Source organism: Westiellopsis prolifica IICB1, from assembly GCF_004323185.1.
Classification (GTDB): Bacteria; Cyanobacteriota; Cyanobacteriia; order Cyanobacteriales; family Nostocaceae; genus Pelatocladus; species Pelatocladus prolificus_A.
Window position 1 is genome coordinate 2,487,931 of the sequence record NZ_NAPS01000001.1, and the last position, 57,671, is coordinate 2,545,601.

52 protein-coding genes and 1 pseudogene (1 of these 53 running past the window's edge) are annotated in these 57,671 nt (G+C 41.3%); 30 read left to right on the forward strand and 23 right to left on the reverse strand.

The window, feature by feature from the left end:
• The first annotated feature begins 339 nt into the window (after nt 1–339).
• Both bioD and B4U84_RS10415 read left to right on the forward strand, forming a co-directional pair.
• Complete coding sequence (bioD, locus tag B4U84_RS10410; protein ID WP_131117609.1) at nt 340–1,020, forward strand: dethiobiotin synthase; 681 nt, start codon at nt 340–342, stop codon at nt 1,018–1,020.
• Nucleotides 1,021–1,095: 75 nt separating this feature from the next.
• Nucleotides 1,096–2,316 carry a M20 metallopeptidase family protein gene (locus B4U84_RS10415; RefSeq protein ID WP_131117611.1) on the forward strand — a complete coding sequence of 407 codons (1,221 nt, stop codon included), beginning with the start codon at nt 1,096–1,098 and terminating at the stop codon, nt 2,314–2,316.
• Nucleotides 2,317–2,754: 438 nt separating this feature from the next.
• Here B4U84_RS10415 and ilvN read toward each other — a convergent pair whose 3' ends face one another.
• The 4 genes from ilvN to B4U84_RS30490 all read right to left on the reverse strand — a co-directional run bounded on the left by ilvN (nt 2,755) and on the right by B4U84_RS30490 (nt 6,416).
• Nucleotides 2,755–3,276 (reverse strand): acetolactate synthase small subunit, encoded by a 522-nt coding sequence (ilvN, locus tag B4U84_RS10420; protein ID WP_017313402.1) that lies wholly within the window; start codon nt 3,274–3,276, stop codon nt 2,755–2,757.
• 59 nt (nt 3,277–3,335) lie between these two features.
• A complete protein-coding gene (locus B4U84_RS10425; RefSeq protein WP_131117614.1) occupies nt 3,336–3,926 on the reverse strand; it encodes a molybdenum cofactor guanylyltransferase in 591 nt (196 codons plus the stop codon).
• 89 nt (nt 3,927–4,015) lie between these two features.
• Complete coding sequence (locus tag B4U84_RS10430; RefSeq protein ID WP_131117619.1) at nt 4,016–6,073, reverse strand: thioredoxin domain-containing protein; 2,058 nt, start codon at nt 6,071–6,073, stop codon at nt 4,016–4,018.
• Between the two features lie 187 nt (nt 6,074–6,260).
• Nucleotides 6,261–6,416, reverse strand: coding sequence for a QAALIT motif small membrane protein (locus tag B4U84_RS30490; RefSeq protein ID WP_017313399.1), 156 nt, complete (start codon nt 6,414–6,416; stop codon nt 6,261–6,263).
• 280 nt (nt 6,417–6,696) lie between these two features.
• Between B4U84_RS30490 and clpP the strand changes: the two genes are divergently transcribed.
• Nucleotides 6,697–7,302 (forward strand): ATP-dependent Clp endopeptidase proteolytic subunit ClpP, encoded by a 606-nt coding sequence (gene clpP, locus B4U84_RS10435; RefSeq protein WP_016859686.1) that lies wholly within the window; start codon nt 6,697–6,699, stop codon nt 7,300–7,302.
• Nucleotides 7,303–7,706: 404 nt separating this feature from the next.
• Here the strand turns inward: clpP and egtD are convergent, their stop codons facing one another.
• The 4 genes from egtD to B4U84_RS10450 all read right to left on the reverse strand — a co-directional run bounded on the left by egtD (nt 7,707) and on the right by B4U84_RS10450 (nt 10,738).
• Nucleotides 7,707–8,741 (reverse strand): L-histidine N(alpha)-methyltransferase, encoded by a 1,035-nt coding sequence (egtD, locus tag B4U84_RS10440; protein WP_131117622.1) that lies wholly within the window; start codon nt 8,739–8,741, stop codon nt 7,707–7,709.
• A 296-nt stretch (nt 8,742–9,037) separates the two neighbouring features.
• Nucleotides 9,038–9,460, reverse strand: a complete 423-nt coding sequence (locus B4U84_RS10445; RefSeq protein ID WP_131117625.1) for a hypothetical protein — start codon at nt 9,458–9,460, stop codon at nt 9,038–9,040.
• Between the two features lie 109 nt (nt 9,461–9,569).
• The coding region (locus B4U84_RS31150) for a hypothetical protein (RefSeq protein ID WP_207390917.1) at nt 9,570–9,755 on the reverse strand (186 nt) is incomplete at its 5' end.
• A 38-nt stretch (nt 9,756–9,793) separates the two neighbouring features.
• Complete coding sequence (locus B4U84_RS10450) at nt 9,794–10,738, reverse strand: slr1353 family protein (RefSeq protein ID WP_131118860.1); 945 nt, start codon at nt 10,736–10,738, stop codon at nt 9,794–9,796.
• Nucleotides 10,739–11,675: 937 nt separating this feature from the next.
• On the opposite strand from B4U84_RS10450, the gene B4U84_RS10455 reads away from it, so the two are divergent.
• The 3 genes from B4U84_RS10455 to B4U84_RS10465 all read left to right on the forward strand — a co-directional run bounded on the left by B4U84_RS10455 (nt 11,676) and on the right by B4U84_RS10465 (nt 15,642).
• Nucleotides 11,676–14,024 (forward strand): ribonuclease R family protein, encoded by a 2,349-nt coding sequence (locus tag B4U84_RS10455; RefSeq protein ID WP_017313397.1) that lies wholly within the window; start codon nt 11,676–11,678, stop codon nt 14,022–14,024.
• A gap of 137 nt (nt 14,025–14,161) precedes the next feature.
• Nucleotides 14,162–14,782 carry a flavin prenyltransferase UbiX gene (locus tag B4U84_RS10460; protein WP_026082167.1) on the forward strand — a complete coding sequence of 207 codons (621 nt, stop codon included), beginning with the start codon at nt 14,162–14,164 and terminating at the stop codon, nt 14,780–14,782.
• A gap of 140 nt (nt 14,783–14,922) precedes the next feature.
• Complete coding sequence (locus B4U84_RS10465) at nt 14,923–15,642, forward strand: LapA family protein (protein WP_131117627.1); 720 nt, start codon at nt 14,923–14,925, stop codon at nt 15,640–15,642.
• A gap of 16 nt (nt 15,643–15,658) precedes the next feature.
• Here the strand turns inward: B4U84_RS10465 and B4U84_RS10470 are convergent, their stop codons facing one another.
• Nucleotides 15,659–15,853 (reverse strand): hypothetical protein, encoded by a 195-nt coding sequence (locus B4U84_RS10470; protein WP_131117630.1) that lies wholly within the window; start codon nt 15,851–15,853, stop codon nt 15,659–15,661.
• A 427-nt stretch (nt 15,854–16,280) separates the two neighbouring features.
• Here B4U84_RS10470 and B4U84_RS10475 point away from each other — a divergent pair, with 427 nt between their 5' ends.
• The 5 genes and pseudogenes from B4U84_RS10475 to B4U84_RS10490 all read left to right on the forward strand — a co-directional run bounded on the left by B4U84_RS10475 (nt 16,281) and on the right by B4U84_RS10490 (nt 20,115).
• Nucleotides 16,281–16,496, forward strand: coding sequence for a hypothetical protein (locus tag B4U84_RS10475; RefSeq protein WP_131117633.1), 216 nt, complete (start codon nt 16,281–16,283; stop codon nt 16,494–16,496).
• A 111-nt stretch (nt 16,497–16,607) separates the two neighbouring features.
• Entirely contained in the window at nt 16,608–17,036 is a 429-nt protein-coding gene (locus B4U84_RS10480; protein ID WP_017313393.1) for a DUF3110 domain-containing protein, read from the forward strand.
• A 206-nt stretch (nt 17,037–17,242) separates the two neighbouring features.
• Entirely contained in the window at nt 17,243–18,169 is a 927-nt protein-coding gene (gene murQ / locus B4U84_RS10485; RefSeq protein ID WP_026082166.1) for an N-acetylmuramic acid 6-phosphate etherase, read from the forward strand.
• A gap of 467 nt (nt 18,170–18,636) precedes the next feature.
• Nucleotides 18,637–18,837: pseudogene (locus B4U84_RS31560) on the forward strand (zinc ribbon domain-containing protein); the annotation flags it as partial.
• 117 nt (nt 18,838–18,954) lie between these two features.
• Nucleotides 18,955–20,115, forward strand: coding sequence for a response regulator (locus B4U84_RS10490; RefSeq protein ID WP_017313390.1), 1,161 nt, complete (start codon nt 18,955–18,957; stop codon nt 20,113–20,115).
• 125 nt (nt 20,116–20,240) lie between these two features.
• Here B4U84_RS10490 and B4U84_RS10495 read toward each other — a convergent pair whose 3' ends face one another.
• The 3 genes from B4U84_RS10495 to B4U84_RS10505 form a co-directional block, all read right to left on the reverse strand.
• Nucleotides 20,241–20,612, reverse strand: a complete 372-nt coding sequence (locus B4U84_RS10495; protein ID WP_017313389.1) for a hypothetical protein — start codon at nt 20,610–20,612, stop codon at nt 20,241–20,243.
• 469 nt (nt 20,613–21,081) lie between these two features.
• Nucleotides 21,082–22,686, reverse strand: coding sequence for a bifunctional pantoate--beta-alanine ligase/(d)CMP kinase (locus B4U84_RS10500; RefSeq protein ID WP_131117639.1), 1,605 nt, complete (start codon nt 22,684–22,686; stop codon nt 21,082–21,084).
• Between the two features lie 182 nt (nt 22,687–22,868).
• On the reverse strand, nt 22,869–23,975 hold the full coding sequence (locus tag B4U84_RS10505) for a septal ring lytic transglycosylase RlpA family protein (protein WP_207390918.1): 1,107 nt from the start codon (nt 23,973–23,975) through the stop codon (nt 22,869–22,871).
• A gap of 878 nt (nt 23,976–24,853) precedes the next feature.
• On the opposite strand from B4U84_RS10505, the gene glsA reads away from it, so the two are divergent.
• Nucleotides 24,854–25,816: a glutaminase A gene (glsA, locus tag B4U84_RS10510; RefSeq protein WP_017313385.1), complete on the forward strand. Its 963-nt coding sequence runs from the start codon at nt 24,854–24,856 to the stop codon at nt 25,814–25,816.
• Between the two features lie 209 nt (nt 25,817–26,025).
• Here glsA and B4U84_RS10515 read toward each other — a convergent pair whose 3' ends face one another.
• Nucleotides 26,026–27,702 (reverse strand): dipeptide ABC transporter ATP-binding protein, encoded by a 1,677-nt coding sequence (locus B4U84_RS10515; RefSeq protein WP_131117645.1) that lies wholly within the window; start codon nt 27,700–27,702, stop codon nt 26,026–26,028.
• Between the two features lie 351 nt (nt 27,703–28,053).
• On the opposite strand from B4U84_RS10515, the gene B4U84_RS10520 reads away from it, so the two are divergent.
• The 8 genes from B4U84_RS10520 (at nt 28,054) to B4U84_RS10565 (ending at nt 34,786) form a co-directional block, all read left to right on the forward strand.
• Nucleotides 28,054–28,428 (forward strand): cyclic nucleotide-binding domain-containing protein, encoded by a 375-nt coding sequence (locus tag B4U84_RS10520; protein WP_131117648.1) that lies wholly within the window; start codon nt 28,054–28,056, stop codon nt 28,426–28,428.
• A gap of 88 nt (nt 28,429–28,516) precedes the next feature.
• The gene (locus B4U84_RS10525; RefSeq protein ID WP_017313382.1) at nt 28,517–29,047 is read left to right on the forward strand and encodes a hypothetical protein; all 531 of its coding nucleotides are present in this window, start codon (nt 28,517–28,519) and stop codon (nt 29,045–29,047) included.
• A gap of 106 nt (nt 29,048–29,153) precedes the next feature.
• Nucleotides 29,154–30,161: a HEAT repeat domain-containing protein gene (locus tag B4U84_RS10530; RefSeq protein WP_242677594.1), complete on the forward strand. Its 1,008-nt coding sequence runs from the start codon at nt 29,154–29,156 to the stop codon at nt 30,159–30,161.
• Between the two features lie 173 nt (nt 30,162–30,334).
• Nucleotides 30,335–31,651, forward strand: coding sequence for a CHAT domain-containing tetratricopeptide repeat protein (locus tag B4U84_RS10535; protein ID WP_131117651.1), 1,317 nt, complete (start codon nt 30,335–30,337; stop codon nt 31,649–31,651).
• A gap of 127 nt (nt 31,652–31,778) precedes the next feature.
• Nucleotides 31,779–32,501, forward strand: coding sequence for a pyridoxine 5'-phosphate synthase (locus B4U84_RS10540; RefSeq protein ID WP_131117656.1), 723 nt, complete (start codon nt 31,779–31,781; stop codon nt 32,499–32,501).
• A 318-nt stretch (nt 32,502–32,819) separates the two neighbouring features.
• The gene (locus B4U84_RS10550) at nt 32,820–33,539 is read left to right on the forward strand and encodes an ester cyclase (protein WP_017313378.1); all 720 of its coding nucleotides are present in this window, start codon (nt 32,820–32,822) and stop codon (nt 33,537–33,539) included.
• A gap of 63 nt (nt 33,540–33,602) precedes the next feature.
• A complete protein-coding gene (locus tag B4U84_RS10555) occupies nt 33,603–33,932 on the forward strand; it encodes an MgPME-cyclase complex family protein (protein ID WP_017313377.1) in 330 nt (109 codons plus the stop codon).
• 182 nt (nt 33,933–34,114) lie between these two features.
• Nucleotides 34,115–34,786: a hypothetical protein gene (locus tag B4U84_RS10565; RefSeq protein ID WP_026082162.1), complete on the forward strand. Its 672-nt coding sequence runs from the start codon at nt 34,115–34,117 to the stop codon at nt 34,784–34,786.
• 190 nt (nt 34,787–34,976) lie between these two features.
• Here the strand turns inward: B4U84_RS10565 and B4U84_RS10570 are convergent, their stop codons facing one another.
• The 3 genes from B4U84_RS10570 to folD form a co-directional block, all read right to left on the reverse strand.
• Nucleotides 34,977–35,435 (reverse strand): divergent PAP2 family protein, encoded by a 459-nt coding sequence (locus tag B4U84_RS10570; RefSeq protein ID WP_017313375.1) that lies wholly within the window; start codon nt 35,433–35,435, stop codon nt 34,977–34,979.
• A 457-nt stretch (nt 35,436–35,892) separates the two neighbouring features.
• The gene (gene crtE / locus B4U84_RS10575) at nt 35,893–36,819 is read right to left on the reverse strand and encodes a geranylgeranyl diphosphate synthase CrtE (RefSeq protein ID WP_017313374.1); all 927 of its coding nucleotides are present in this window, start codon (nt 36,817–36,819) and stop codon (nt 35,893–35,895) included.
• A 224-nt stretch (nt 36,820–37,043) separates the two neighbouring features.
• Nucleotides 37,044–37,928 (reverse strand): bifunctional methylenetetrahydrofolate dehydrogenase/methenyltetrahydrofolate cyclohydrolase FolD, encoded by an 885-nt coding sequence (gene folD, locus B4U84_RS10580; protein WP_131117659.1) that lies wholly within the window; start codon nt 37,926–37,928, stop codon nt 37,044–37,046.
• A gap of 164 nt (nt 37,929–38,092) precedes the next feature.
• On the opposite strand from folD, the gene B4U84_RS10585 reads away from it, so the two are divergent.
• From B4U84_RS10585 to B4U84_RS10595, 3 genes are read left to right on the forward strand one after another with little or no spacing between them, the layout of a single operon-like run.
• Nucleotides 38,093–38,626 (forward strand): hypothetical protein, encoded by a 534-nt coding sequence (locus B4U84_RS10585; protein WP_017313372.1) that lies wholly within the window; start codon nt 38,093–38,095, stop codon nt 38,624–38,626.
• A 35-nt stretch (nt 38,627–38,661) separates the two neighbouring features.
• Nucleotides 38,662–39,105, forward strand: a complete 444-nt coding sequence (locus tag B4U84_RS10590) for an NUDIX hydrolase (protein WP_017313371.1) — start codon at nt 38,662–38,664, stop codon at nt 39,103–39,105.
• An 8-nt stretch (nt 39,106–39,113) separates the two neighbouring features.
• A complete protein-coding gene (locus B4U84_RS10595) occupies nt 39,114–40,214 on the forward strand; it encodes an AI-2E family transporter (protein WP_131117663.1) in 1,101 nt (366 codons plus the stop codon).
• Here B4U84_RS10595 and urtE read toward each other — a convergent pair.
• The 7 genes from urtE to urtA all read right to left on the reverse strand — a co-directional run bounded on the left by urtE (nt 40,193) and on the right by urtA (nt 46,836).
• A complete protein-coding gene (gene urtE, locus B4U84_RS10600; RefSeq protein ID WP_017313369.1) occupies nt 40,193–40,891 on the reverse strand; it encodes an urea ABC transporter ATP-binding subunit UrtE in 699 nt (232 codons plus the stop codon). The genes B4U84_RS10595 and urtE overlap by 22 nt on opposite strands.
• Before the next feature lie 116 nt (nt 40,892–41,007).
• Complete coding sequence (gene urtD, locus B4U84_RS10605) at nt 41,008–41,751, reverse strand: urea ABC transporter ATP-binding protein UrtD (RefSeq protein ID WP_131117667.1); 744 nt, start codon at nt 41,749–41,751, stop codon at nt 41,008–41,010.
• The gene (gene urtC, locus B4U84_RS10610; RefSeq protein ID WP_131117670.1) at nt 41,726–42,847 is read right to left on the reverse strand and encodes an urea ABC transporter permease subunit UrtC; all 1,122 of its coding nucleotides are present in this window, start codon (nt 42,845–42,847) and stop codon (nt 41,726–41,728) included. Before urtC ends, urtD begins: the two co-directional genes overlap by 26 nt.
• A 268-nt stretch (nt 42,848–43,115) precedes the next feature.
• Nucleotides 43,116–43,340 carry a hypothetical protein gene (locus tag B4U84_RS10615; RefSeq protein WP_131118868.1) on the reverse strand — a complete coding sequence of 75 codons (225 nt, stop codon included), beginning with the start codon at nt 43,338–43,340 and terminating at the stop codon, nt 43,116–43,118.
• On the reverse strand, nt 43,324–43,809 hold the full coding sequence (locus tag B4U84_RS10620; RefSeq protein WP_131117673.1) for a PIN domain-containing protein: 486 nt from the start codon (nt 43,807–43,809) through the stop codon (nt 43,324–43,326). Before B4U84_RS10620 ends, B4U84_RS10615 begins: the two co-directional genes overlap by 17 nt.
• A 194-nt stretch (nt 43,810–44,003) precedes the next feature.
• A complete protein-coding gene (locus B4U84_RS10625; RefSeq protein ID WP_131117676.1) occupies nt 44,004–45,164 on the reverse strand; it encodes an ABC transporter permease subunit in 1,161 nt (386 codons plus the stop codon).
• A 352-nt stretch (nt 45,165–45,516) separates the two neighbouring features.
• Complete coding sequence (gene urtA / locus B4U84_RS10630) at nt 45,517–46,836, reverse strand: urea ABC transporter substrate-binding protein (protein ID WP_044452111.1); 1,320 nt, start codon at nt 46,834–46,836, stop codon at nt 45,517–45,519.
• A 672-nt stretch (nt 46,837–47,508) separates the two neighbouring features.
• Here urtA and B4U84_RS10640 point away from each other — a divergent pair.
• From B4U84_RS10640 to B4U84_RS10670, 7 genes are all read left to right on the forward strand, one after another.
• Nucleotides 47,509–47,718, forward strand: coding sequence for a hypothetical protein (locus B4U84_RS10640; RefSeq protein ID WP_017313364.1), 210 nt, complete (start codon nt 47,509–47,511; stop codon nt 47,716–47,718).
• A 153-nt stretch (nt 47,719–47,871) separates the two neighbouring features.
• Nucleotides 47,872–48,114: a hypothetical protein gene (locus B4U84_RS31155; protein WP_207390919.1), complete on the forward strand. Its 243-nt coding sequence runs from the start codon at nt 47,872–47,874 to the stop codon at nt 48,112–48,114.
• A 75-nt stretch (nt 48,115–48,189) separates the two neighbouring features.
• Nucleotides 48,190–50,793, forward strand: a complete 2,604-nt coding sequence (gene mutS, locus B4U84_RS10650; RefSeq protein WP_017313362.1) for a DNA mismatch repair protein MutS — start codon at nt 48,190–48,192, stop codon at nt 50,791–50,793.
• A gap of 352 nt (nt 50,794–51,145) precedes the next feature.
• Nucleotides 51,146–54,355: a two-partner secretion domain-containing protein gene (locus B4U84_RS10655; RefSeq protein ID WP_131117685.1), complete on the forward strand. Its 3,210-nt coding sequence runs from the start codon at nt 51,146–51,148 to the stop codon at nt 54,353–54,355.
• Nucleotides 54,356–54,632: 277 nt separating this feature from the next.
• Entirely contained in the window at nt 54,633–55,097 is a 465-nt protein-coding gene (locus tag B4U84_RS10660) for a helix-turn-helix domain-containing protein (protein WP_131117688.1), read from the forward strand.
• Nucleotides 55,094–55,663 carry a PIN domain-containing protein gene (locus B4U84_RS10665; protein ID WP_131117691.1) on the forward strand — a complete coding sequence of 190 codons (570 nt, stop codon included), beginning with the start codon at nt 55,094–55,096 and terminating at the stop codon, nt 55,661–55,663. The genes B4U84_RS10660 and B4U84_RS10665 overlap by 4 nt, the downstream gene beginning before the upstream one ends.
• A 483-nt stretch (nt 55,664–56,146) precedes the next feature.
• Nucleotides 56,147–57,671, forward strand: the 5' portion of a protein-coding gene (locus tag B4U84_RS10670) for a tetratricopeptide repeat protein (protein WP_131117694.1). It continues 1,013 nt past the right edge of the window; only the first 1,525 of its 2,538 coding nucleotides appear in the window; the start codon lies at nt 56,147–56,149; the stop codon falls past the right edge of the window.

Below are 57,671 nucleotides of genomic sequence, written 5' to 3' on the forward strand. Positions count from 1 at the left end.
ACCCACCGAAACACCTACTAACACTCCATTTCTACCTATTCCCAATCAAAATCCCAATAATCAACCGACTAATGGCACGTCTAACCAATAGCTAAGAAGATGAGAGTTTGTAGTAAGCACTTTAGTGCTTAAAAAATAAGGACTTAAGTCCTTACTACGAACTTGACTAACAAATTGTTAGTAGAGACGTAGCAATGCTACGTCTCTACATTTGGATTAACTACGCTCGACAGGTTGATTTAACGATAATATATTGACAAAATTAAAACAGAACAAGCAGCTAGCAATAATTCAATCTTTATCTACGAACTACTATCTACTAACCATTAACTATTACAATTGAACGCACTACTAATCACTGGAACAGATACAGAAGCAGGCAAAACTGTTTTAACAACAGCATTAGCAGCCTATTGGCAAAAATATTGTTCTGCTCGTAGTTTGGGTATTATGAAACCCATACAATCAGGAGTGGGCGATCGCGAATGGTATCAACAACTATTTAGCTTGGAACAATCTCCTGATGAAATCACACCTTTGTATTTTCAAGCACCTCTAGCCCCCCCAATTGCCGCAATTAAAGAAAATCGCCATGTAGATTTAGCTGTAGTCTGGCAGTCTTACACAGCTTTATGTCAGCGTCGAGATTTTGTTTTAGTAGAAGCTTTAGGTGGATTGGGTTCACCTGTAACTGAAGAATTGACAGTAGCAGATTTAGCAGGTGAATGGCGCTTACCTACGGTGTTAGTCGTACCAGTCAGATTAGGTGCGATCGCTCAAGCAGTGGCGAATGTCGCCTTAGCAAAACAAACACGAGTCCAATTGCTAGGAATTGTTCTAAATTGTGTCCAACCCCGCACAGATGAGGAAATCGCCAACTGGACGCCAGCAGACTTAATTCAGTCTTTGACAAATACCCCAGTTTTAGGCTGTTTACCCTATTTAGAAGATCCAGCAGATAGAGACAAACTTGCACAAGTAGCTTCAGATTTAGATTTAGAGCGTTTACTTAGTCATTAGTCATTAGCAAAGAACAAATGACAAATAACAAATGACAATCTCACAATATAAATAACCAACAGCAATTTCAAGAAAATGGTTTCGACCTTTCCCGACTCTACCAATATTGACTTATCTCGCGTTCGCCTTGCGATTCGATCATTGCAACCGCAATTAGTCGAATGGCGACGTAGATTACATCAAAAACCAGAACTCGGTTTTCAAGAAAAACTCACAGCTGAATTTGTCTCCCAGAAATTACAAAAATGGGGAATTGAGCATCAAACAGGTATTGCTGAGACTGGTATCGTTGCGATTATCCGGGGTGAAAAACCTGCCAATGAAAAAGTATTGGCGATCCGTGCGGATATGGATGCTTTACCCATACTCGAACAGAACGAAGTCGCGTATCGTTCTCAGCACGATGGGATCATGCACGCTTGCGGACACGATGGACATACTGCGATCGCTCTGGGTACAGCTTATTATCTCCAGCAACATCGTCAAGACTTCGCCGGGACTGTGAAAATGATCTTCCAGCCTGCGGAAGAAGGACCAGGAGGCGCCAAACCAATGATTGATGCTGGGGTGTTGAAAAATCCTGATGTTGATGCCATTATCGGTTTGCATCTGTGGAATAATTTGCCTTTGGGAACCCTGGGTGTACGTGCAGGTGCATTAATGGCAGCTGTAGAAACCTTTAACTGCACGATTTTTGGTAAAGGTGGACACGGCGCTATGCCCCATCAAACTGTAGACTCAGTAGTAGTTGCAGCCCAAATTGTCAATGCTCTACAAACAATTGTGGCTCGTAACGTCAATCCGATTGATTCAGCAGTGGTGACAGTCGGTGAACTCCATGCTGGTACAAAGTGCAATGTGATTGCAGATACAGCAAGGATGAGTGGTACTGTTAGGTACTTTAATCCAAGTTTGCAGGGCTTTTTCTCCCAAAAGATTGAGCAAATTATTGCTGGCATTTGCCAAAGTTTTAGTGCTAATTATGACTTTGAATACTGCAAACTTTACCCAGCCACAATTAATGATGCAGGAATGGCGGAATTAGTGCGATCGGTCGCGGAGGAAGTCGTAGAAACTCCCGTGGGTATTGTACCGGAATGTCAAACAATGGGCGGTGAGGATATGTCCTACTTTTTGCAGGAAGTACCTGGTTGTTATTTCTTTTTGGGTTCTGCTAACCAACAGAAGAATTTAGCTTATCCTCATCATCATCCCCGTTTTGATTTTGATGAAACAGCGTTAGCGATGGGTGTAGAGATGTTTGTGCGCTGTGTGGATAGGTTTTTGAATCGATAAATGTCTCAGAAAAAGCCCCGGCGATTGGAAATCGCACGCCAGGTGCTACAACGGAGGTAACCTCCAAGGGCGCACTGGCTTGGCTACACAAACAAAACCCGCCTGCGCGGGTTTCAATGATTTAGTTCCCAAGTAGAAATTAAAGATTTTTGTTGATGATGTCCCCTACCTAAATCCAACGTCCCCATAACCAAAAAAAATAAAAAGCCTCGACATTGAATTGCAGAGCCTTGATATTGAATTGCAGAGCCTTGATATTGAATTGCAGAGCCTTGATATTGAATTGCAGAGCCTCGCTTTATTGTTGTATAGCTTTTGTCCAGGAACCCAAGTCATGGATTAATAATCACAGAGGTTTGGATTTATTGTGACATAATCATCCAAACCTCAATAATTTCTTGATTAAAAGTATATTTTGGTAGCTACAGCTACCCCTTACTACGAAGCTTTGGCTTCCAAAGATTTTAGCAACTCTGTATTCACTCCCGATTCACGAGTTAGGGAAATTTTGCCAGTGCGAGCAATTTCCTTCAAACCAAATTTTTGTAACACTTGCACGATCGCCACCATTTTTCCTGGATCGCCGACGACTTCCAAAGTCAAAGAATCTTCGGCTACATCTACTACTCGCGCCCGGAAAATTTGCGACAACTCGACTATTTCCGAACGAGTACTGCTGGTAGCATTCACCTTGAGTAGCATTAATTCGCGTTCTACACAAGGAGTTTCAGTAATATCCTGCACTTTGAGAACGTTAATTAGCTTGTATAGTTGCTTGGTAAGTTGTTCAATTACCCAATCATCACCGGGTACAACCATTGTGATCCGAGAAACTCCTGACTGTTCTGCTGGTCCGACTGCAAGACTTTCGATATTAAAGCCACGACGAGCAAATAAACCAGCAATGCGGGAAAGAACACCCGCTTCATCTTCTACAAGTACTGATAGGGTATGTTTCATTTTCGCCAACAGAGGCTAGGGAGAGGAGAGATTATATATTTTAAACTGAAACGCCTCTCTCAAATCATACTATTGAAGTTAAAAAGCATCTCTGAATCAAGCAAAGGTAATGCTTGTACAGGATATCGCTTCAACCACTCCTGAAACGATCGCCCTCCCTGCTCGATATACTTATTTAATTCTGGTAAACAGCGACGCCGATAGAAACCACACAATGGTTCCCATCTATTATTTCTATAAACCAAAGCTGCGATCGCTTCTTCTGATACTTGTTCTAATCCAGCTATCCACTCTTGCAAAACTTCTACTCGTAAATTAGGTAAATCACAAGCCAACAGTAACACCCAATCTGTTGTTACCTGTGTCAATCCTTGGGAAAACCCCACCAGTGGTCCATGAGTTTTTGGTTCATTACCAGTTTCTTTTGCTAAAAGTACTTCCTGAATAAACTGACTTTTGGGTGGTAGCAAATCTTGATAACGTTCTGGCCAGGGAGTAACCACGTAAACTTGCTCTGCACAAGCTTCCGCAATTTCGCAGATTCGTTGCAACATCGGGACATCTTCAATCGGGATCAAAGCCTTATCCCTACCCATGCGCGTACTTTTCCCGCCTGCTAAGATGATGGCTGTTAATTGGGCATTTGTCATAAATCAGTGAACAGTTACCAGTGAACAGTTACCAGTTTAATTTGATAACTGATAACTGATAACTGATAACTGATAACTGATAACTGATATCACCCTCTCACCTGACTTTGGCGAACTTGCTGTAACATTTGCTCTACAGTTGCTGCTGCTGGTAGGCATTTTAATCCTTGACAAACTAAGCCTACACTGTTTTCTGGTAGTTTTGGCGCGATCGCAAACACAACACTTGGTAAATATTGAGACGTGAGTGAGTGTATTTGCTCGGTAGTGGTACGAATCAGAGTACTATTGCGATACCAATCTAAAGCTGTAAATAAACTCGGACAGGCTTGTGGATGCTTGCTCATTACACTTCGGAATGCTTTTAAGCCTTGTTCGGCTAAATCTAAATAATGTAGATTATCTGTAAACAAAGCCAGACGTACAAGATTGGCGATCGCTACTCCATTGGCTGAGGGTGTAGCGTTGTCTGCATAACTACGTTCGCGCACGATTAAATCTTGACTTGCGTCAATTGAGGCGTTAAAATAACCTCCTAATTCAACACTCCAGAGATATTCGTCAAATTCTGTTTGGAGTGCGATCGCTCTTTCTAACCATTTGTTTTGTTCTGGACTACAAGTTTGTAAATCCAGCAATGCTTTGATAAAAAAAGCGTAATCTTCTGATTGAGCTAATACGGTTGGTTGATTTTCATAATTCAATCTGTGGAAACGCCCATCAACAAATTGATGATCTAAAATAAAGTCTGCGGCTGTGGTTGCTAGTTCCAAATACACGGGTTCTTGGAAAACAGCATAGGCCCTTGCCAAGCCGGAAATCATTAAGCTATTCCAAGCAACAATCATTTTAGTATCTGTCACCGCTGGAATTCGACCAGGCCAGTTATGAGATTTAGCTTCTTGGTTGTTGCGTGCTGGCGGAAATGTTGCGAGTGATTCGGGGGTCGTACCGTAACGCGCGACAAATAATTTTTTGAGTGCTGTTTCTACAGTTTCGCTGAGTTCGCCAGTACGGCGTCTTTGTAAGACATTTTGACCGTCAAAGTTACCGTTAGCAGTGACTGTAAATTGTTGTTGTAATTGGTTGACTTCTTCAGCACTCAGCAGTTGTTCGAGTTCGCTGAAAGTCCAGATATAAAAAGCACCTTCTTCTGGTTCTGTTTGTGCTGGTGTTGTAAAACTATCAGCATCTTGAGCCGCATAGAAATAACCTTCAGGTGAGGTCATTTCTCTTTTTAACCATTCGACAGTAAGAGCGATCGCTCTTTTAAAAGCAGGTTCTTCTATACCTGTACTCCAAAGATTTGCGAGATACTCCACAATTTGACCATTGTCGTAGAGCATCTTTTCAAAATGCGGTACTGTCCAGGTGGGATCAACAGTGTAGCGGTGAAATCCTCCGCCCACATGATCATAAATACCGCCTAATGCCAAGTCTAAACCCCGTTGGGTACAAATTTGTTTGCCATCATATTTAGATGTCACCTCAAATCGTGTTCCCCGTAATGCTAATTCTGCGTAGGGGATCATGGGGAAACTATTACCATGCTGGTTGGGAGTAATGATCCCTGTGCTGGTTTCCCAGCCTTTTTTTAATAACTCGTTGTCTTGAGTTGCGGTAGTACCTTGTTGCTCCAATACCGCAGAGGTGAGGAGAGATTCGAGAATTACTGCTTTGCGATCGCGCAAATCTTGTTTTTCTGTATCGTAGTAGTGGCGAATCGCTTGTAAAACTTGTAAAAAACCAGGACGACCGTAGCGTGGTTCAACTGGAAAGTAAGTACCTGCATAAAACGGTACTAAATCATCTGGAGATAAAAAAGTATTTAAAGGCCAACCCCCCTGACCACTCATCATTTGCAAAGCTTGCATGTAAATACTGTCAATATCTGGTCTTTCTTCCCTGTCTACTTTGATCGGGATAAAATTGGCATTCATGTACTCGGCAATGCCCAGATCAGAAAATGCTTCACCTTCCATAACAGTACACCAGTGACAACTGGAGTAACCAATCGAGAGGAAAATCGGTTTATTCTCTGCTTTTGCAGTTGTAAGTGCTTCATCGCACCAAGGCCACCAATCAATCGGATTTTCGGCGTGTTTACGGAGGTATAGACTCTTTGCTTCAGCAAGGCGATTAGTCATGATTAGACACTAGTATTTGCCTTCTCTGTTCAGTCTACCTCGAAAGATTTGAGATTTTAGACTTTGGATTTGATATTCAAAAATGGTGATGATAATTTTTTGCTAGTTGGTAGTTAATTAGAACAAACAACTACCAACTAATAACTGACACTAAATCAATAGACATTTTGATTCAACCAGTGATTTTTTAGTCTAAAGAACGCAAAAAAGAACTAGCCACTGGTGTCAGCGCGGTACCAGAGGGAGGTGCTGCTTTGGTACTCATTGTAGTGTTTGTATTCAGTCCGACGATCAAGTGAAGTAAGAAGGTAATAATAGCAGCTTGTAACAATTTTTCCAGCATGTCAGCTTCCTCTCTTTCGGTGGATGTTTTTTATTGGGATGTGTTCTCTGGGATGCACCTCGTACTAATGATTTACCCCATTAGGTAGATATATCAGGAACTTCTCGGTAAAATATGGCAATTTTTACAAAACTATTAAAAAAGAATACTGGCTAACAGCCGAATTAATAGGGTAAGCACCATCTGCTATGTATGACTACACAGTGGTTAAGATGGTTTCGGAAAACAATCAGCCTTTGTAATCGATAGAATGTATCTACATTAGTTACAAGCTGGCTAAATGATTCCTATCGTTATTGAACAATCAGGTCGTGGCGAACGCGCCTTTGATATCTACTCACGCCTTTTACGTGAACGTATTATCTTCTTGGGACAAGCGATTGATGACAACGTTGCTAACTTGATTGTTGCCCAACTACTGTTTTTAGATGCCGAAGATCCAGAGAAAGACATATATATGTACATCAATTCTCCTGGTGGTTCGGTGACAGCAGGAATGGGTATTTTTGATACGATGAAGCACATCCGCCCAGATGTGTGTACCATCTGTACCGGACTAGCAGCGAGTATGGGTGCTTTTCTTCTGAGCGCAGGTGCTAAAGGTAAAAGAATGAGTCTTCCTCATTCTCGGATTATGATTCACCAACCCTTGGGGGGCGCTCGCGGACAAGCAACTGATATTGAAATCCAAGCCCGCGAAATTCTCTACCACAAGCGACGGCTAAACGAATATTTAGCCGAACATACCAGTCAGCCGTTAGAGAAAATCGCCGAAGACACAGAAAGAGACTTCTTTATGTCACCCGAAGAAGCCAGAGATTATGGCTTAATCGACCAGGTGATTGATCGTCACGCCGCTGGTAGCCGTCCAATGGCGGTGGTGTAGGAGTATAGCGGAAAGGGGATCGGGGGTCGGGGATCGGGGAAAGGGGATAAGGAGGACTTATCAGTTATTCAGTTATCAAATTAAACTGCTCACTGTTAACTATAGCAATCCTAAATCATAAGCCCTTTGGGCAGGCTGCGCCAACGTGAGAGGCAAGATCCCCGACAACTCATGCGAAGTCGGGGATCTGGGATTCCGTATTTTTTCACAACTCAATTAGGATTGCTCTATTAACTATCAATACGGTTCGGTTAAGAATTTTTCGTCATAATTTTGGATATGTAGAGACGCGATATATCGCGTCTCTGGTGGATTTAAATGCCAATCGATTTGTCTTATCCGAACCGTATTGTATTAACTATTAACTATCAACTGATTTATCCCCGATCCCCGATCCCCGATCCCTAATCTTGCAACTGACAGAGTAATAAACCAGACAATTGGTTTTCGTCAGTCCATACTTTTTGGGGTACTAAACCTTTGGTTTTTAGTTCTTGTTGGATGCGGTTGAGATCGAATTTGCGAGAAATTTCGGTTTTGATGGTTTCGCCTGATTCAAAATGAACGTTGAGTTTGAGAGCGCGTAACTCGACAGTTTGCGATCGCTTACTTTTGAGATGCATCTCAATTTGATGTTCAAGTTCGTTATAAAATGCCCAGTGTTCAAATTGGCTGGTATCAAAGTTACCCTGAAAACGCCAGTTGAGATGTTCTAAGATATTTAAGTTAAAAGCTGCTGTTACTCCTTGATTGTCGTTATAAGCAGCTTCCAAAATATGTTTTGGTTTTTGTAAGTCTATCCCCAATAAGAAATACTCTCCCTTTTGCAGAGCAGCTTTGACTTGGGATAAAAACACATCACACTCTTGTGGATTCAAATTACCTAAAGTGCTACCAATGAAACAAATGATCCGACTAGGTAATTGGCTAGGTTCAATTTGAGAAAGTGCTAATTCGTAGGTTCCTGCCAGTGCATAAACTTGTAATGAGGGATAATCTGCTAGTAGCGACAGCGCGCTACTTTCGAGCATACCCGCACTGACATCAATTGGTAGATAATGCAGAGGTAATCCCTGTTTGTGGTAAGCATCTAGTAATATTCTAGTCTTTGTAGAACTGCCACTACCCAGTTCTACTATTTCACAAGCGCCTGTTATTTCCGCAATTTCACTAGCACAACTTTGCAAAATTTTTGTCTCTGTGCGTGTGAGGTAATACTCTGGTGACTCACAGATTTGCTCAAATAAATCGGAACCACGGTCATCATAGAAGTAACGCGGTGGCAGGGTTTTTGGTGTTTGAGTTAATCCCTTCACTACATCACTTCCAGCACTAGGAGAAACAATCAAAGTAGGTTCTAGCAAACGCTGTATTTGTAAGCGTTGTTCAATAGTTTTTTGAGAGTTACCCTTGCTGCTGCCAGGTTTAGATATTGACATTCACCCTCCGTATTTTTGCCGTTACAGGTTGCGATGCCGTATTGCAATAGCCTTAGCGATCGCTTTCCCCAAATGGCCTCTATTTATGTTACCTTGATCGGGTAGAGAGCAATCCCAATGACACAAATTTCACCACCAGGACTTAGGCAAAAAGGAGTATCCCAATATTTTCAATATATCGCGCTTGGGTTTAAACCCTTAGCTAGTAGCACAAGTCGTCTTCAGACGACTTCATAAAATCAAGTAGTCTGCTTAAGCAGACTTTCGCTATCAGACTGCAATTTCAATCGCAGGCTTCAAAAAACAACAGAGGTTTCTTCATCACCATTGTTGTTTGCAGCATTCAAAGGTGTAAGTGTACTCTCAAATGGGGATTGGGTGTTTCTCGAACGGCGTGATGAACTCTTGCGTTGCTTACCTCCCGCTTGGAAATATTGCAAACTTTCTTTGCCATAATGAGTTGCCACACTCATTAACATCTTTTCAGAATACCTGCTTAATTCTTCTTCAATCACAGAGAGCTGACCTGCCATTTCATCTAGAGTAGAAATTAAACTGTTGTAGGTTAATAGCTGGTTTTGCAAGTTTTCGATGCGGCTGTCGTAGTCTGTCAAACTCAATCCATTGCCAAAGTCTAGCGTAGGACTAATTGATCGCATTCCTGCAATTCGACGGATAGCTTTTTGGAGAGTAGGTGAACTGCGTTTTAGTCGTGGCATCAGATGCGCTCCTGAAGGATATTATAGAATTACTGAACATAGAGTAGCAAATATAACAATAAAATTATCTGAGAAATAATTCGGAATTTTTATTTAGACCTGAAGTTGCTTAGTTATTTTTACTGTTTTCTTTATTAAATTTGTCAAAAATTTTACTTATAAAAATAGATACCTCAAACTCGTGTCGAGGTACTTCAAACTTGTGTCGAGGTACTTCAAACTCGTGTTGAGGTACTTCAAACTCGTGTTGAGGTACTTCAAACTCGTGTTGAGGTACTTCAAACTCGTGTTGAGGNATGCCCCATGCCCCATGCCCCATGCCCAATAGTTAATCTAAAATCCTGCCAGTGGATCTATTGGTGTAGGCTGGGATTCTAAATATTTGAGGAAATCACGTAATTCTTCCGAATCGAGTAAATGACGCGATCGCTTACCATAAGTTTGAATTAGGTAGTCCCTACCCTGCTCTGTTGTCCAACCCAAACGCTGCATTTCTACGCCGATTTTGGCGATATCATCTGATTGATCTACAGGTTCGCTTTTCTTCTTTTTCTTATTTGTCGGTGTTGGTGGCGCCGCAGTTACTACTTCTTCGGTAGGAGTATTGTGATAACTGCGTTGGGGAAATGGTGTGACGTTACTAGATTTAATCTCTGGTAAAGGTTCGTTTTCACTCTGGTTACTAAAAAATTCCCCGAAGTCTTCTGCTTGAATATCTAAGGGGAGTTCTGGTTGTGCAACAGCAGCCAAATTTTCCTCTAAATCCTGATTATAGGTATCAATTGTGTTTCTTGAAGACGTTGAAGAAACAGTTGATTTAATGGGTGTACTTGCTTGTGTGTCCAGATTTGAGGTATCGATGGGAGTTTGGGTGAAAGAAGAGACGGGGACGCACAGATGGTCAGAAGCGGAGACATTTTCTTCTGTTTGAGGTGGTTCACTACTTTTGCTAGTCTGAACATCAGTTGCACTCTTAGTCTCAATCAAACTTCCCGTCTGTACTTGTGAAGTGGTAGTCTGAACATCAGTTACACTCTTGGTCTCAATCAAACTTCCAGTTTGTACTTGTGAAGTGGTAGGGATTGCCAAAACCATCAAAGCCCTAGTTCTGGCTTGATCTTCTGCTTCCTCTACTGTTGCGGCTGCTGCCATACCAGTAGCGCGAGTGATACCTTCTATTTGTAAGCTTGCCCGAACAATATATTTACCATGATAAATTTGCACTAATTCAGAGACTAAACTAGCTGTGGGATACAAGCTCTGAAGTTGAGCCAACATCATAATTTCACCAAATCTACGTCAGAATAATTTCAAGTCATAAGCAACAGGCAAGAGGCAAGAAAGAAGCAGGTAAGATATTCAATCAGCAGAATGATTTTATCCAATTGATAAAGCTGATCAGCTAAATTAAGTATTGCTTTTGAATTGCCTACCCATTCTTGTTTTGTTTATCTTGTGGATTCACGATTGGGTATGGCTCTATTTTAAACTTTACCTAGCAATAATTTTCTTGTACCTCGCACCCTGAGATCGATCATGCAACCCTGAGTTACCAAAATTGTGTTAAAAACTTGGGTATACTGTTTGTAAAATAAATTTTTTTGGGTAAATTATTGGCTACCACAAACTAATTTTAAGTATTATTGCAAGCAATGCTATACTGTTTACCCAATTTAATATCCAGAAATCTTTTCTGGAAGTACGACTAAATCTACAATAATGAAGTAATGGTTCGTGCTCACAGATTATTAAACTGCTACCTAGTTGTTACTGATTCTACATATGGAACATTTAGGTTGATCAGCAGTTTCTCCTAGTGAAAAATCAGAGTCTAATCGCCTAAAGTACCTTTCAACTAGGCAATTGAACACCTGTGGTTTTCCCTGCGTAGCGCGTTTGGGCGGTTCCACTGAGAACGATCCGAACACAGCCTCTCAAAAACCCGTTGCGTCACAACCTAGTAGGGTAAAATCCGCAATCAGGATTGCCTTGTCAGATTGGCCAAGTGAAGGGACTTGAACGAACTGGTACTCAAAAGATGATTGTGTAGCGCCCTACCTGTTGGGAAGTTCGTTTACCGCTAGTGTCTGTGGGTGTGAGGTCATCAACCAAGAACCAAATTCAACAACGGACACATTGCAAAGGTGGAGGGGAACCCCCACACACAATTGTCCTCAACAAAAAAAGATGTTTTGACCAAAGGTCGGTTCACTGCATGGAATTTTCAATCGCTACACTCCTTGCCAATTTTACTGATGATAAATTGGTAGCTCGTAAGCTTCTAGAAAAGAAACTTGGTTGTGAAGATGAAGAAAGTTTACAGACACTTCACATCATCTTAGAGGTATTGGAGAAAATTGGCATTTTAGTCAAAGAACGCGGTAAGTATCGCCGCATCACAGAAGAAGGATTCATAGAAGCGAAGTTACGCTGTTCCAGCAAAGGCTTTTGCTTTGCAATTCAAGATGTAGAAGGAACTGAAGATATTTACATTCGAGAAAGCCATTTAAGTAATGCTTGGAATGGCGATCGCGTTTTAGTGCGGGTTCTCAAAGAAGGTAGTCGCCGTCGTTCTCCTGAAGGGGAAGTGAAATTAATTTTAGAGCGATCCAATCACACTTTACTCGCACGCATCAAACAAGTAGAAGCGGGCTATCGGGCTGTACCTTTAGATGATCGTCTGCTATTTGAACTGAAACTTTACGCCAATGGTCTAAAATTACAAGAAGCGATCGACCATCTGGCTCATGTGGAAGTTCTACGTTACCCACTAGCACAGTATCCCCCATTAGGGCGAGTTGTGCAGATCCTGGGAAGCGATGCAGAAGCTGCTGCTGATATTGATTTAGTTACCTGCAAGCATGACCTTTCCCGCGCTTTCTCAGATAACGTCCAAGAAGCAGCTACTAAACTACCAAAAAGGATTTTAAAAGCTGATCTCAAAGATCGGCTAGATTTACGTAACAAGTTTACTATTACAATACTGGGTAATAATATTGACACAAAAACAGTAGAAAATGCTTTCTCTGTGGAAACAACTAGTGGTGGGAACTTACAGCTAGGTTTTCATATTCCTGATGTTTCTCACTACGTACAGCCAGATGAAGCACTTGATCGGGAAGCACTCAGACGAGGTAGAACAGTATATCTCGGAGAATTAGTGTTACCAATGTTACCAGAGAATGTGATAGAACGGTGTTCTTTAGTATCAGGAAGCGATCGCCTCAGTATTTCTTGTCTAGTCACTTTTAACCCGAAATCAGGAGAAGTACTGGATTGGGAAATTCAACCCAGTGTAGTAAAAGTAGATGCTTCAGTAAATACTCAGCAAGCAGAAACAATTCTTCTGGGCAAAAAAGTTACCAAAGTCCCTACTGAAGCAGTAGAAATGCTGCAAGAGTTGAAAAAATTGCAGACGTTTCTCAAACAACAACGCACCTCTCGCGGAAGTTTGCAGTTAAATCTGCCCACAAATAAAAATCCCTTCTATGATGAAGGAATTCTCGGATGTGTAGTGGAAAAAGATTCTCCTGTGCGATCGCTCCTCACAGAATTCGTATTGCTGGTGAATCAAATCATGGCAAACCACATGAATGCTTTAGGTATTCCCAGCATTTGGCGAGTCCAAGGCGCACCTGATCCCGAAGATGTACAGGAAATGTTAAAACTGGCGATCAATTTGGGGATCGAATTATCACTAGAGCCAGATATTGATATTCAACCTCTGGATTATCAACAATTGACGAGGGTATTTGCTGAGTCATCATCTGAGCAAGTTTTGACTTATCTATTGCAAGACACTCTCAAACAAGCAGCCTATAGCACCAACAAAGCACCCCACTTTGGTTTGGCACTACCAGAATATGTCCACTTTACCGCACCCTTACGACGTTACCCAGATTTACTGATGCAGAGGGTATATTACGCACTAATTGAACACGGACGTGATCGCCGCAACACTCGTGTCAAAGAGCGTGTGAACTTGCGTTCTTCTACCAGCCACGGGGAAATTAACTGGAATGTTTTACCACCAGAATTGCAACAAGAATTGCAAAGCGAACTCACAAGAGTAATTACCCAAATCAACGACAGAGAAAAAGAAGTTCAAGAAGCCGAAGCTGATTTAGAGGGTTTACAAAGAGCCTCTTTAATGAAACAGCGAATCGGCGAAGTTTTTAGTGGTGTGATTACAGGCGTCCAATCTTACGGATTCTTTGTAGAAATAGAAGTCCCACCAAAAGATGATGGTGGTGAGCAAAACGTACCTTTACGAGTCGAAGGACTAGTACACGTCAGTTCTCTCAAAGATGATTGGTACGAATATCGCGCCAGACAACAGGCGCTGTTTGGACGAAAAAATCGCGCTTCCTATAGATTAGGCGATCGCGTTGCTGTCCAAGTTAAAAGCGTCGATTACTACCGTCAACAAATTGATCTCGTCACAGTCGGTAGTGATGGTATTCCTTATCGCCAAGAGATTAACCCAGCTGGCGAAGAATCAGATATGTACTTACGTGGCGACATAGAACCAGACGATTTAGAATCCTATGAAGACGACGAATAAAGGTTAGGGAAAGGGGATCGGGGATTCTCCTCTGGAGAATCCCCGATCCCCTTTCCCCAATCCCCGATCCCCGATCCCCAATCCCCGTTCGCGTAGCGTCTCCTCTGGAGAATCCCCAATCCCCATATTTGATAAACGTGTCCAACAATCACAAGCCACTCATCTTAGGAATTACAGGTGCATCTGGTTTAATTTACGCAGTTCGCGCTTTAAAATATTTGCTTTGTGCTGATTATGAAATTCAATTAGTTGCTTCTAAATCAACTTACATGGTTTGGCAATCTGAGCAGGATATTCGTATGCCTGTAGAACCTGCTCAACAAGAGCAATTTTGGCGACAACAAGCAGGAGTTGAAACAGGAGGAAAACTACGCTGTCATCCTTGGGGAGATGTAGGAGCGAATATTGCTAGTGGTTCCTTTCGGACTTTAGGAATGATTATAATTCCATGTAGTATGAGTACGGTAGCCAAGCTAGCAGCAGGGCTAAGTTCCGACTTATTAGAACGGGCCGCAGATGTGCAGCTAAAAGAAGGGCGAAAATTAGTTATTGTTCCCCGTGAAACTCCTTTTAGCTTGATTCATTTACGCAACTTAACTACCCTTGCAGAAAGCGGAGTGAGAATTGTGCCTGCGATTCCTGCTTGGTATCACAATCCTCAAAGCATTGAAGATTTAGTTGATTTTGTAGTCGCCCGTGCTTTAGATCAATTAGATATTGATTGTATTCCCATTCAACGCTGGCAAGGCCGTCTCTAAAAAATGTAAGGATAGATTATGAAGTGAGTTATTTCCTTTTACCTTTTATTTTGTGCTTTTTATCTTCTACCTTAATCTTCACTACTTCATCCTACCCTGCACCGTAGGCGCGTCTACATCCTTCATCCTTTCTATTCCTTATGGCTCTTTTGCGATTAATTTTGTTAGTAGCGATTATGGGAGGACTGGCGCTGTTGTTAGCGCAAAATTGGTCTCCTATCCTCCCATTAATCTTTTTAGGTGTGCAGACGAAATCATTACCTTTAGCAATGTGGATTTTGTTCAGCACAGCTGCTGGTGCTGCTACTTCTTTGGTGATCTCTGGTTTATTTCAATTGTCGAGTTATTTGGCATTACCACAACGCTCAACTTCTGCTGCATCCAAATCTCGGAGAACTACAGCAAAGAGCGATCGCTCAACGCGAGAAAAATCTGCCGACAGTTATAGTAGTTATACTAGTCCCCCACCATCAGCCAGTAAAACTTCATCTCAATCTAATCCAGATGATGATTGGGACACAAGCGATAATGAAGATTGGGATTTTGAGGAAAAGTCAGATTCCACAAGTTCGCAAAATACAGAAGTCAGAGACTCGAAAAGCTATGAACGCCGACAAGAACCTACGGACAGTTTCCGAGCAGGCTCTTCATATTCTTACAGCTACCGCGAACCTAAAAACTCTGGAGTGGGCAAAACTGAATCAATTTATGATGCAGACTATCGGGTAATTATTCCCCCATATCAACCATCAAGCGATGATTTCACCGATAAAGATAATTCAACGAATCAAAAAAATCAAGCAGATGAAGAAGATTGGGGGTTTTTAGACGATACTGAGGATGAGCAACGTCAGCGTTAATCAATAGATCTCTTCTCTACTTGATCCCGCAACGCTCGCGAGACTCCTGCTTGACTTTACCTGCCATAGCAGCTTCTTGTAAACTCATAAAAGCATTAAAATCTTCAAGATCGTACTGTGTAGTTAGCAATTGCCGTAGCTGATTTTCTGCTTCTACAGTCAGGTATCCTGTTGATAAAGCCTTTTGCACAACATCTTTAATCCGAATCATGTTTGAATCCTCAAACGACCACACTTTACTTATTCGGCTTACTCAAATTAGATATGCAGTATCTTGAATGTTTTTGCGCCATTAAGTCGGCGAGGCTTTTTTCAACCAAATAAACAAAAAAGTCATTTTTTACACCTTGAATTTAATAAGTGCTGTTGTTCATGGTCACACAACTCACTAAAATCACTAATTAGAGCGCTTTTTATGTAAATACTGATAACAATGCATTGTGTTGGTAGAAACACAGTGTCTTATAATGCTCTATCAATGATGAGTTTGACCCTCTTAGGTAGACGCACAAAGGCTGAATAAAGTTTCAATCAAGCTCAAATCAAATTTGATTAAATTTGTATTAAGCCTATACTTAAACATAAAGCATATTGATTTTTTTGTGTGGAATTCCTGTAAAGCTCCCAGAGGGGGCTGTATGGAAGAATCGAGAGTGCGATCGCACCCAAATTTTTGGGGAGAAAATTTTATTCGTAACCACGCACCAAATTTCGCTAGGATAAAATCAGAGTTTTGTGAGTCGCCATTACGGATAGTTGCAATCTACCACCTCACTCTCAAGACCAAGACACCCCTCCAGGGCAAACGCACAGATTCAACTAAAACCGAAACCACGGTTAACCAACAAAAGTAGACCCTTTTTCCCAAAAACTTAAAATTTTAACTGAACCCTATTAGCTCATAACCTTTTCCTGAGTGACCAGCTAGAACTTTAATTAACAGTAGACCCAAAAAAAAAGGAAAGATGATTACACCCATGCGTGTTTTTGTGTTGATCTTTAACGCTGGCACAGATAACGAAGGAATTCACACGATTCGAGTAGGCGATCGCAATACAATTCTGATGTTTGAGTCAGAAGACGACGCCACGCGCTTTGCTTTAATGCTAGAAGCCCAAGATTTTCCCATACCCGCAGTTGAGGCGATTGACGCTGAAGAAATCAAAGAATTTTGTCAAAGTACTGACTATGATTGGCAAATGGTAACAGAAAATAGTGCTTTAATGGTTCCCCCAGAAATAAACGTAGAAGAAACCGACTGGAAACCGGACTCTGAAATCGAGCGAACACAGACTGACACCCAGTCTAGTAACCAAGAATCACCACCACCAGAATCAGAATTGTCTGATTCCGAACTAGATCGTATTCGTCGCCGATTAGAAGGGTTACTATAAATAGTCATTAGTCATTGGTCATTTGTCATTGGTCATTTGTCATTAGCCAATTATCTTGGACTAAATAGATACGAGGAACATCACACCTCTAGCGACTCAGAACTTCAACCATGACCTAGACCAACAATCAACGACCAATGACTATTGTACAGACGCGATGAATCGCGTCTCTAGACCAATGACCAATGACTAAGGACAAAAAACAAATGACTGATTTACAGCAACGTGGCCATCTTCTCACAGAGCAAGTTAATCCTAATAGTCAGAATCTAGACCAACTCAGTTGTTTAGAGTTGGTAGAAATTTTTAATCGCGAAGATGAGAACGCAGTGGCTGCGGTTGCTGGTGCGAAAATGCAATTGGCTCAAGCTATTGAACAAACTGCGGAATGTTTGCAACGAGGAGGACGACTGTTTTATGTTGGTGCAGGGACAAGTGGTCGATTAGGAGTATTAGATGCTGCTGAGTGTCCACCAACTTTTTGTACACCTCCAGAACTTGTACAAGGAATTATTGCTGGTGGTGCTGGAGCGCTATTACGCAGTTCCGAAGATTTAGAAGATCGCTTTCAAGATGGAGAAGCGGCGATCGCTCAACGACATATAACCCAACTGGATGTAGTCGTTGGTATTACTGCTGGTGGAACAACACCTTATGTTCACGGTGCTATCAATGCTGCTCGCCAACGGGGAGCTACAACAGTTTTTATGGCTTGTGTACCTGTTGAACAGGTGAGTATAGAAGCAGATATTGATATTCGCTTGTTAACAGGCCCAGAGGTGCTTGCTGGTTCTACTCGCCTCAAAGCAGGAACCGCAACTAAGCTGGCTTTGAATATCTTGTCTACGGGTGTGATGGTGCGTTTGGGGAAAGTTTACGGAAATCGCATGGTCGATGTAGCTGTGACCAATAACAAATTACGCGATCGCGCTTTAAGAATTTTGCAAGACTTAACAGGTTTAGGTCGTGAAGCATCGGATCTGTTGTTAGAACGCAGTGGTAAATGGGTAAAATTAGCACTTTTAATGCACTGGACAGGCTTAGATAAAGAACAGGGTCTAGAACTACTTTCTGAAAATCAAGGTGATCTTAGAGCAGCGATCGCTAATAGTAAAAATTACACCAAACCTTAGAAATAGAAGTGTAATATTTGAGAAATTACCTAAATATACTGATATTAATTATTTTTTTAATTATCAAATATCCAGTTCCAGATACCATGTTAATTGAATCAGCTTTTGAGTTAGTGTAATGTTTATTTAAAAAATCAAAATGCTTACTCTGAGGCTATTTATCAAGCAAATTATTAGAGTAGACAACCAACCTCTACACAGTAGACACAAAAATAAATTAAGAATTTATACTGTTTTAATCTTCTTGATTAATGTATAGAATGATATATAGCAATCCGATTTGATTTATGAACTTACTCGTGAAGGTAGGGAACTCTTAACAGAAAGTGTAGTGAGTTTTTTTCAAAAATCACATAGGAGCATTTTATCTAACTAACAAATATCGTGTTGTGTTTCTTCCATATTTTGAGTCATCCCAAATGGTTGCCAAATCTGGGAGAAAAATACGTTCTAAAACAGTTCGGAGAATGCTGAGTTGGGCGCATTATCGATTTAAATTGACTTTAAAGCATCAAGCATCAAAGCGTGGTTGCGTGGTGATTGATGTGAGCGAGGCACATACATCTAAAACTTGCGGTGTCTGTGGTCATCGACATGCAAAACTCGGTGGGAACAAAGTTTATAAATGTCCAAATTGTGGAACTCAAACACCAACAGATGCAAACGGCGCACGTAATATTATGTTACGTGCTTTGAGGGATACCTCCTTTACCGTCAATCAAGATGGTATTGCTATTGTTTCATTTAGCGCATTGGATAACAATATATTAATAGAAGGAGAAAATATGAACCATCCGCAAATGGTGGTGGCAAATAAATTAATTAATGAATTTAAGAATTGTACCCAATTAAAATATAGTGGCAAATTAAATATTAAAAGTATTAATGGACAAAAATGGATTTTCTATTACCACGATGGTAAAATAATTTGGGCAACAGGAGGCATTCATTCTTTCCGAAGGTTGAGGCGGCAAATTTCTGAATACTGCCCTAGTATTGATATTGATAAAATACATTTGCAATCTCAAGAATTATCTCTTGATTACTGGGACTATTGTTTACTAATATCTTTATATAATCAACAGAGAATTAAGCCTGAACAAATGAGGGCTGTTATAGAAAATACTACTTCAGAGTTATTATTTGATATTATTCAACAAGCGAATTTTTATTCTATAACTTGCGATCGCAATCAAGAAGTCATCTTAGAAGCACCAGTCAACATCACCGATGTAGATATGTCTTTAAAGCTCATGCAAGAGTCTTGGGAAGATTGGTTAGCAAGTGGTTTGAAGAATATTTCACCTAATTTAGCACCAAAATTGCGACAACCAAAAGAACTCCAGAAACAGGTAAGTTCAGCAGTCTACAATAATTTTGTGATTTTAATTAACGGCAAATACACCCTATGGGATTTAGCCGTAAAAATGAAGCAAAGCGTACTTTCAGTTACCAATTCTTTGCTTCCTTATATATCCAAAGGAATTATTGAATTAATAGAAATTAATGACTTACCATTACGAATTATTGAAGTTAAAAAAAGCATAACTTCCTATAATCCACTCATTGCTTGTGTAAATAACAATCTTTCAGTTAGTCAAACGCTAGAAGAGCTTCTCATTTCTAATGGTTTTAGATTTATTAATATTCAAGATAGTGTTCATGCAATATCTATTCTAATTGAGCATAGACCAAACCTAATCTTTTTGAATTTAGGACTACCAGTTAGCAGTGATTACGAAATATGCGCTCAACTTAGGTGCATTTCCCTATTTGCTAATACGCCCATAGTAATTTTAAGAGACATTGATAGTTCTTTAGAGCAAGTTAGAGCTAAAATAGCAGGAGCTACAGATTTACTCGCCAAACCTATATCATCTGACAAGGTAATAGATATAGTACATAAACACACACAAGCTTTTTCCGAATTAGTCATTAGTCATTAGTCATTGGTCATTCGATTTTGGATTTTGGATTACTCTACGAGAAGTCGCTTACGCGTCTATGGATTTTGGAATTGGCTCCACAGATTTTTCTGCTTGCTCAATGACCCATGAGTAATGACCCATGACTAATCTTCAAGTGATTGTGCTGGTACTTCAACAGCTGTCACTTCGATCGTACCGTCGGGTGTAGTCCGCTGAAAATGGCCTTGTTGTACTAACAACAGTTCTCCACAATTAGGACACTGTAACTGAGTTTGATTCAAACCCGTAAATTCGTATCTACAAACGGGACATTGATCAGTAACTAGGTTACGTTGCAACCACCAACGAAATCCAAAAAATGCCAGAATAGGTGTGAGCAAAAGTAGCCCAACGATAATTAGCAATGAATTTACCAACCAGCCTAAGCCCAATGATCCTAGCAACCAAGCAATTACTATGAAGGTGAGCCAGGGGCGTAGTTGATACAGACTTAACTGAAAGTTTTTAAAGGTCATTTGTTAAAGTATCGTCCTGCTCTTACTCTAGGATAGCGACTTTCTCCTAAGATTCTTTGACTTAATGTAAATTAACTTCTGCTTTGTGGAGTCAAGTGTCAAGGGTCAAGTATGAGAAGGCAGAAGGAAGAAGGCACTTATGCTGAAGGGAACCCCATAAATAAATTTAGGGGTTTCTAACAAGGACGCCTTGTATCTTGTGCTACGCATCTTGATACAAATCYTATTATCTTTTCCACGAATAAATTCGGGGGCTTGAAACCAAATGGCAGAATGAAGAGGACTGAATTTTTTGGTATAAATTTTTTCTTAAACCTTCTGCCTTCTGCCCTCAGCATAAGTGCCTTTCTTCGGTCAATGGTCAATAGTTAATGGTCAATAGTCAATGGTCAATAATCAATGGTCAATGGTCAATGGTCAAGAGTGAAAAACTATTAACTCTGGACAATTGACACTTGACCAATGACCCTTAAAACTGAGATAGGCGTTGCTGGTAATAGTCCACAATTTTTTCTGTAACTTCGGTTACTGACAAACCATCTGTGATCACTTCAATAGCGTCTGGCGCTTTCTTCAAGGGAGAAACTTTGCGAGTGCTATCTTTCCAGTCGCGTTCAGCAATATCTTTTTGTAGTTGTTCTAAAGATATTTCCGGCTGATCTTGTTTTTTAAAGTCCTGTAGACGGCGACGGGCGCGTTCTTGTACAGAAGCGGTTAAAAAGATTTTCACTTCAGCATCGGGGAAAACGTGGGAACCGATATCCCGTCCTTCTGCAACTAAACCACCTTTTTTACCCCACCTTTGTTGTTGTTTAACTAATGCTTGACGCACAGCACTTTGTGCAGCGATCGCAGAAACATTAGATGTCACTTCAGTTGAACGAATTGCTTGGGTGACATCATGATGGTTAATCCACACTAGCACTGGAGATTGTAAATCCTCTCCTGGAGACAGTTCTATCACACATCTGTTGGCTAATTCTGCGATCGCACACTCATCATTTAGGGCAATTTTTTCATGTAGTACTAGCCAGGTAATGGCACGGTACATGGCTCCCGTATCCAAATATACTAGACCTAGTTTGGCTGCTACCTGACGTGCAACGGTAGATTTGCCAGCTCCAGCTGGCCCGTCAATGGCAATGATTGGCTGGCGATCGCGTAAAATCGTGTTATCAATCAAACGTGTAGAACCAAGACGAGCGGCGATCGCGAGCATTCCTTCCTCCTGAACTTTTTCTATTGACATTAAAGTATTCGGTTCAACCAATTCAATATATTCCACAGATACAGCACTGACCATTGCTATTTCTTGCAGCGCCACTGCAATAAGCTTGTTAGCATTGCGTTCTCCAGCCCGAAAAGCTACTTGGGCTTTTTGCAACCCACTGTACAACACAGCTGCTTGCTGTTTTTCTGTGTTAGTCAAATATTGGTTGCGAGAACTAATGGCTAAACCAGATGTTTCCCGCACCGTTGCACAAGCAACTATTTCGACCAAAAAATTTAAATCAACTACTAGCTGTTTGATAATAGCTAACTGTTGACCATCTTTTTGACCAAAATAAGCTCGGTCAGGCTGTACCAAATTGAACAGTTTGGTAACAATCGTTGCCACACCCTGAAAGTGACCTGGGCGATTTTCACCACACAAGCCTGATATCATACCAGATGGCGGGTTCACTTGTGTAACCTTTGATTCTTGTATATTTTTCAGGTCAACTCCCATTTCTTCCGGAGTCGGCGCAAAAACTACATCTACCCCTGCTTGTTCGCACAGTTGCAGGTCTTGGTTTAAGGTACGGGGATAGCGGTGAAAATCCTCATTGGGACCAAATTGTAGAGGATTGACGAAAATACTGACAATGACCGTAGCATTTTCTTGCCGCGCCCGTTGAATTAAACTTAAATGACCTTGGTGTAAGGCTCCCATAGTGGGGACTAAACCAACAGCCGTCAAAGGTCTGCCAGTCACCTCAAATTCTGATGGCCGTTCCTGCTCTGTAAGCTGGTTTTCCGAACGGCGTTGATCTAAATAGCAGCGTAAAGCCACAGTAGTTGTCAACAGGCGCACAAAAATACCCCTAGTCTTGATCTAGCTTTCCCCCGTTAGTTTATATCCGATTTGGGAGGCAAAAGGCTAGTCTAGGGGAACAAAGGAAATGGTGTTTGTTCGTTAGTGGTTGGTAGTTGTTTGTTGTTTGGAACCTGCCACCAACAAACGACAAACAACAAACAACAACTAACACCAAAAAACTACCTTCCCAGAATTTCAATTCGCACAGGTGCGATACCGCTGCTCATCATACCTAAAATCCGCGCTGCACCTAGAGAGAGGTCAATAACCCGACCACGAATATATGGGCCTCTGTCGTTGATTCGCACAACTACAGACCGACCATTGCGGGTATTGGTCACACGCACTCTTGTACCAAAAGGTAAGCTGCGGTGAGCTGCTGTCATTCCATTTGGATTGAACCTCTCACCAGTAGCGGTTTTATTACCAGAAAAATCATAGCCGTAGTAGGAAGCTACACCTTTGAAAGTATCTTGGACTTTGACGGCAATCTGATGTGGTAGTTTGGTTGGTAGTGATACTGGTGAACGCTTAGGTAAGTTAGCGATCTGACCTAAAGGTGATGCATTACCTATGAGTCTGCGTAAGCGGTTGGTTATTTGTAATGCATCTTGAGCGGGATCGTTGGTTGTATCCGCGAGTTTGGTGTTTTGATCGATCTCTACCAGTTCTTGGTTATTGGCTTTAATGACGAAGCGATCGCCAGCTTTTTGTTGACCACTCAGGCCTTTGTTTTGGTGTTGATTGGAATTTGTAGATGCTTCTGATGCTTTCCAACTTACAATTATTTTGCTGGCGTCTACTTTATCTAGGACTAGCTGGTTGATTTTTGTTGCTACTACACTTGCCCTCTGGATCGGGTCATCTTTTGTCGAGCTAGTCTGAGTTGCCAAACTTGTACCTGTCCCGTTGGTTGCTGCTATTTGAGTAGGACTGCTGGTATCAAGAGCTTGAGATACCCCGTTGACGTTAGCGATTTCACCAACTTTTGTTTCTTCACTGACAACTGACTTCTGTCCTAGAAAGCTGATCACGGGAATATCGCGAATATAGAGCGTTGCCACTGAGCGACCTGCTGCTTGGTGTGTGTGAATCTTAGCGATCGCAGCATCTGAAGCAGGATTTGCTGTTGGGGATTGGTATTCTCCTACTTTTTCCACATCACCAGAAGGCGTCAGTGGTGAGGTTGGAGCGATTTTCTTAGCTGTCTCAGTACGTCCAACTAAGGGCATTCCCAATACTGTGCTACACACAGTGACAACAGTCCACAAATGTTTTTGATTCATGCGTCCGAATATTAAAGCGACTGTAGAACGGAGCTTTGATAGTTCGTAGGTTAAGCATTCAATTGAGAATAACTTGATCCAACAACCGAACTCGTTCCGCTTTCACTTTTTGCTATTAACTGCAACAGATTAACATGAACTTCTGATCTTGGGGATCAGGGTTTAATCGCAAGTCTTGGTAACTTTATCGAAATTAAATTGGTATCTAAAGCTCAAAACCTTTCTAAAAAGAGGATTTTGGTGATGTAAAAGTTTTTTTATTGTTTAGAAATTTTATTAGGAAAACTTAACACTATTTGGTATTTAAATCGTTCAAATTGCATATGGTATTGCCTAAAAAGCTCATTAATGTTATTGAGTTTTTGAAAAACTCTATTTTTCCATGAATTTACTTATAATAAGTAATTATACTTAAGATTTAAAATTTAAAATTAATGATCATCTTAAGTTATGTTTATAACATTTTTTCAGTAGTGATTACCAATAGTTCATCATAGACAGCAACGAGGGAATTGCTGATGATACAATTAAAATATGGAATTAGCATAGCATTTATTTTGATAGTGATTATCTTTTTATAAATGTTCTTGTTGTAACAAGTGTTTAGATACACTGAATGAATCAAGCACAGCAAATCTATAGTAAGATAATTTACATAGGTCTGAAACGAGAGACTAAAAAACAAAATCTACTTACAAGAAAGATTTTTTACAAGAAAATAAAAAATGATTATCTAAAAAATTAACCAGAATCACTGGTGCTATGCAAATCATTTGTAACCACGGCAACCAGACACAATATTTGACTTTGGGTAGTTGAGAAAGCGTGATTTTTTAAACTCTGTATTTTTCCTTCTTCAGACTTTTGCACTCAGCTTCATGACAAACCAAGAAGATTTAGCAAAAAATTCATCATCACTACAAACTTTCATTGATGGTTTGTATTCCAAATACAAACCATTGCAGGATGGTGTAGTCGCCAAATACATTCCAGAACTGGCTAAGGTAGACCCAGATTTGTTCGCTATCAGTATCGTCAGTGTAAACGGTGAAGTTTACGAAGTAGGGAATTATCAGCAACTATTTACGATTCAATCCATATCGAAGGTATTTGCATACGGACTCGCCCTTGAAGATCACGGGCGAGATTACATCTTGACCAGGGTAGGTGTGGAACCGACAGGAGACGCATTCAACGCCATTGTGCTAGACGAACAATCCAAGCGACCTTATAATCCAATGGTCAATGCTGGAGCGATCGCCACGACTAGTTTGATCAAAGGGTCGGGTCCAACCGAGCGTTTAAACCGGATGTTAGAGATGTTCCAAAAGTACATCGGGCGTGATGTCTTCGTTGATATCTCAGCGTTTACCTCAGAACGTACCACCGGAAACCGTAATCGAGCGATGGCGTACCTCATGCTCAACTTTGGCATGATTGACAAACCCATTGATGAAGCATTGGATTTATACTTTCAACAGTGTGCTGTGATGGTGAATTGCCATGATTTAGCGGTGATGGCGGCGACACTGGCAAATAAAGGTATCAACCCAATGACAAAGCAACAAGCTGTTGATAACTGTTATATCAAAGACATTCTCAGTGTGATGTACACCTGTGGAATGTATAACTTTGCTGGAGAGTGGGCATACAAAGTTGGTATTCCTGCTAAAAGTGGGATCTCTGGTGGAATTATCGCCATAGTACCCAACAAGATGGGAATTGCAGTATTTTCACCCCGTTTAGATGCACGTGGTAACAGCGTCCGGGGAGTAAAGGTGTGTGAGGAGCTTTCCCAACATTTGGGTTTACATTTGTTTGAGTGTTCAGTTAATAGTTAATTCAGGTAAGTAACTCGGCGCTAATATTTCTAGCTATGTTAAGAAATTTAGATGTAGTGGCGTGGCAAGCTTAAAATAGTGCAATAGAAAAAGTTTATAGTAGGCGCTTTAGCACTGAAAAAACTAAAAATCTAATGCAACATTTTAGCCTTGCCACGCTACTATAGCCAATTTATATTTCTTCATACATATTGAATTTTCTTACGTCTTCAAGCTCTTGCTAATAAAGGCGCAGCAGCAAGGAGAGTTTGTGTATAGGGATGTTGGGGGTTGGCAAAAATTTCTTTGGTGGGGCCGATTTCAACTATTTTGCCACCGTTCATGACAGCAATGCGATCGCACAAAAATCTTGCTAACCACAAATCATGAGTAATAAACAAATACGTTAAATCAAATTCTTCTTTCAACTCCAGCATCAAATCCAATACTTGCGACTGTACGCTAGCATCTAACATGCTCACGGGTTCATCACAAATCAAAAGTTTCGGATGAGTAATCAAAGCACGAGCAATTGCGACTCGTTGCTGCTGTCCTCCTGATAAATCTGAAGGATAACGCTGATAAAAAACCTCTGGCGGTTGTAACCCAACTTTTTCCAACATTCCCAAAACCTGCTGTTTTGCTTCTTCAGGAGTTGCAATCTGATGAATTAATAGTGGATCAGCGATACTTTGTCCTACAGTCATCGCTGGGTTGAGACAAGCATGGGGGTCTTGAAATACCATTTGCATTTGTCGTCGTTGCTGGCGGATTTCCTGTCGAGATAAGTTAGTGATGTCTTTACCCAGAAACTCGACTTTCCCAGCACTGGGACGAACTAGTTGCAAGATTGTCCGCGATAAGGTACTTTTGCCACAACCAGACTCCCCAACTAATCCTAAAATTTCCCCTGGATATAATTCTAAATTAATGCCATCAACAGCTTTGATAGTTTGACCTTGCCCTTTAAATATGCGCTCAACAAAATTAGGCTCGATGGTGTAATGCTGTTTGAGGTCTTGGACACGCAATATCGGGGATCGGGGATCAGGGATCGGGGATTGGGGATCGGGAAAAGACAAAAGAGAAATTCCCCCTTGTCCTAACTCATTATCTTCTACACTTTGAATATGCAAAGCCGCCTGGAGGAGCGATCGCGTATATTCGTGTTCCGGCTGCTGAAATACTGATTCTGTGGTACCCATTTCTACCATTTTGCCGTGATACATAACGCCAATGCGATCGCAATACTCTGCCACCATTGCTAAATCATGGGAAATTAAGAGTAGTGCCATGTTTTCTTCTGCACACAGTCGAGTTAGTTCCTGCAAAATTTGGGCTGAGACTGTGACATCTAAGCTGGTGGTGGGTTCATCGGCAACTATTAGCTTTGGTTGTAACAATAAAGCTAAAGCTATTGCTACCCGTTGTCGCATTCCACCGCTAAACTCATGGGGATACTGATTCCAGCGAGTAGCAGGTATATTGACTTTTTCTAAAGTGGCGATCGCTTTTTCTTTCGCTGCTTTTGCTGATAATTGGGGTGAGTGTGCCTTTAATGTTTCTATACAATGATTACCAATGGTCATCAATGGGTCAAGGCGCGTCATTGGGTCTTGAAAGATTAACGCTACCGCCTCACCCCGAAATTTCCGCATTTGTAGTGGTGTTAAATCAAACACTGGTTTTTCCTGAAATTTCACCTGTCCCTCAATCTGAGTAGATTGTGGTAACAACCGCATTGCAGCCCTTCCCAAAGTTGATTTACCACACCCAGACTCTCCTACCAATCCCATTTTTTCACCTGGTTGCAGGCTGAAAGATACATCATCAACAGCCCACTGAGTATTTTCATGACTACGGTGAGGATAGGCGACCCGCAAATGTTCAATAGAAAATAAAGTCATATGATTTAATTTTTATCAATCAGATATCAGCGTGAAAATTACTAAATATAAAGCATCACCACTTCAAACAGAGAGAAAAAATCATCCCTGAGATGGTTTTAATGTGTAGCATTTTTGTTTGTGAATGTCTACCGACTTCATAGCAGACAATGTATCAAACTTATTATTAGAGTGTGAGATTTAGCTCATAAAATCTATAAAATAAAGCACACTATAGCAATCCTATATGATTTGTGAAAATCGCAAAGCTTAGATCCCCAACTTCTTTAAGAAGTCGGGGATATTGTCTGGAGTGAATGATTTAGGAATGCTATATAATTTCAATTTGTTTTGAATTGGGGTGAAGAAGCTATGTTAGAACCTATACAAACTATTACTATTTTTCAAAAACAACCTGGTCCGGTAATCTTTTCACCTGGTCAAGTAATCTTCGAGGAAGGACAATTAGGAGATTGCATGTATGGTGTGGTACAAGGAGAAGTTGAGCTAAGAGTCAACGGTCGGATCGTAGAGACTATAGAAGCAGGAAATGTGTTTGGTACAGGAGTGCTGATTGGTATCAAAAATAGAACTTACACAGCGATCGCCAAAACAGAGTGTAAACTAGCTTGTTTAGACCAAGCAAGGTTTCTGTTCGCTGTTCAGGAAACCCCAGTATTTGCGATCGAAGTGATCAGAAATTACTCAGAACGACTGACTCGCTTACGACAAGAGTTATTAGGTTGATTCTCTGGACATATCGCTAACTTCTGGAAACTTGTAAGATAAAAGTTCTGGTTAAATCAAAAATCTCAAATCTCAAAGAAATTGCACAATGCTGATCTCTGCTGATACGCGGATTTCTTTCCCTCGTTCCCTAGTTTATGCTACCTACCGAGATAAGCTAGTTCAACTGATTCCCTACATGCCAAATATACGTCAAATTGAGGTGAAATCCCGCCGTGAGGAGGATAGACGAGTCTATAGTATCAACGAATGGCATGGAGGAGGAGAAATTCCACTTGCAGCAAGGGCTATACTCAGTGAAGATATGCTCTCTTGGACAGAATACAATACTTGGAACGAAGCTGAGTTTTTAGTAGAGTGGCAGATTAAAACTCATGTCTATACCGAAGCTGTCCACTGTGCAGGAAAGAATCGCTTTCTCGCAGATGGTGATAGCACAATTATTAAAAGTCGTGGTGAACTCACGATTGACTCTAAGCAAATCAAAGGTGTACCTTGGTTCATTGCTAGCAAAGTTGCAGATATAGTTGAAGACTTTCTCGGTAAAAAAATTGAACCAAATTTATTGCAAATGAGCGAAGGGGTACGTCAATTTCTGGAACGACAAGCAAAAGGATAAGCAGTTGGGCAAAATTAAATTTATTGGTAACAGTTAACATTTAGTTCTGTCTGAAGTTATCGTGGTATCGATGAATTCCACGTACATTCTGACTGAAACTTAGTATATGAGGCTATGCCGTTATTCAATTACGCTGACTATCTGTTTTACTTACCTGAGTTTGGCTTATGCTTCCCCAAGCATCGCAACACAAAACCTTGATAGATGCACAGATGGGGTGTCTTGTGATGGGGAGACTGTATTCAAAAATCCTGCTCCTGCTATTTTGACCAGGAAGCACTTCCCTACTTCCCCATCCCTCAAAATGTCAGATTTGACCACAACTTGGGAGCAAAATATTTTTGTCAGTCTCAACTCAGAATCTAGCACAAAGAACAAGCAACCAAAAGAGCGGGATTTTTTTTGGTGGTTAATAGTGGCGATCGCTATTTTAGGAAGTACTGGCGCATTATTATTTTTAATCAAATTTTTGGGTAGGAGCAAAAAAGTTACACCCAGTAAAAATGATATACTCTTTTTGGAAAGCTCGACTCAGACAGATTTAGCGCAACAGACACTATCTTCAGAAGAATTAAATACCACTCTCCAAGTTTCTACCACGTCACAATCGCCAAAATTACTACTACCATCGCCAACAGAAAGTACTTCTCACCTAACTAGAGTAAATATTGTTGAAGAATTAATTCAAGATTTAAGCAGTCCTGATCCCATCAAGCGACGCAAAGCGATTTGGAGTTTAGGTCAACAAGGAGACTCGCGGGCGATTCAACCGTTAGTAGATTTGATGATTGATGTAGATTCACAACAGCGCAGTCTCATTTTGGCTGCTTTAGCAGAAATTGGTGTCAGCACACTGAAACCGATGAATAACGCTTTGGCGATCTCTCTACAAGATCAAAGCCCCCAAGTACGACAAAACGCGATTCGTGATCTCACTCGTGTTTATGACATGATGGCTCAAATTAGTCAAATTTTATGTCACGCAGTGCAAGATTGTGATCCCGAAGTCCAAGCAACAGCCCGGTATGCTCTGATACAAATGAATCGGATTCGAGGTTTGCCTGCTGGTGATAGTATATCGGATAATTCATCCCCAGCAAAAAAAGAAAATTAAGTTTTTTGTAGTAAGGGCTAAAGCCCTTTTTATCAATTTTGAAGCTAAAAAGTTTTTTGTTATTTATGATCGCACTATCAATTCACTTGCCTACAGGATAAATTCCGGAAAAATTGATAAATTACTTGTAGTTAGTGCGTAATTCCACCCACTAACAATGCACGAACCAGAAAATGAGTACCAACACTCTGGTTAAAAGGATCTTAGTTCTAGCAGCGAACCCGAAACAAACATCACGCCTACGTTTGGATGAGGAAGTGCGCGATATTAAGGAAGGATTACAGCGATCGCACAAACGTGACAAATTTATTTTGCAACAAGAGTGGGCAGTTCGTCCACGAGATATTCGCCGAGCCATTTTAGATTTTCGACCTCATATCATCCATTTTTCTGGACATGGTTTGAAAGAGGTGGGATTAGCATTTGAAAATGAAACTGGCCAAACACAACTAGTGACAGGAGAAGCACTGGCTGGACTATTTGGACAGTGTAGTAAACAAGTGGAATGTGTACTACTTAATGCTTGCTATTCAGAAAACCAAGCTGAGGCGATCGCTAAACATGTAAATTATGTAATTGGGATGAATGCTCCCATTGGGGATAAAGCAGCAGTTGAATTTGCTGTGGGATTTTATGACGCGCTAGCAGCTTATGATCCGCAATATGATTCTGGAACAGCTGTTGATTTTGCTTTTAATATTGCTCGTAATGCCATTCAGCTTGCAGGGGTATCCGGTGATTCTATTCCTGTGATCAAAAATAATTCTGTGATTAAAAAGAATATTAATTTATCTGAGGTTGATAAGCCAACAGTTAATGAACCTCGCATCTATTCTAATTTTATCCCAATTCTAAGAAAACCCATATTTTTTATGGGAACAACTCTTCTTGCTATCGTTCTGGCTTCACCTTTTTTAGGGAAGCTCAATCATCCTTCAGTTCCTTCACAACCTAGTCCAGCAAAATCATCTACAACCACTGTTAATTCCACTATGTATCCTACAGCGCAATTGATCGCCCAGGATTTTTACAACATGGGACGAGAAAAGTCTAATAATAAACAGTATAAGGAAGCAGTTGCAGATTTTACTGCGGCTATCAATATTAATCCAAAATACGCAGATGCTTACTACAAAAGAGGTAATGCTTATTCTGACCTTGGGGATAAGAAGGCGGCGATCGCTGATTATACTGAAGCAATTCGTATTAATCCCATAAGTCCAAACTGTGCTTGTACTTATAAACAAAGGGGATATGCGTATTCTGATCTTGGATATTACCACGAAGCAGTTGAGGATTTCACTCAAGCGATTCGGCTCGAACCTGATGAACCTAGTCATTATAGATGGCGAGGTTATGCTTACTCGAAGTTAGGAAGCAAGCAGGAAACTATTGAGGATTATCAGAAAGCTGCTAACCTTTATCAAAAACAAGGAAAGAACAAGTCTTACCAAGAAATATTAAACAAACTAAAAAAACTCCAGCAATAGTAAGATTTTTGTGAATTTTGCTCGCCCTAAACTACAGTTCAGCGGCTAATAGTTTAATGCGATCGCTTTACCAGGAGTATTCCGCTACAATCAAATCCTGTGAACTGTGCATAGGGAGAGACTAGGGTTGCCTACACTCGGCGTAAACATTGATCATATCGCTACCATCCGGCAAGCGCGACGGACGGTGGAACCAGACCCCATCGCAGGGGCGATATTAGCAGAATTAGGTGGTGCAGATGGGATTACGGCTCATCTGCGAGAAGATAGGCGACATATCCAAGAACGGGATGTGCGCTTATTGCGACAGACAGTCAGAACACATTTTAATTTGGAAATGGCTGCTACAGATGAAATGGTAGCGATCGCTCTCGATATTAAACCAGACTATGTGACTTTAGTCCCTGAACGACGGGAGGAAGTGACCACAGAAGGGGGATTAGATATCGCGGGTCAAATTGCTAGAATTGGAGAGGTTGTTGATAAACTACAAAGTGCTGGTATTCCGGTAAGTTTGTTTATCGATGCCGAACCTGCACAAATAAACGCTTCTGTCAAGGTGCAGGCAAAATTCATTGAACTGCACACTGGACGATATGCTGAAGCTAAAGACGAAAAAAGTCGCAAGCAGGAATTAGAGATGTTAGCAGCCGGGTGCGAGCAAGCGATGAAAGCCGGATTGCGAATCAACGCCGGTCATGGACTCACCTACTGGAACGTCTACCCCGTTGCTTGTCTTCCCGGTATGGAAGAACTTAACATCGGTCATACCATCATCAGTCGGGCTGTGTTAGTAGGCATGGAAAGAGCAGTCCAGGAGATGAAATCAGCTATGCGCGGGCAATTTTAGAGGGATCGGGGACAAGGGGGATAAGGGGAACAAGGGGGACAAGGGGGACAAGGGGGACAAGGGGGACAAGGGGAAAATAAACACCAATCCCGATCCCCAATCCCCAATTCCCGATCCCCGATCCCCGATCCCCGTACCCGATCCCCGATCCCCGATCCCCGTACTCTGAGAGAAGCCGCTTACGCGTCTACGCGTAGCGTCTCCTCTGGAGAATCCCCGATCCCCGATTCCCAATCCCTAGAAATCAAATCTCTGCGAAATCTAGAAATTTATTGGTAATTACGGACACTACAAGTTAAATCTGAAACCAAAAATTCTATGAGCGCACAACAATCTCAAGACTTACCACTTTGGGTACAAGACCGGGATGAAGTAATTGCACAAAGCAAAGATGCTCAATGGCGTTACGGTGTTCCTCCTGATTATTCCGAATCAAAAGCTGGTCTTGCTGAGGAGAGTAAATGTTGTCATTTAGAAGGTTCTCTAGAAGCGATCGTCCAAAATTTGGTGAGAACCTTTGAGATGGAAGTATCTTTTAAAAGCAATCCCCAACAGTGGTTGTCAGTTGTACAAGATAAGTTTCGTATGAGTAGTAACGGCGGTTCGCTCTACACTGCTGAAGATGTATATGCTTCTGGAACTTACAATGTATTTATTGGTGATGTAGAAAATTATAAAGCTTCTGAGGAAACCTTTGAATCTTCAGGTAAACTTTTCCGGACTGCGTTTCCCAAAGGATTTTTGTGGGAAGTACTGGAGGTTTATTCCGGTCCACCCAACGTTACATTTAAGTGGCGACATTGGGGAACATTTAATGGGCCATATAAAGACTATGCACCCACAGGACAGACGGTGGAGATAGTTGGGATGAGTGTGGCTCGTGTTACAGATGACTTGAAAATTCTTGCTGTTGAGCATTATTTTGACAATAGCGAATTTTTAAACAAGCTCACAAGTGGTAACAAACAGGCTAATGATCAACAACCAGCCAATGCTTGTCCTTTTGGATCGTGGTTAAAAAGATTAAAGCTGAGATAATTTGTCAAGGACATAGTAGATAATACTATGTCCGGACTTTAATTTATTTAGCAAAGAAACAAAATGAAAACATACTATTACGTTTTGGCAAGTCAACGCTTTTTGTTAGAAGAAGAACCAATGGAAGAAGTGTTGCGAGAACGTACTCGTCACTATCACGAACAAGAAAAGGAAATAGATTTTTGGGTAGTGAAGCAACCTGCTTTTTTGGAAGCACCCCAAATGGCACAAGTTAAGGCAAAATGCCCACAACCAGCAGTAGCAATTATTTCTACTAATCACCAATTTATTACTTGGCTGAAACTGCGATTAGAATACGTAATCACAGGCGAATTTCAAGCCCCTTGTGAAAGTATCGCTGATCCTCTGGCATCTCTTGCTACTGTGTCGTAATTGGGCATGGGGCATGGGGCATGGGGCATGGAGCATGGGGCATTGGGCATTGGGCATTGGATATTGGGTATTATTCTCTCCCTTGTCTCCCCACACTTCCCACACTTCCCACACTTCCTTGTCCCCGATCCCCAATCCCCGATCCCCGATCCCCGATCCCCGATCCCCGATCCCCTATATTTATGTATAAATTTTATAATTTAGCAAATATTTTAGTAGGTAGTTTCACAATAGCGATCGCCTCTGTTGCTTCTTTTGGTTCCTTGATCGCTGCGATGAATACTGGTTTTGCTCAAGAAAAAAATGTTCCCGTTTGTCAATCTCCCAAACCAGGTGAATATGTGTTATTGGTGATCAGTCCAACTACAGATAGTCGAAATCAATTGCGTCGCGCCTTGCCGCCTGAACTTAAGAGTACAACCTGTAAATATCTCAACGATACAGTTACTAGAATCGGTGGATTTACTAAAATTGATGATGCGAATCGTTGGGCTAGATATGTCAATAGCATTGCGGGTTTGTCGGCTATTATTACGACTCGACCAGCACAGGTAGCAGTAGCACCGACTCAAACACCAAGCTTTCAACCTCAACGTTTGGGAAATGGTTTTGCTGTTTTAGTAGATTATTTCAACCGTCCAGAACTGGCAAATCAAGTTAAACAAGCAGTGGGTGGTGATGTTGGTTTTGCAGCTTACGCTCAACGTCATTACTTGCTAGCGACTTATACAACTAATCAAAAAGACGCAGACAGTATATTTAAGAAGCTTTCAGAACGAGGTTTTTTTGCAATTATTGTCGATAGTAGTAAGGTAACGCTGTTGCGATCGGCAGTGAGGATACCACAAAATTAAGTTGGTTATTGGTTATTGGTCAACAACCACTAACCACTAACTACTAACCCCTAATACCAATTTAATATGAAGACGCATACAAAGACCCCACCCGCGCTAAGGCGCACCCTCCCCTTGGGAAGGGGAGGGTTGGGGAAGGGTAAAATTCTATGCAGCTTCACGAAGAATTGGTATAACCAACAAAAAATTATTAATTATAGGCATAACTAGCCAAACAAGAGATGGTGATACCTAATGCCGAGCCAGCTATCACCTGAAATGGTGTGTGTCCTAGCAATTCTTTGAGGCGATCGCCTGTAAATTCTGGGTGTTCGTGAAACAATTCGTCAATCATTTGATTGAGAATGCGAGCTTGTTTGCCAGCTGCTTGACGGACTCCAGCTGCATCGTACATGACAATAATCGCAAAAACTGTGGCGAGGGCAAATTCAGCAGAAGCCCAGCCATGAGTTTGCCCGACACCAACTGCTAAAGCCGTAACTAAAGCTGAATGAGCGCTGGGCATACCTCCGGTTGTGACTAAAACACTCACATTTAATTTCCGATTTTTGATTAGTTCAATGATGAGCTTCAAAGCTTGAGCCATCAAACAAGCGAATAGAGCAACCACCAGCACCCGGTTGTCTAAAATATTGCCTATATCCTGCATGGTATTTTGGTCAGGTTAATAACGATGAGCAGCAGTTGTGTGTGAGTCAATCGATTTTGGATTTTAGATTTGCGATTTTAGATTGACCCCGACCATTCCTTGGGTGCAGGGCAGATTTTAAATTGACGATTTTAGATTTGTTCCGCCTTAATCATGGCGGGGCTGTTCCCTAAAAAATAATCTAAAATCCACGCATCCAAAATCTAAAATTGGCACGGTCAACCAATAACCAGTAACTGATAACTGCCTAGTGGTCCGCCACACAAAGTATGCTGGGTAAGGGAATGTAGACGCGACAGCAGCTTGCCGCAGGCTACCGCGTTCAACAAAGTCTTTCCCGGAGGGTAGATGCATTAGACTCGCTCATAGGCTTCAAGGTAGAGTAGAACGCGAAGGAAGAGGAAAAGAAGATGAGTCTAAAAAATGGTTTACCAAGCATTGTTGCTGTGGCGAAGTACTAGTGACTGCGACTGGTGATAAAGTGAGCTAGTGCCACTAATGGTTCTGCTGCTTTCCCAAACGGTTCTAATTCTGCACAAGCAGATTCAATGAGCTGTTGAGCTTGTTTTTGAGATTTTTCAATTCCCCAGAGGCTTGGATAAGTTACTTTCTTGGCTTTTTCATCTTTACCTACACTTTTTCCTAGCTGTTCTGCTGTAGAGGTGATATCTAAGATGTCGTCAATAATCTGAAAAGCTAGTCCAATATTTTTGGCATATCGAGAGAGTCTTTGTACATTGTCTTCCGATGTTCCTGCCAAAATTCCACCACAAACTACACTTGCTTCTAAAAGCGCTCCTGTTTTGTGGCTATGAATAAAATTGAGTGTTTCGGGAGAAATATCCGATTTTCCTTCTGATTCTAGATCAAGTACCTGACCACCCACCAAACCAGTAGCTCCAACTGCACGCCCCAGAACACCAATTACTCGTAATACTCGCTCTGCTGGCACATTTTTGGTATTTATTGCTACATATTCAAAAGAATAAGCTAATAAGCCGTCTCCAGCCAAAACTGCAATATCTTCGCCGTATACCTTATGGTTTGTGGGTTTCCCACGACGATAATCATCATTATCCATGGCTGGTAAATCATCGTGAATCAAAGACATGGTATGAATCATCTCCAACGCACACGCAGTTGGCATGGCCATGGCGATGTTTCCACCAGTCATTTCACAGGTTGCAAGGCAAATAATCGGACGCAGGCGCTTACCTCCAGCTAACAGAGAGTAGCGCATTGCTTCATAAATCTTTTCGGGATAACTGACGGTAATAGCCTGTTCCAAAGCTATTTCACATAGCTTTTGTTTTTCTTTTAAATAGGTAATGAGGTCAAAATGGGCTTTTTCTGGAGTTAATTTCAGGTTATCCGTTGTTACCATCCTTAATTTCCTTAAATTTCTGTTATTTAAGTAACAATTTTAAGGGAAAGAGTCATCAATCAATAGTCAATAGTCGATGGTCAATGGTCAATAGTTTTTCACAAATGACATAGACGCGCAAGCGACTACCTACGGTAGGCGCGTTAGCGACTTCTGCAAGTAGCAATTCCGTGTCTACCAGTAGGGTAGGACAAATGACTATGAGCAATAATCACTCTTTCTCTTTACTCTTTAATTTTTAAGCGTTGGCTATAGCTATCGACGGTATTTTGCAATAACATGGCGACAGTCATAGGGCCAACACCTCCAGGAACTGGGGTGAGGAACTCTACCACATTTGCAACTGCTTCAAAGTGGACATCGCCGACTAGACGACTATTACCATTGGGATCGGTGACACGATTTATCCCCACATCTACCACAACCGCGCCTGGTTTAACCATCTGAGCCGTAATCAGTTCTGGACGGCCAACAGCTGCAATTAAAATATCAGCGTTTTTAGTTATGGCTGCGAGATCGTGCGATCGCGAATGGGCAATTGTCACCGTCGCATCAGCCTCTAAGAGCATCAATGCCAATGGTTTACCCACCAAAATACTACGCCCTACAACTACCGCTTGTTGAGAGCGCAAGGAAATTTCATATTCCTGCAACAGGCGCATAACTCCTGCTGGTGTACAACTGCGTAAACCAGGTTCACCCCGCAGTAATTTTCCCATATTTACTGGGTGTAATCCATCAGCGTCTTTGTTGGGGTCTATTTGGTGTAATAAAGAAATCGCATCTAGATGACTGGGTAGGGGCAGCTGTACGAGAATACCATCTACTCGTTCATCTTGATTCAGGTTGTGAATGACTTCTTTAAGTTCAGCTTGAGTAGTTTGTGTGGGAAAATGCTTACCAAAAGAAGCCATACCAATTTTCGCACAAGCTTTTTCTTTACCGCGCACATAAGCAGCTGAGGCTGGATTATCGCCTACCATTAGCACTGCTAAACCGGGCGGTCGTCCCATTTGGGGTTGTAATCTGGTAATAGTAGCAGATAATTCTTGCTGAATTTTTGTTGCTAGGGCTTTACCATCAAGCAGTTTTGCTGTGTTTGTTTCCATCAGATGACCAATTACCAATTACCCTTTACCTATTTTCTCAGATTGATTGCTTGAATTGAGAGTGTCTTTTTGGTGGCGAGAACATAGACTTAGTGGGAACTGATTTATTTTAAATAGCGACGAACCAACTATTGATGCCAAAATTCTCTCCCAGGGTATCTTTTATGCTACAGGCACAAGAATTTTACACCAATTTGAAAAAAGAATGTGACAGATGGATTGACAGAACTCATATCTACAAGGCGATTCCCAATCCAAAATCTAATCCCAATTCAAAATCCATAGACGCTTCTGCGGTTTCCCGCAGGGTAATCCAAAATCCAAAATCTTATTACCTTCCTTTGACAGTTTTCCATTTGGGATTGACTTACTTTCTCATGGCAGGATTAATAAGTTGTGGTAATTTCAGTTTTTCTGGTATCAATGCGCTCGGTGCAAATGTGACTCCGATTCGAGAACTGCGATCGCAACCAGATAGTAATACAACAGTATACATCCAAGGCAAGGTTGAAAAAACTGCTCCCCTGTTAAAAAAACAAGCCTATCTGGTAAAGGACGAGACTGGTAAAATTTGGGCGATTACCAATCAAACAAATTTGCAAGTTGGAGATCAAGTCGTAATTAAAGGTCAAATTCGCTACCGCAGTATTCCCATTGCGGGTAAAGAATATGGTGAAGTGTATATAGAAGAGAAGTAATAATAATAACGACACACTCTCCCGAACAAAAATTTATGAGTAAGCAATTGGTGCATGTAGCGATCGCTATTCTCTACCAAGAAGACAAATTTCTGATGCAACTGCGCGATAATATTCCCAATATTCTCTACCCTGGTTATTGGGGATTATTTGGTGGACATATTGAGCCTGGAGAAACGCCAGATATAGCTGTCAAGCGAGAAGTTTTAGAGGAAATTGGCTATAATCTACCACCAATGGTGTCTGAGTTTGGCTGCTATGCGGATGATTCTGTGGTGCGTCACGTCTTTCAAGCACCGTTGTTGGTGGAATTAAACCAACTTGTTCTCTACGAAGGTTGGGATATGGGTTTAGTCACACCAGAAGACATTCACCAGGGACAATGTTATTCCCAAATTGCAGGGGAAATCCGGCCTCTTGGACCAGTGCATCAACGAATTTTGTTAGATTTTATGGGAAATAGAATAGTTAGTGGTTAGTGGTTAATATGCAATCTGTAAATCAGCTTCCCAGATGGTTAACTTTAGCTTTAGCATTTCCTTTGCTCATTTTAAATGGTTGGGTATTGCTTCAGGTAATTAATTATTTTCAACCTTTAGTCAGTATTGTTGTTGCGGCTATTTTATTGGCTTTTATTTTGGATTATCCGATTCGATTTGTGCAAGAGCGAGGTGTAAAACGTAATCTTGCCATATCGGGGGTACTTCTTTTGGCTGTACTAATATTGGTAGGTTTAGGTATTACTTTAGTACCACTAATTATACAACAACTCAACGAATTAGCCAATATCTTACCCACATGGATAGATTCTGGAAGACAACAAATACAAGCTTTGCAAAATTGGGCAACAACAGAACAGTTGCCTTTTAATTTAAGTGGATTAATTCCCCAACTTCTCGATAGAATCTCTAACCAAATTCAAATTTTTACAGGTAAAATCTTGAGCTTTGCTTTAGATACTATTGGTAGCTTAGTTAATGTTTTATTAACAGTGGTATTGACTTTATATTTAGTTTTAAATGGCGAACGTCTTTGGGATGGGATATTTTTGTGGTTTCCATCTCATATTGGCTTACAAGTGCGTCAGTCATTACGAGAAGACTTTCAAAATTATTTTATTGGACAAGTCACGTTAGCGACTATCTTAGCATCAGGAATTACCCTTGCTTTTTTAGCTTTACGGGTTCCTTTGAGTTTACTTTTTGGATTAGTAATTGGTTTTTTTGCTTTGTTTCCTTTTGGCACAGGTATAGGTATTACTATCGTAAGTTCTTTAGTAGCATTAAGTAATTTTTGGTTAGGGGTAGAAGCTTTAACTGTAGCAGTAGCAATTGACCAATTTAACTACAATTTTGTTGCTCCTCGCATTTTGAGTAATTTAACTGGTTTAAACCCAGTTTGGGTAGTCATCTCTTTATTAATTGGGGCAAAATTAGGGGGATTATTAGGGCTTTTGGTTGCGATTCCTTTGGCAAGTTTTATCAAAAGTGTTGGTGATACTTGGCGTGAAGGAAAATTCACTTCTACAAATGACGAGGATACTAAATCTAAATACAGTCCTGAAGTTCAGACAGCTAAAAATCTTTGAATTACTTCTTGACTCAGTTCATGAGTAGAACCAGAAGCGACAATACCGCCTTTTTGCATAGCGTAATAATAATCGGCTTGACGGACAAAGTGTAGGTGTTGTTCGACTAATAGAACAGAAATACCTGTGGTAGCGACGATACGACGGACTGCTGCTTCAATTTCGAGAATAATTGAAGGTTGAATTCCTTCTGTGGGTTCATCTAGTAAAAGTAATTGGGGTTGTCCCATTAAAGCACGAGCGATCGCTAATTGTTGTTGTTGTCCACCACTTAAATCTCCACCCATACGGGAAAGCATAGTTTTCAGAACTGGAAATAGCGTCAAAATTTCTTCGGGAATTTCTTGATTTTTTGTTGGCTTTCTTCTAGCTTCTAAACCTAATAAAAGATTTTCTTTCACTGTTAAACGTGGTATGATTTCCCGTCCTTGGGGTACATAACCAATACCCATTTTTGCCCTTTGGTCGGGAGATTTGGAATTTATAATTGTCTCAGCCAAGGTAATTGTACCGCTACGGGGTTTGAGTAAACCCATAATTGTTTTGAGGAGAGTTGTTTTTCCTACACCATTGCGTCCGATGAGACAAACCATTTGTCCATCTGGTACATTCAAATCTACATTCCGCAGAATGTGACTTTCGCCGTAGTAAACATCGAGATTAGATATTTGCAACATTATTTTTATAAATGACCAATGATTAATTTTTTGTACAGACGCGATGAATTGGGTTTTTTGTACAGACGCGATGAATCGGGTTTTTTGTACAGACGCGATGAATCGCGTCTCTACAATTAATGACTATTACCCAAATAAACTTCAATTACGCGCGGATCGTTTTGCACTTCTTCGATATTACCTTCACACAATACTGAACCTTGATGGAGAACTGTGACTTTTCTGGCTATTTGGCGCACAAATTCCATGTCGTGTTCAATTACTAAAATTGAATGACTCTGTGCTAATGCTAAAAGTAATTCTCCGACATTATAAGTTTCTTCATCAGTTAAGCCAGCTACAGGTTCATCAACGAGTAATAAATCAGGAGATTGGGCGACTAGCATCCCGATTTCTAAACGTTGTTTTTCGCCGTGAGAAAGTAAACCGGCTGGGATGTCTGATTTATTTCTTAAACCTATAGTTTCTAATAATTCTTTGATGCTATTTTTTTCAGGATTACTGGAACGTCCGAATAAAGTAGAGAAAACATTCTTGTTGCGATTACTAGTCAGTTCCAGATTTTCACGAGGTGTTAAATTTAGGTAGATGCGAGGAGTTTGGAATTTGCGACCAATTCCTAAACGTGCTATTTGGTGTTCTTTGAGAAAACGGAGATTTTTACCTTTAAATAATACTCGTCCTTTTGTTGGTTGGACTTTACCTGTGATTACATCGAGAAAAGTTGTTTTTCCAGCACCGTTAGGACCTATTACTACTCGTAATTCTCCCGCATCCATGGTAAAGTTCAACTGATTTAATGCCTGAAAACCATCAAAAGTAACACTGAGGTTTTCAGTTTCCAAGATTTTGACGTTCATGCTGCACTTCGGGGTCTTGTTCTAAACTGGGATAAGTAGCAATTTGCGAAGGACGTTGTAAAAAAGAAATTTTTTGCTCACGTAACCATCCAACTATTCCATCTGGTAGGACTGTTACGACTATTAAAAATAGTGCGCCTTGGAAAAATAGCCAGATTTCAGAAAATTGTTCGCTCAGAAACACACGAGCATAATTAACAAGTAAAGTACCTAAAATTGCTCCTACTAATGTGGCGCGTCCCCCCACCGCAACCCAAATTACCATTTCAATTGAGAAAGCAATATCCATAGCTCTCGGTGATACAGAACCACTTTGCAGAGTGTAAAATGCTCCGGCGATTCCCGCTATTGCTCCTGAAACAGCAAAAACCAATACTTTGAATTCTGTAGGATTGTAACCCGAAAAACGTACTCGACTTTCATCATCACGAATTGCGATGAGCAATCTACCGAAACGTCCACTTGTTAACCAGCGACAAAGAGCGTAGGTAGCAACAAGAAACAATACCGTGAGAATATAGAAAATCAATTGCGTTTTGGAATCGCTAACTGTCGCCCCAAATAAAGTTGTAAAATCTATCAGCCCATTTGTACCATTAAAAAGTTTTTGTTGACCATTAAAGAAATTGAAAAAAACAATTGTCGCCGCTTGCGTCAAAATCGAAAAATATACACCTTTCAAACGATTACGAAACACCAAATATCCTAACAACCCTGCTAAGATTCCCGGAATCACTACCACAGCAACAGTTGCAAAAGGAAACGAATAAAAAGGTTGCCAAAACCAAGGTAATTCCGTCACCCCATACAATCCCATAAAATCAGGTAACTCATCTTGGGGAACTTGCAATTTCAGGTACATAGCGATCGCATATCCACCCAAACCAAAGAAAATCCCATGTCCCAAACTCAACAATCCGGTATAACCCCAAATTAAATCTATACCTAAAGCCACAATCGCCAGCGATAAAAATCGTCCCAACAAACTCAGGCGAAAACTAGACAAAACAACAGGCATAATCAAAATTAGGATGAGTGCGATCGCCGCCACCACCCCCACTTCAATTAAAATTAATCTTCTTCTATTTCTTTTCATAACGAGACTTAGCTCTTAACTTGCACATTTTATAACCGTTATATAGCAAAGCTTTGAGAAATTCATAAAAATGTGCTTGTTTCATAGTTTGCGGGAGCGTTAATCGCGCCCCTTGAACGCTCATATCTTGCACTAACTTTTAGTAACGCCAAGAAATAAGAGGAGAAATGCAATTTTAATGTTCACGAAAAAATATCAAACACAAAACAAGATTTCATTCATAAATTCTCACGAAAATTCAATCTCAATTCAAATATTCTCTAAATCACTACTCAATAATTTCATCATATTGATTGGTGTCTTCATAAGGTAAACCTTTCATCTCTTCCAACACATCAACCAAAGTTTTTTTATCTAGCCATTGATGACGTTCTTTAGTATAGTCTCCTTTACCGGGACTAAAATATTGAATAAACCGAATAGTATCGGCAACTCCTAAAGAATTAATTAAGGCATCATAGCCCTGTTTAATAATTTCATGTTGGGTTTTCATCATTGCTTTCCTCGACTTGTATTACTTCAGCCAGCCATTTAACTGGATGATTAACTTTAACGTTAATTAATTGAAAGTTTTTTTGAGCTTTTTTGAAGAGTCTGTCATCTGTAGTGAGAAATACATCAGCCTGACTTCTTTCAGCACTGGCGATGTGGGTGGCATCATAGCTGGAATATCCTAATTGTTGGAGTTCGGTGGCTCTGTTTTCAATAAAGGCACTATTAATAACTTTAATTTTAGCAATACCAAGTAATTTTTTGACATTTTCTAGTCTTGATAAATCAGGTGTTTGGTTTAATTCAGCGATTAAAGCACTGCTGTTAATAAGTTTCCAAGTCCCTGATTGACATTGAAAAAGAATTGTCATAACTGCCTGTGTTTCTAAATAAATACGGGATTGTGTCTGGTCATCAAACGGACGATTCAAACAACAAGCATCAAGATAGATTTTATATTGTTTGCTCATAGTGTTTAATCGTCTAAATCAGACAGAAGCTGTTGTTTGGCTAACAATAGATCTCTTGCCCTCATCCCCCAGCCCTTTCTCCCAATTTTGACCAGAAGGGGAGTCAATTTCAAAGTCCCTCTCCCATGTTTGTGAGAGGGATTTAGGGAGAGGGTAAAAATTCATGCAAGAGGTCTAATATCTAAATTTTTAATTTAAACATCAACACTACGCCCCTTCTGTGGAAAAATACCAGCAGGCTTCCACTGTAAAAACAAAATAATCAACGCAAACACCATCACCCTCGCCATACTCGTCGTCGCAAAAAACGTAAAGAAATCGGCTAAAGGCTGAACAGAACTCAACAACAAAGCCAAAGTCCCAGAACCAATCAAAAAATTCACCGTTCCAATCGCCAACGCTGCCACAATACTACCGATGAGGTTCCCCACACCACCCACAACCACAACCATAAAAGTATCGATAATATAATTTTGTCCTGTATTTGGCCCCACAGAACCGAGTAAACTAATCGCACATCCAGCCACACCAGCCAATCCCGAACCCAGCGCAAAAGTCATCGCATCAACTTTTTGTGTCGGGATACCCAAACAAGCACTCATACTGCGATTTTGTGTAACAGCGCGAATTCTTAATCCCCAATTTGAGCGTTGCAAAAATAGGTAAATCGCCACCACACAAATAATCGTCAAACCAATAATAAATAACCGAGCAAAAGGTAACTGCACACCACCCAAAGACATACCCCCTCGTAACCAACTCGGTGCAGTCACATCCACATTTTGAGCGCCAAACCAAGGTTGAGTCACTGCTAATTTATAAGTAGCACTTAAAAAATTGCTGACAGCGATTGTCACCCCCAAAGAAAGTAATAAGATCACTGTCACAATCCAATTCCGCACCCGTCCTAAAGTTGTTCGGGAATTCAAAACCCATAAACCACCAAAGAATAAGATACAAAATAGTGCGATCGCAATTACCAAAACCCAATTCACACTGCGGACAAACTGCTGTAAAATCAAACTCACACCCCAAGTTGCCAACAAAGTTTCTAAAGGACGTTTGTAGAGATAACGCACCACACCTCGTTCTAAAACTAATCCCACAATTGCTGTTAATAAAAAAGCAAAAATCAGAGCAAAAAATATATAACTCTCAAACCAAACTCCACCAAATTGCTTACTAACATTCTGCACAACAAATGTTGTGTATGCTCCCAACATCATCAACTCGCCATGGGCCATATTAATCACACCCATCAATCCAAAAACAATGGCTAGACCTAACGCTGCAATCAACAATACAGCACCGATACTAATACCATTAAATATGGCATCTAAAAATCCTGCTAACACAATTCCCCCAAGAAAATCAGTTATCAGTCAATTAGGGTGTGTTAGGCGCATTTTTTAATCTCAATTTTTCACGAAAAAACATGATAAAAGCGCCTAACGCACCGACGATCACATCGTGCGTTAGGCTGAAGCCATAACGCACCCTACTGGCTACTGGCGTGTCTAGACTAAAATGTTGCAATAAATCTCTGATTCTATCTCTGTGTTCTCTCTCTTGAAAAGCTTTGAAGTTCCCTCCGGGACGCTGCGCGAACGGAGGAAACCTCCGCTCAAACTTTTCGCTGCTTCCTCTGCGGTTTATTAATGCACTATTTTAGCCTTGACACGCTACTACTAAGGAAAAATTCATCGGCTAAACTTTGTATTTACCACCTTTATTTGGGTCTGACCAATCACAAGCAAATCCCTTGGTTTCTTTGACAAATTGATTCCAAGGAATTGGTTCAACTGGTGCGGGGGTCGCATAGACAATTTTAAATAAACCATCATCTCTGACTTCACCAATCCGCACAATTTTAGATATATGATGGTTGGGTTCCATTGTGACTTTTCCTTCGGGTGCATTCAGGGTTTGACCATAGGCTGCGGTGCGGACTTTGGCAATGTCGGTAGAATTGGCTTTTTCTACTGCTTGTTTCCACAAATAAACACCGATATATGCTGCTTCCATCGGATCATTGGTGACGCGATCGCTACCGTATTCTTTTTTGAATGCTTCGACAAATTTTTTGTTTTCGGGAGTATCAACTGTCATAAAATAATTCCAAGCGGCGTAGTGTCCTTTGAGATAATCAACACCGATGGCTTTGACTTCTTCTTCAGCAATACTTACGGACATGGTGGGATATTTATCTGGTGTTAAACCCGCACCTTGCAATTGTTTGAAGAAGGCGACGTTGCTATCACCATTTAGGGTATTGAAAATTACGCCTCCGTTGGGCAAAGTTTGTTTAATTTTGGTGATAATCGGTGTTACTTCTGTGTTACCGAGTGGTAGGTAATCTTCACCGACTGTTTTCCCGTTTTTTGCTTGTAATTGCGCTTTAATAATTGTGTTTGCTGTCCGGGGAAAAACGTAGTCGGAACCTACTAGAAAGAATTCTTTGCCTTTATTTTTGAGTAGCCAATCTACAGCAGGTTCAATTTGTTGATTGGGAGCAGCGCCAGTGTAGAAAATGCTATTAGAACATTCTTGACCTTCATACTGCACCGGATACCAAAGCATATGGTTTTTGCTTTCAAATACGGGCTTAACATTCTTACGGCTAGCAGAAGTCCAGCAACCAAAAACTACAGCAACTTTATCTTGATCAATTAGTTTAGTGGCTTTTTCTCTAAATGTATCCCAGTTAGAAGCACCATCTTCAACAATAGGTTCAATTTGCTTACCTAAAACACCGCCAGCAGCGTTTATCTCTTTTATTGCTAATTTTTCAGCATCAACAACGCTTTTTTCGCTAATAGACATTGTGCCGCTCAGAGAATGCAAAATTCCTACTTTAATCGTGTTTCCATTATTCGCGGCGCTGACAGGAGAAGCTGCATCAGATGCGGCTGGGGTTGAATTTTCTGTGGTATTTGTAGATGAATTGTTAGCACAAGCCTTTAAGAAAAAAGTTCCTCCAAAAGATGCGGAACCATAGACCAAAAATTTACGCCGATTAATTTTCATATCTAAACTGTTTTCAAATGAATTCGCTCAAAAGTTTTGCAAGCATGTTAGTGTTACATTTAACTCGGAAACAGTCTATTTTGATACTGTTTGTTATCAAAGATTAATAATAAGTCATTGGTACAGACGCGATAAATCGCGTCTGTACGATAGTCATTTGTCTTTAGTATCTTGCACTTAGCCCAAAATTAAAATTTGGGCTGAAAGCTAAAGTTGGTTTTTAACCATTAACCCTCACCCTTACCCTCTCCCAATTTTGGGCTGCGGTGTACACACAAGTCTTATAAAGTTGCCTAGTGGCCCTTGAAAAGGGGGGAACTAGAATCAAAGTCCCCCTTTTTTCTAGCGTAGCGGCGCGCCAGCGCGGGGATTTAGGGGGATCAGAGGATTTGTGTGTACACGGTAGCCCAATTTTGGGAGAGGGATTTAGGGTGAGGGTGCTGACTGCAACTGGTGCAAGATGTCAGTTCAGGAACTCCATATCCTCCTCATACGACATATAGAGTATATACGGTGATATCTTAGATATAAAATAATATGAAATAATATTTAAAAAGATATTGCAAATAATAGCCAGTCGTATTAATATAAAAAATAAGAGAGGCGCTCCCACGACCAAGTAGACAACGCCTCTCTTACCCAACCTCTATTAATAAGGTCTTATTCAATATGATGCCACAAATTATTCTTTGTCAAACACCTACAAGAGGTTTATTAAATTTAAGTTACGCTCGTCAAATTCGATTTTGCGATCTTTATGTGCAGATGTCTTGGCAATTTGTCTGTTTTATTACTTGGTATAATGGTGATGAGCAAACTTTTGATGGTAAAGATGCTAAAGCGATCGCTCAAACAGTGAAAAAATTTACACAAACTAAATAAGGGAAAAATACCCAGTTTCTTAAAGAAGCTGGGTATCTGTGTATGTATTTTTGATGAGCGTCGCATTTCAACAAGTCTCTACGTATCTACGCATTTTTCAAATTCACGTTAATCACAAAAATCGTTTGATCCATAGAGAAAATCGTGACGTTTGTGACCAACGTCGTGACGTTATTTATTAACATCGTGATGTTTGTGGTCAACGTCGTGATGTTTGTGGTCAACGTCGTGATGTTTGTGGTCAACGTCGTGACGTTTGTGGTTAACGTCGTGACGTTTGTGGTCAACGTCGTGACGTTTGTGGTCAACGTCGTGACGTTTGTGGTCAACGTCGTGACGTTTGTGGTCAACGTCGTGATTTTGTTTATAAATGAAGAAAAAATAAATAAACCTTGAGCAATTCCTTGGTAGCCCTGATGACGCGCTATCATCGGTTATTGGCATGTCAAAAATGTGTATCCCTAAACATCCATGACCGCTTCTTACTCTGCATCCCAGCCAAACGCCGGCAACAATGCGAACACATTTATTACTGACCATCGATTGGTGGATCGCAGTAAGCTGACTCAAATGTTTCAGCATTATGTTGAGACAAAAGAGAAGTATCCCCATGCGGTTTTGCTGTATCGGGTGGGAGATTTTTTTGAGTGCTATTTTGAAGATGCGGTGATTCTAGCACAGGAATTAGAACTTTATCTCACCAGCAAACCCGTGGGAGAAGTGGGAAGGGTGTCAATGAGTGGTGTCCCGCACCACGCTTGGGAACGCCACGCGACTCTGTTGGTAGAAAAAGGGTATGCGGTGGTCATTTGTGATCAAGTCGAAGATGCTTCGGAAGCTGTTGGTAGATTGGTGCGGCGCGAAGTCACGCGGATTCTCACTCCTGGAACTTTGTTAGAGGAAGGGATGCTGAAAGCGGGTCGCAATAATTACCTGGCGGCTGTGGTAATTGCTAGAGAGCATTGGGGTTTGGCTTATGCAGATATTTCTACCGGAGAATTCTTAACTACCCAAGGTAGCATTGCTGAACATTTGACTCAAGAGTTAATGCGTTTACAGCCGGCGGAAGTATTGGTTCCTACGAATGCACCTGATTTGGGAAGTTTATTACGACCGGGAGAGAAGTCGGAGCATTTACCGGAATGTTTACCACCAGCGTTTTGTTATTCACTGCGATCGCAACTACCTTTTTCAGCTGGAGAAGCTAGATCGAGATTATTGCAGAAATTTAAGGTGCGATCGCTCGAAGGTTTGGGTTGTGAACACCTCCCCCTCGCAGTCCGGGCGGCGGGTGGTCTTTTAGAATATTTAGAAGATACACAAAAAGAAAGTTCTGTACCCCTGCAACCACTGAGAACTTACACAATTACTGATTATTTAATTGTAGACTATCAAACTCGGCGCAACCTGGAAATTACGCAAACAGTCCGCGATGGTAGTTTTCACGGTTCTTTACTTTGGGCTTTGGATAGAACTTCGACGGCGATGGGTAGTCGGGCTTTACGACGCTGGCTGTTACAACCGCTACTTGATATCAAAGGTATCCAGGTGCGGCAAGATACTATTCAAGAATTGGTAGACAATACACCTCTGCGTCAAGATTTGCGACAGTTATTACGGCAAATTTACGATTTGGAACGTTTGACGGGAAGGGCTGGTTCTGGTACAGCCAATGCTAAAGATTTAATGGCTTTGGCTGATTCTGTGTCCAAGTTGCCGGAGTTAGCGTTGTTGGTGATGGATGCTGCGTCTCTGTTTTTGAAAGCTTTGCAGAAAGTTCCCCCTGGTTTGGAGGAGTTAGGGCAAAAAATTCGTAGTTATATTGTGGAGTCACCACCGATACATATTAAAGAAGGTGGATTGATTCGTCAGGGAATTAATCCCCAGTTGGATGAAAGACGGGGTTTGGTGGAAGAAGACCAAAAATGGATTGCAAATTTAGAAGTTGATGAACGGGCGAGGACGGGGATTCCAACGTTGAAGGTGGGATTTAATAAAACTTTTGGTTATTATATCAGTATTTCCCGTGCTAAGGCTGACCAAGTGCCGTCAAATTATATACGCAAGCAGACTTTGACGAATGAAGAACGCTACATTACTCCGGAGTTGAAGGAACGGGAAGCGCGGATTTTGACGGCGCGGGATGATTTGAACCAGATGGAGTATGAAATTTTCGTGGCGTTGCGGGAGGAAGTCGCAGCGCAAGCGGAGGTGATTCGGAATCTTTCGCGGGCTGTAGCGGCGGTGGATGTGTTGTGTGGTTTGGCTGAGTTGGCTGTATATCAAGGTTATTGTCGTCCTCAGATGGTGGAGGGACGAGAGATTTATGTTGTAGATGGGCGTCATCCGGTGGTGGAACAGTCTTTGCCGGCGGGGTTTTTTGTGCCGAATTCGACGAGTTTGGGGGGAATGAACCACAGAGGCGCAGAGAACGCAGAGAAGGAGGAGGAGAGGGTTTGTCCAGATTTGATTATTCTGACGGGACCGAATGCGAGTGGTAAGAGTTGTTATTTGAGACAGGTGGGTTTGATTCAGTTGATGGCACAGATTGGTAGTTTTGTGCCTGCTAGGTATGCGACGTTGAGTGTGTGCGATCGCATTTTTACTCGTGTGGGTGCGGTGGATGATTTGGCGACGGGTCAATCTACGTTTATGGTGGAGATGAATGAGACTGCGAATATTCTTAATCATGCTACGTCGCGATCGCTTGTGTTGTTAGATGAGATAGGGCGAGGGACGGCGACTTTTGACGGGCTTTCGATTGCTTGGGCTGTGGCTGAATATTTAGCCGCTGAGATTGAGGCACGGACGATTTTTGCGACGCATTATCATGAGTTGAATGAGTTATCGAGTATTTTACCGAATGTAGCGAATTATCAAGTGACGGTGAAGGAGTTACCTGACCAAATTATCTTTTTACATCAGGTTCAACCGGGGGGTGCAGATAAGTCCTACGGTATTGAAGCGGGAAGATTGGCGGGTTTACCTGCGGTGGTAATTCAACGTGCCAAACAAGTGATGAGTCAAATTGAGAAGCATAGTAAGATTGCGATCGGATTGCAGAGTTTGGAGTAATAGCACAAGTCTTATGAAGACGACTCAAATAAATGGCGTTGCTGAATCAAGATATGAATTTATGATTCACGCTTATGTAGAGACGCGAAATTTCTGATGTAGAGACGCGAAATTTCGCGTCTCTACAAGATATGTACACAAACATCATTCATGACCAAATTCAGCAGCGCCAAATAAATTAACTAGTCTGCTTAAAGCAGACTTGAACTATGAGACTGCGATTTAAATCGCAGGGGGATTTTTTGAACATCAAATGAACATCAAATTGCCATATTATCTTATATGGATCTTATGTGTATAAGATTTTAAAGATTACCGTCTTCTTCCCCGCAATTTCTATAAGGCACTAGTGATGAAATTGTTTCGTTACCTATCTCCTGTCACCACCTTGTCCTTATGTACTGTAGCCAGCCTTGCATCTATCACCACTGCAACAGCCCAAATCACACCAGATAGTAGCTTGGGTGCTGAAAGTTCTGTTGTGAATCCAGATGTAATTAATGGTATACCGAGCGATCGCATTGACGGCGGTGCAACTCGCGGCTCAAATTTATTTCACAGTTTTCAAGATTTCAATATTGGTGCAGGTAGAGGAGCCTATTTTTCTAATCCGGCTAATATCGCCAATATTCTCACCAGAGTCACAGGTGGTAATCCTTCTAATATTCTCGGAAGACTTGGTGTTTTAGGGAACGCAAATCTATTTTTACTCAACCCGAAAGGGATTTTTTTTGGGCCTAATGCAAGTCTGGATTTGCGTGGTGGTTCATTTTTTGGTAGTACAGCCGATAGTTTTATATTTAATAATAATTTTGAATTTAGTGCGACGAATCCACAAGCAGTACCACTGTTAACTGTAAATGTTCCGATTGGTTTGCGGTTTCGGGATAATCCAGGAAATATAGCCAATCAATCGTTATTCCGCAATGCAAACAATAATTTGGTTGGACTTCAAGTACAACCAGGGAATTCCCTAGCGCTAGTGGGTGGCAATATTAATTTATCAGATGGTAGTAGATTGACTGCATCAGGAGGGAGTATTGAATTAGGGGGATTAGCAACAGCAGGGACAGTAGGATTGGATATTACTGGTAATAGCTTTAAGCTGAATTTTCCTACTAATAGTTTGCTCTCAGATATCACCATTTCCAATGCACGGGTGCAAAATATTGTGTTTCCTGACACAACTGGGATTGGTGGTGATATAAATATCACGACAAGGAATCTTTCTTTGACTGATGGTGGACAAATTAGTGCTAGCAACTTTGGAACAGGAAATGCTGGCAGAGTCATTATTAATGCGACTGGCAATATTTCTGCTTCTGGTGAGGATAACGAAGGATTTACAAGTGGAATATTTAGCACAGTAAGCTCAACAGCACAGGGAAATACTGGTGGTATCCGAATAAATACTAAAGACCTTTTTCTGACTAATGGCGGACTAATTAATGCCAGTACTCTTGGAGATGGAAATGCTGGCAGTGTACTCATCAATGCGACGGGTAATATTTCTGTTTCTGGTGAGAGTAACGAAGGATTCACAAGTGGAATTTTTAGCACAGTAAGCTCAATAGCGCGGGGAAATGCTGGTGGTATTCAAATAAATACTCAAGACCTTTCTCTGACTAATGGTGGAAGAATTAGTGCCAGCAACCTTGGAACAGGAGATGCTGGCAGAGTCATCATTAATGCGGCTAGCAATATTTCTGTTTCCGGTAAGAGTAACGAAGGATTCACAAGTGGAATTTTTAGCCAAGTAAACTCAAGAGCGCGGGGAAATGCTGGTGGTATTCAAATAAATACTCAAGACCTTTCTCTAACTAATGGTGGAAGAATTAGTGCCAGCAACCTTGGAACAGGAGATGCTGGTAGTGTGTTCATTAATGCAACTGGTAATATCTCCGCTTTTGGTGAAAGTAACGAAGGATTTACAAGTGGAATATTTAGCACTGTAAACTCAACAGCACAGGGAAATGTCGGTGGTATCCGAATAAATACTAAAGACCTTTTTCTGACTAATGGCGGACTAATTAATGCCAGTACTCTTGGAGATGGAAATGCTGGCAGAGTCATCATTAATGCGACTGGCAATATTTCTGTTTCTGGTGAGAGTAACGAAGGATTCACAAGTGGAATTTTTAGCACAGTAAGCTCAATAGCGCGGGGAAATGCTGGTGGTATCCAAATAAATACTCAAGACCTTTCTCTGACTAATGGTGGAAGAATTAGTGCCAGCACCTTTGGAGTCGGAAATGCTGGCAGTGTGATCATTAATGCGACGGGTAATATTTCCGCAAATGGTGGACTAATTGATGCCAGCAACTTTGGACTAAGAAATGCTGGTGGTATCCAAATAAATACCAAAGACCTTTCTCTGACTAATGGTGGACAAATTAGTGCCATCGCTTTTGAAAAAGGAAATGCTGGCAGAGTCATCATTAATGCGACGGGTAATATTTCTGTTTCTGGTGAGGATAACGAAGGATTTACAAGTGGAATATTTAGCACAGTAAGCTCAATAGCGCGGGGAAATGCTGGTGGTATCCAAATAAATACCAAAAACCTTTCTCTGAGTGATGGCGGAGAAATTCGTGCCAATACCTTTGGAGAAGGAAACACTGGGAGTGTGTTTATTAATGCTAGTGGTACTATCTCCCTTGATGGTGTGGCTAAAGATGGATTTAGCAGTGGGATTTTTAGCACAGTAGGCAGACAAGCACAGGGCGATGCTGGTGATATCGTGATCAGAGCAAACAATCTTTTTCTTACTAATGGCGCACAAATAAGTGCCAGCACTTTTGGAAATGGCGAAGCAGGTAACATATTAGTTTTAACGGCTAAAGATATCCGGTTGAATAATCAAGCATCTATCAATGCCTTCAGCGCAGGAGGAGGACAAGGTAATATTATCCTCAACTCTCGTGACCTAATCTTGCGTCGTAACAGCAATATTACCGCTGCTGATATAGGTATAGGCACAGGTGGAAATATAGCTATTACAACGGGTAATCTAGTTGCCCTAGAAAATAGCGATATTGCTGCTAGTGCTGAAGTATCGTTTGGGGGAAATGTGATTATTCAGGCAGAAAATATATTTGGCACTGAATTCCGAGAGCGGCTTACACCACAAAGTGATATCGTTGCCACAGGATCAGTAGGGCTATTTACTCTCAATACACAAGAAGTTGGTCAAGTTTTACCTGAGTTACCACAAAATCCCACAGATCCTACACAGCAAATCGCCCAAAATCCCTGTCAAAAAGGTAGTGGTAGCTCATTTACCGTTACTGGACGAGGTGGTTTACCATCCAGCCCAAGTGATGGCTTTAGCAATAATGAGACTCGTGTCGATTTAGTAGAACCTGTCGCTAGTAGCAGTAATTCCCAAGCCGCAACAACCAACGAACCACTAATCCTAACTAATACAAATAAACCGATTATCCCTGCTCAAGGATGGATATTTAACAGCAAAGGCGAAGTAGTGCTGACAGCTTATGATCCCACAACTACTAACACTGCTCAACGCAGTTCTAAACCAACAGCCGCTTGTCCCGCATTTTAACTTCGTGCCTCAGTGCCTTGGTGGTTAAAAAATTGACTTTTGAACCACCAAGACACCAAGACACCCAATACTGCAAGGGATAGGATTTTTCGTCATAATTTTGGGGTTGTACCAGACGCGATATATCGCGTCTCTACAGGATTTAAATGCGATCGCTTGTCTAAATTTGGGAACATAAATCGCTACCAAAGTTAGTGTGGTTATTTCATATATTTCATTTATTGCATTTGTAATTTCCTAATGTTACGTTATGAAGGTAAAGAAAGGAGAGATTCTCATGAGTATATTAGCCCACAGATATCTCCCACCTTCGGCACAAGATGCCGCAGTTGCACGTGCGTCGGGACAACTGCTTTCCCGTTATGCGCGGCAAAAACAACCATTGACGTTGCGTGTTAAAGATGCCGAACAGGATAAACCGATTGAGCTGCCCGTTGGTGCAGTCGCATTGCTGGTAGACATTCTGGAAGCGATGGCCGCTGGTCGCGGCGTGACTATCATTCCTGAAAATGCTGAGTTGACAACGGTACAAGCGGCTGAATTGCTGAATGTATCCCGTCCCTTCCTTATCAAACTGCTCAGTGAAGGAACAATTCCGTATCGGAGAGTTGGAAAGCATCGCCGCATCAAGATGGAAGATGTTATGGCTTACAAGATGGCAATTGATGAGGAGCGCATGGCAATTCTGGATCAGCTGACCCGCGAAGCCCAGGAACAGGACATGGGTTATACTTGCGGATGAGCCATTATTGCGCCCTTCTTGATGCCAATACTTTGTATCCGGCGCCAATGCGGGATGTGCTGTTACAACTTGCAGTGACGGATCTCTTCAGAGCAAAATGGACAGCCGATATTCATCGAGAGTGGATTGAAGCATTGCTTCGTAACGAACCCCACAGGGACAGAGCTGTCCTTGAGCGCACACGCGATATGATGGATCGAGCAACTCGCGATTGCGTGGTGACGGGCTATGAACCCCTTATCCCTTCTCTGACGCTGCCAGACCCTGATGATAGGCATGTTCTGGCGGCAGCGATTGTGGGCAAGTGTGATGTCATCGTAACGCAAAATCTACAAGACTTTCCCGTAACTTCCCTGGAGCCATTTGGGATAGAAGCGCAACATCCCGACGAGTTTCTGGTGGGTCATCTAAACCTTGCTCCGGGCGTTTTTTGCGGTGCAATCCGCACGATACGCGCACGACTTGCAAACCCACCTTACAGTGTTGAAGAGTACCTTGATACCCTGACGCAACAAGGACTTGTTGCAACTGCGGCAGAGCTTGAAATGTTCGCAGAACTCCTGTGACTTCCCCAAAAACCATATTAAGATAATTTAAAAGCGCAAATATAGTATCTTCCGATTTTGTTGAACCAGCTTACGCAGCGGGATCATCCCAAATGTTCAAAAAACCGCCTGCGATTGAAATCGCAGTCTCATAGTTCAAGTCTGCTTAAAGCAGACTACTTGATTTGCTTGAGTCGTCTTCAGGCGACTTATGCTATTAGCTAAGGGTTTAAACCCTTAGCAGTATATTGAAAAAATCGGGATGCTCGCTCCAAGAACTTTCCCGCTTCAAACAAGACCTTTCCCTCTTCAAACAAGAACCTTCATGGGACTATGTCCCCCCACTCCCCCCACTCCCCCACACCCCGCTCCCCAATCCCCGATCCCCCATTCCCCGACCTGCAACAATAATCACCAAAAATTGGTATCGTTAAGATACCAGGTGCAGCAATAGAAAACATCCAAAATCAGTCATTTTTACTTTATTTGCAGTGAATTCTATCCATGCCTGAAGACTTTCGCAAGTTCGCTGAGACAACTGGCGATTTTACGGTTCCTGGTGAGCAAGTTAGTATTGACACTCAGATTCATCCGGGACAAAAGCGGTTATTCCCCACAAAATTTATCCCCTATCCCAGTTGTGTTCATTTTGTGGGGCGAGAACAGGAACTGGCTACTGTGCATCAAGAGTTACGCCAGGGAAATTATGTTGCAATAGTGGGGATGGAAGGGGTGGGTAAAACCGAATTAGTCACCCAATACGCCAGACAATATGAAAATGTCTATGGGGGGATAGCTTGGTTTGACGCCAGCCAAACCAATCTCACCGCCGAAATTTTGCAATTGTTTCGGTTACAGTTTGGTTTGGAAATTCCCCAAAAACAAGGAAAAAAACTCTTAAGTCTTAATGAACAAGTCGCTTGGTGTTGGTCTAAATATCCTGAATCTTCTTCACCAATCTTAATTATTTTTGACGATATTACTGACCTCACCAATCTCCGCGAAATCGTCCCCACCGATGTGCGTTTTCGAGTCCTGGTGACTACTAGGTTACGATATTTAGACCCCAGTTTTATCCAAGAGATTTCCTTAAATGTTCTCTCACCACAACAAGAGCCAGGAAAAGCATTAGAACTTTTACAAAAGTTTTTAGGAGAAACAGACAAACGAATTGACAATGAACTAGAAACTGCATTTGGAATATGCAAAGCTCTGAGATTTTTGCCTTTGGGGATAAAGTTAGTCGGGAGCTATTTAGCGAAAAACCCGGAACTATCTCTAAATATCATGCTTGAACGGTTGCAAAACCAGAAATCAGCAGACGCAACTCTCCATCAAGAAGAAAATCTTAGTGCATCACAACGGGGAGTTAAAGCTGCTTTTGCTTTAATTTGGTCAGAACTCGACCCCTTAGCGCAACAACTGGGAAAATTGTTGAGTTTATTTTCTCCTCAACTGATTGTTTGGGATTTAGTGGTTTGGATAGCGACAGGACATACAGAACAAGCAAAGCTAATTTGGTCAAAAGATGAACTCAATGTAGCCAAAAAACAACTTTGCGATCGCAATCTACTACAACAGCTAGAACACACAGACAAATATTATCAGATTCATTCTTTATTGCGGTTATTTTTCCAGGAAAAATTAGCCGAGTCTGGCGAGATTAAGTCTGTCCTAGAAAAAATATTTGCCAATGGTGCGATCGCTCTTGCCAAAACTATCCCTGATTCCCTTACTCTTAAAGATATCAAATTCTTTCGAGACATCATTCCCCATCTCGAAGACTTGGGAAAGCGTTTAATTGCAGAGATCAGCGAAACCACGCAGCAACAGACAAATTCTCTGGCTGCAAATTGTGTAGATGAAGTCGCCTGGATATTTGTAGGGGTGGGAAGATTTTATCAAGGACAAGGATTATATAAATTAGCAGAATTTTGGTATGAGCAATCTCTGCAAGTTTGCCAAGCTTTGTTTGCAGGCGACCATCCCGACTTGGCTACAAGCTTGAACGGTTTAGCAGAATTCTACC

Excerpts from the sequence above, each read along its gene's own strand:
- B4U84_RS10640 (WP_017313364.1), top strand. The coding sequence starts at position 47,509 with ATGCCACAAATTATTCTTTGTCAAACACCTACAAGAGGTTTATTAAAT.
- B4U84_RS10430 (WP_131117619.1), bottom strand. The coding sequence starts at position 6,073 with ATGACTAATCGCCTTGCTGAAGCAAAGAGTCTATACCTCCGTAAACAC.
- B4U84_RS10550 (WP_017313378.1), top strand. The coding sequence starts at position 32,820 with ATGAGCGCACAACAATCTCAAGACTTACCACTTTGGGTACAAGACCGG.
- B4U84_RS10615 (WP_131118868.1), bottom strand. The coding sequence starts at position 43,340 with ATGAAAACCCAACATGAAATTATTAAACAGGGCTATGATGCCTTAATT.
- B4U84_RS10535 (WP_131117651.1), top strand. The coding sequence starts at position 30,335 with ATGAGTACCAACACTCTGGTTAAAAGGATCTTAGTTCTAGCAGCGAAC.
- B4U84_RS10620 (WP_131117673.1), bottom strand. The coding sequence starts at position 43,809 with ATGAGCAAACAATATAAAATCTATCTTGATGCTTGTTGTTTGAATCGT.
- B4U84_RS10450 (WP_131118860.1), bottom strand. The coding sequence starts at position 10,738 with ATGTTGGCTCAACTTCAGAGCTTGTATCCCACAGCTAGTTTAGTCTCT.
- B4U84_RS10595 (WP_131117663.1), top strand. The coding sequence starts at position 39,114 with ATGCAATCTGTAAATCAGCTTCCCAGATGGTTAACTTTAGCTTTAGCA.
- B4U84_RS10515 (WP_131117645.1), bottom strand. The coding sequence starts at position 27,702 with ATGACTTTATTTTCTATTGAACATTTGCGGGTCGCCTATCCTCACCGT.
- B4U84_RS10425 (WP_131117614.1), bottom strand. The coding sequence starts at position 3,926 with ATGACAAATGCCCAATTAACAGCCATCATCTTAGCAGGCGGGAAAAGT.
- B4U84_RS10520 (WP_131117648.1), top strand. The coding sequence starts at position 28,054 with ATGTTAGAACCTATACAAACTATTACTATTTTTCAAAAACAACCTGGT.
- B4U84_RS10530 (WP_242677594.1), top strand. The coding sequence starts at position 29,154 with ATGAGGCTATGCCGTTATTCAATTACGCTGACTATCTGTTTTACTTAC.
- B4U84_RS10490 (WP_017313390.1), top strand. The coding sequence starts at position 18,955 with ATGAACCATCCGCAAATGGTGGTGGCAAATAAATTAATTAATGAATTT.
- B4U84_RS10465 (WP_131117627.1), top strand. The coding sequence starts at position 14,923 with ATGGCTCTTTTGCGATTAATTTTGTTAGTAGCGATTATGGGAGGACTG.
- urtD (WP_131117667.1), bottom strand. The coding sequence starts at position 41,751 with ATGAACGTCAAAATCTTGGAAACTGAAAACCTCAGTGTTACTTTTGAT.
- B4U84_RS10415 (WP_131117611.1), top strand. The coding sequence starts at position 1,096 with ATGGTTTCGACCTTTCCCGACTCTACCAATATTGACTTATCTCGCGTT.
- B4U84_RS10655 (WP_131117685.1), top strand. The coding sequence starts at position 51,146 with ATGAAATTGTTTCGTTACCTATCTCCTGTCACCACCTTGTCCTTATGT.
- urtE (WP_017313369.1), bottom strand. The coding sequence starts at position 40,891 with ATGTTGCAAATATCTAATCTCGATGTTTACTACGGCGAAAGTCACATT.
- murQ (WP_026082166.1), top strand. The coding sequence starts at position 17,243 with ATGACTGATTTACAGCAACGTGGCCATCTTCTCACAGAGCAAGTTAAT.
- glsA (WP_017313385.1), top strand. The coding sequence starts at position 24,854 with ATGACAAACCAAGAAGATTTAGCAAAAAATTCATCATCACTACAAACT.
- B4U84_RS10570 (WP_017313375.1), bottom strand. The coding sequence starts at position 35,435 with ATGCAGGATATAGGCAATATTTTAGACAACCGGGTGCTGGTGGTTGCT.
- B4U84_RS10455 (WP_017313397.1), top strand. The coding sequence starts at position 11,676 with ATGGAATTTTCAATCGCTACACTCCTTGCCAATTTTACTGATGATAAA.
- B4U84_RS10665 (WP_131117691.1), top strand. The coding sequence starts at position 55,094 with ATGAGCCATTATTGCGCCCTTCTTGATGCCAATACTTTGTATCCGGCG.
- B4U84_RS10470 (WP_131117630.1), bottom strand. The coding sequence starts at position 15,853 with ATGATTCGGATTAAAGATGTTGTGCAAAAGGCTTTATCAACAGGATAC.
- B4U84_RS10590 (WP_017313371.1), top strand. The coding sequence starts at position 38,662 with ATGAGTAAGCAATTGGTGCATGTAGCGATCGCTATTCTCTACCAAGAA.
- B4U84_RS10565 (WP_026082162.1), top strand. The coding sequence starts at position 34,115 with ATGTATAAATTTTATAATTTAGCAAATATTTTAGTAGGTAGTTTCACA.
- folD (WP_131117659.1), bottom strand. The coding sequence starts at position 37,928 with ATGGAAACAAACACAGCAAAACTGCTTGATGGTAAAGCCCTAGCAACA.
- B4U84_RS10480 (WP_017313393.1), top strand. The coding sequence starts at position 16,608 with ATGATTACACCCATGCGTGTTTTTGTGTTGATCTTTAACGCTGGCACA.
- crtE (WP_017313374.1), bottom strand. The coding sequence starts at position 36,819 with ATGGTAACAACGGATAACCTGAAATTAACTCCAGAAAAAGCCCATTTT.
- B4U84_RS10495 (WP_017313389.1), bottom strand. The coding sequence starts at position 20,612 with ATGACCTTTAAAAACTTTCAGTTAAGTCTGTATCAACTACGCCCCTGG.
- mutS (WP_017313362.1), top strand. The coding sequence starts at position 48,190 with ATGACCGCTTCTTACTCTGCATCCCAGCCAAACGCCGGCAACAATGCG.
- B4U84_RS10525 (WP_017313382.1), top strand. The coding sequence starts at position 28,517 with ATGCTGATCTCTGCTGATACGCGGATTTCTTTCCCTCGTTCCCTAGTT.
- urtC (WP_131117670.1), bottom strand. The coding sequence starts at position 42,847 with ATGAAAAGAAATAGAAGAAGATTAATTTTAATTGAAGTGGGGGTGGTG.
- ilvN (WP_017313402.1), bottom strand. The coding sequence starts at position 3,276 with ATGAAACATACCCTATCAGTACTTGTAGAAGATGAAGCGGGTGTTCTT.
- B4U84_RS10585 (WP_017313372.1), top strand. The coding sequence starts at position 38,093 with ATGCTACAGGCACAAGAATTTTACACCAATTTGAAAAAAGAATGTGAC.
- B4U84_RS10475 (WP_131117633.1), top strand. The coding sequence starts at position 16,281 with ATGGAAGAATCGAGAGTGCGATCGCACCCAAATTTTTGGGGAGAAAAT.
- egtD (WP_131117622.1), bottom strand. The coding sequence starts at position 8,741 with ATGTCAATATCTAAACCTGGCAGCAGCAAGGGTAACTCTCAAAAAACT.
- urtA (WP_044452111.1), bottom strand. The coding sequence starts at position 46,836 with ATGAAAATTAATCGGCGTAAATTTTTGGTCTATGGTTCCGCATCTTTT.
- clpP (WP_016859686.1), top strand. The coding sequence starts at position 6,697 with ATGATTCCTATCGTTATTGAACAATCAGGTCGTGGCGAACGCGCCTTT.
- B4U84_RS10660 (WP_131117688.1), top strand. The coding sequence starts at position 54,633 with ATGAGTATATTAGCCCACAGATATCTCCCACCTTCGGCACAAGATGCC.
- B4U84_RS10505 (WP_207390918.1), bottom strand. The coding sequence starts at position 23,975 with ATGAATCAAAAACATTTGTGGACTGTTGTCACTGTGTGTAGCACAGTA.
- B4U84_RS10555 (WP_017313377.1), top strand. The coding sequence starts at position 33,603 with ATGAAAACATACTATTACGTTTTGGCAAGTCAACGCTTTTTGTTAGAA.
- B4U84_RS30490 (WP_017313399.1), bottom strand. The coding sequence starts at position 6,416 with ATGCTGGAAAAATTGTTACAAGCTGCTATTATTACCTTCTTACTTCAC.
- B4U84_RS10445 (WP_131117625.1), bottom strand. The coding sequence starts at position 9,460 with ATGCCACGACTAAAACGCAGTTCACCTACTCTCCAAAAAGCTATCCGT.